Annotated in this window: 51 protein-coding genes and 3 pseudogenes (1 of these 54 cut by a window edge); 22 read left to right on the plus strand and 32 right to left on the minus strand. The window is 64.5% G+C overall.

Annotated features, from left to right (window positions below):
- The 7 genes in view from CRO75_RS04720 to folE2 are tightly spaced (at most 11 nt apart) and all read right to left on the minus strand, a layout consistent with a single transcriptional unit that may run on beyond the window.
- Positions 1-1,319 carry the 5' portion of a dihydroorotase gene (locus tag CRO75_RS04720; RefSeq protein WP_097134589.1) on the minus strand. It extends 19 nt beyond the left edge of the window, so the window shows 1,319 of its 1,338 coding nt (coding positions 1-1,319); its start codon is at positions 1,317-1,319; the stop codon falls past the left edge of the window.
- 2 nt (positions 1,320-1,321) lie between these two features.
- Positions 1,322-1,882, minus strand: coding sequence for a carbonate dehydratase (locus CRO75_RS04725; RefSeq protein ID WP_053263163.1), 561 nt, complete (start codon positions 1,880-1,882; stop codon positions 1,322-1,324).
- Positions 1,879-2,316: a phosphoribosyl-AMP cyclohydrolase gene (gene hisI, locus CRO75_RS04730; protein ID WP_097134590.1), complete on the minus strand. Its 438-nt coding sequence runs from the start codon at positions 2,314-2,316 to the stop codon at positions 1,879-1,881. Before hisI ends, CRO75_RS04725 begins: the two co-directional genes overlap by 4 nt.
- Positions 2,313-3,197 carry a metal ABC transporter substrate-binding protein gene (locus CRO75_RS04735; protein ID WP_097134591.1) on the minus strand — a complete coding sequence of 295 codons (885 nt, stop codon included), beginning with the start codon at positions 3,195-3,197 and terminating at the stop codon, positions 2,313-2,315. Before CRO75_RS04735 ends, hisI begins: the two co-directional genes overlap by 4 nt.
- Positions 3,198-3,208: 11 nt before the next feature.
- On the minus strand, positions 3,209-4,075 hold the full coding sequence (locus CRO75_RS04740; protein WP_085532710.1) for a metal ABC transporter permease: 867 nt from the start codon (positions 4,073-4,075) through the stop codon (positions 3,209-3,211).
- Positions 4,075-4,743, minus strand: coding sequence for an ATP-binding cassette domain-containing protein (locus CRO75_RS04745; RefSeq protein ID WP_097134592.1), 669 nt, complete (start codon positions 4,741-4,743; stop codon positions 4,075-4,077). The genes CRO75_RS04740 and CRO75_RS04745 overlap by 1 nt, the downstream gene beginning before the upstream one ends.
- Positions 4,740-5,636, minus strand: a complete 897-nt coding sequence (gene folE2 / locus CRO75_RS04750) for a GTP cyclohydrolase FolE2 (protein WP_097134723.1) — start codon at positions 5,634-5,636, stop codon at positions 4,740-4,742. Before folE2 ends, CRO75_RS04745 begins: the two co-directional genes overlap by 4 nt.
- A 130-nt stretch (positions 5,637-5,766) precedes the next feature.
- Between folE2 and CRO75_RS04755 the strand changes: the two genes are divergently transcribed.
- Positions 5,767-6,987 (plus strand): N-acetylmuramoyl-L-alanine amidase, encoded by a 1,221-nt coding sequence (locus tag CRO75_RS04755; protein ID WP_097134593.1) that lies wholly within the window; start codon positions 5,767-5,769, stop codon positions 6,985-6,987.
- 116 nt (positions 6,988-7,103) lie between these two features.
- Here CRO75_RS04755 and CRO75_RS04760 read toward each other — a convergent pair whose 3' ends face one another.
- On the minus strand, positions 7,104-7,484 hold the full coding sequence (locus CRO75_RS04760; RefSeq protein ID WP_177409722.1) for a glutamine synthetase: 381 nt from the start codon (positions 7,482-7,484) through the stop codon (positions 7,104-7,106).
- A gap of 134 nt (positions 7,485-7,618) precedes the next feature.
- Between CRO75_RS04760 and dksA the strand changes: the two genes are divergently transcribed.
- From dksA to CRO75_RS04780, 4 genes are all read left to right on the plus strand, one after another.
- Positions 7,619-8,023 (plus strand): RNA polymerase-binding protein DksA, encoded by a 405-nt coding sequence (gene dksA, locus CRO75_RS04765; protein WP_009051641.1) that lies wholly within the window; start codon positions 7,619-7,621, stop codon positions 8,021-8,023.
- 33 nt (positions 8,024-8,056) lie between these two features.
- Positions 8,057-9,265, plus strand: coding sequence for a zinc metallochaperone GTPase ZigA (gene zigA / locus CRO75_RS04770; protein ID WP_097134595.1), 1,209 nt, complete (start codon positions 8,057-8,059; stop codon positions 9,263-9,265).
- Positions 9,265-9,963, plus strand: coding sequence for a DUF1826 domain-containing protein (locus CRO75_RS04775; protein ID WP_097134596.1), 699 nt, complete (start codon positions 9,265-9,267; stop codon positions 9,961-9,963). The genes zigA and CRO75_RS04775 overlap by 1 nt, the downstream gene beginning before the upstream one ends.
- Positions 9,964-10,130: 167 nt before the next feature.
- A complete protein-coding gene (locus CRO75_RS04780) occupies positions 10,131-11,093 on the plus strand; it encodes a CobW-like GTP-binding protein (protein ID WP_097134597.1) in 963 nt (320 codons plus the stop codon).
- Between the two features lie 131 nt (positions 11,094-11,224).
- On the opposite strand, the gene CRO75_RS04785 is transcribed toward CRO75_RS04780, so the two are convergent.
- On the minus strand, positions 11,225-11,620 hold the full coding sequence (locus tag CRO75_RS04785; protein ID WP_007927603.1) for a DUF3301 domain-containing protein: 396 nt from the start codon (positions 11,618-11,620) through the stop codon (positions 11,225-11,227).
- A 116-nt stretch (positions 11,621-11,736) separates the two neighbouring features.
- On the opposite strand from CRO75_RS04785, the gene pdxY reads away from it, so the two are divergent.
- A complete protein-coding gene (gene pdxY / locus CRO75_RS04790; protein ID WP_097134598.1) occupies positions 11,737-12,609 on the plus strand; it encodes a pyridoxal kinase PdxY in 873 nt (290 codons plus the stop codon).
- Positions 12,610-12,672: 63 nt separating this feature from the next.
- On the opposite strand, the gene CRO75_RS04795 is transcribed toward pdxY, so the two are convergent.
- Positions 12,673-13,155, minus strand: coding sequence for an acyl-CoA thioesterase (locus tag CRO75_RS04795; protein WP_007927601.1), 483 nt, complete (start codon positions 13,153-13,155; stop codon positions 12,673-12,675).
- A gap of 267 nt (positions 13,156-13,422) precedes the next feature.
- Between CRO75_RS04795 and CRO75_RS04800 the strand changes: the two genes are divergently transcribed.
- Entirely contained in the window at positions 13,423-15,186 is a 1,764-nt protein-coding gene (locus tag CRO75_RS04800) for a cation:proton antiporter (protein WP_009041400.1), read from the plus strand.
- Here CRO75_RS04800 and CRO75_RS04805 read toward each other — a convergent pair.
- The 4 genes from CRO75_RS04805 to uvrD all read right to left on the minus strand — a co-directional run bounded on the left by CRO75_RS04805 (position 15,183) and on the right by uvrD (position 19,927).
- Complete coding sequence (locus CRO75_RS04805; RefSeq protein WP_097134599.1) at positions 15,183-16,034, minus strand: alpha/beta hydrolase; 852 nt, start codon at positions 16,032-16,034, stop codon at positions 15,183-15,185. The genes CRO75_RS04800 and CRO75_RS04805 overlap by 4 nt on opposite strands.
- Positions 16,035-16,094: 60 nt before the next feature.
- Complete coding sequence (locus tag CRO75_RS04810; RefSeq protein WP_097134600.1) at positions 16,095-16,502, minus strand: SMI1/KNR4 family protein; 408 nt, start codon at positions 16,500-16,502, stop codon at positions 16,095-16,097.
- A gap of 138 nt (positions 16,503-16,640) precedes the next feature.
- Positions 16,641-17,519, minus strand: a complete 879-nt coding sequence (locus tag CRO75_RS04815; RefSeq protein ID WP_007927597.1) for a Tim44 domain-containing protein — start codon at positions 17,517-17,519, stop codon at positions 16,641-16,643.
- 224 nt (positions 17,520-17,743) lie between these two features.
- Positions 17,744-19,927: a DNA helicase II gene (gene uvrD / locus CRO75_RS04820; RefSeq protein WP_097134601.1), complete on the minus strand. Its 2,184-nt coding sequence runs from the start codon at positions 19,925-19,927 to the stop codon at positions 17,744-17,746.
- 246 nt (positions 19,928-20,173) lie between these two features.
- Between uvrD and CRO75_RS04825 the strand changes: the two genes are divergently transcribed.
- The 3 genes from CRO75_RS04825 to CRO75_RS04840 all read left to right on the plus strand — a co-directional run bounded on the left by CRO75_RS04825 (position 20,174) and on the right by CRO75_RS04840 (position 24,467).
- The gene (locus CRO75_RS04825; RefSeq protein ID WP_097134602.1) at positions 20,174-23,038 is read left to right on the plus strand and encodes an EAL domain-containing protein; all 2,865 of its coding nucleotides are present in this window, start codon (positions 20,174-20,176) and stop codon (positions 23,036-23,038) included.
- A gap of 237 nt (positions 23,039-23,275) precedes the next feature.
- The gene (hexR, locus tag CRO75_RS04830; RefSeq protein ID WP_007927594.1) at positions 23,276-24,142 is read left to right on the plus strand and encodes a transcriptional regulator HexR; all 867 of its coding nucleotides are present in this window, start codon (positions 23,276-23,278) and stop codon (positions 24,140-24,142) included.
- Positions 24,143-24,254: 112 nt separating this feature from the next.
- Positions 24,255-24,467 carry a hypothetical protein gene (locus CRO75_RS04840; protein ID WP_007927592.1) on the plus strand — a complete coding sequence of 71 codons (213 nt, stop codon included), beginning with the start codon at positions 24,255-24,257 and terminating at the stop codon, positions 24,465-24,467.
- On the opposite strand, the gene CRO75_RS04845 is transcribed toward CRO75_RS04840, so the two are convergent.
- A complete protein-coding gene (locus tag CRO75_RS04845; protein WP_097134603.1) occupies positions 24,409-25,371 on the minus strand; it encodes a LysR family transcriptional regulator in 963 nt (320 codons plus the stop codon). The genes CRO75_RS04840 and CRO75_RS04845 overlap by 59 nt on opposite strands.
- Before the next feature lie 190 nt (positions 25,372-25,561).
- Between CRO75_RS04845 and CRO75_RS04850 the strand changes: the two genes are divergently transcribed.
- From CRO75_RS04850 to CRO75_RS04865, 4 genes and pseudogenes are all read left to right on the plus strand, one after another.
- The gene (locus tag CRO75_RS04850; protein WP_062824193.1) at positions 25,562-26,977 is read left to right on the plus strand and encodes an acetyl-CoA carboxylase biotin carboxylase subunit; all 1,416 of its coding nucleotides are present in this window, start codon (positions 25,562-25,564) and stop codon (positions 26,975-26,977) included.
- Between the two features lie 11 nt (positions 26,978-26,988).
- Positions 26,989-28,797, plus strand: coding sequence for a sodium-extruding oxaloacetate decarboxylase subunit alpha (oadA, locus tag CRO75_RS04855; protein ID WP_097134604.1), 1,809 nt, complete (start codon positions 26,989-26,991; stop codon positions 28,795-28,797).
- Positions 28,798-29,098: 301 nt separating this feature from the next.
- A complete protein-coding gene (locus tag CRO75_RS04860; protein ID WP_097134605.1) occupies positions 29,099-30,373 on the plus strand; it encodes a HipA domain-containing protein in 1,275 nt (424 codons plus the stop codon).
- Positions 30,370-30,633, plus strand: a pseudogene (locus CRO75_RS04865) (helix-turn-helix transcriptional regulator); the annotation flags it as partial. The gene CRO75_RS04860 and the pseudogene CRO75_RS04865, both read left to right, overlap by 4 nt.
- A 90-nt stretch (positions 30,634-30,723) precedes the next feature.
- Here CRO75_RS04865 and CRO75_RS04870 read toward each other — a convergent pair.
- Positions 30,724-31,560: an amino acid ABC transporter permease gene (locus CRO75_RS04870; protein ID WP_097134607.1), complete on the minus strand. Its 837-nt coding sequence runs from the start codon at positions 31,558-31,560 to the stop codon at positions 30,724-30,726.
- Entirely contained in the window at positions 31,557-32,378 is an 822-nt protein-coding gene (locus CRO75_RS04875) for an ABC transporter substrate-binding protein (protein ID WP_097134608.1), read from the minus strand. Before CRO75_RS04875 ends, CRO75_RS04870 begins: the two co-directional genes overlap by 4 nt.
- Positions 32,379-32,489: 111 nt before the next feature.
- On the opposite strand from CRO75_RS04875, the gene CRO75_RS04880 reads away from it, so the two are divergent.
- Positions 32,490-33,389 (plus strand): homocysteine S-methyltransferase family protein, encoded by a 900-nt coding sequence (locus CRO75_RS04880; protein ID WP_097134609.1) that lies wholly within the window; start codon positions 32,490-32,492, stop codon positions 33,387-33,389.
- A 148-nt stretch (positions 33,390-33,537) separates the two neighbouring features.
- Here the strand turns inward: CRO75_RS04880 and CRO75_RS04885 are convergent, their stop codons facing one another.
- The 3 genes from CRO75_RS04885 to CRO75_RS04895 are packed head-to-tail and all read right to left on the minus strand — an operon-like array spanning position 33,538 to position 35,306.
- The gene (locus CRO75_RS04885; protein ID WP_097134610.1) at positions 33,538-34,209 is read right to left on the minus strand and encodes a GNAT family protein; all 672 of its coding nucleotides are present in this window, start codon (positions 34,207-34,209) and stop codon (positions 33,538-33,540) included.
- Positions 34,210-34,227: 18 nt separating this feature from the next.
- A complete protein-coding gene (locus CRO75_RS04890) occupies positions 34,228-34,674 on the minus strand; it encodes a GNAT family N-acetyltransferase (protein WP_097134611.1) in 447 nt (148 codons plus the stop codon).
- The gene (locus tag CRO75_RS04895; protein WP_007927566.1) at positions 34,671-35,306 is read right to left on the minus strand and encodes an FMN-binding negative transcriptional regulator; all 636 of its coding nucleotides are present in this window, start codon (positions 35,304-35,306) and stop codon (positions 34,671-34,673) included. The genes CRO75_RS04890 and CRO75_RS04895 overlap by 4 nt, the downstream gene beginning before the upstream one ends.
- Before the next feature lie 124 nt (positions 35,307-35,430).
- Here CRO75_RS04895 and CRO75_RS04900 point away from each other — a divergent pair, with 124 nt between their 5' ends.
- On the plus strand, positions 35,431-36,993 hold the full coding sequence (locus CRO75_RS04900) for a PLP-dependent aminotransferase family protein (protein WP_097134612.1): 1,563 nt from the start codon (positions 35,431-35,433) through the stop codon (positions 36,991-36,993).
- A 39-nt stretch (positions 36,994-37,032) separates the two neighbouring features.
- On the plus strand, positions 37,033-38,244 hold the full coding sequence (locus CRO75_RS04905; protein WP_097134613.1) for a YeeE/YedE family protein: 1,212 nt from the start codon (positions 37,033-37,035) through the stop codon (positions 38,242-38,244).
- Between the two features lie 134 nt (positions 38,245-38,378).
- Here CRO75_RS04905 and CRO75_RS04910 read toward each other — a convergent pair whose 3' ends face one another.
- From CRO75_RS04910 to aspA, 10 genes and pseudogenes are all read right to left on the minus strand, one after another.
- Positions 38,379-39,479 carry a polyamine ABC transporter substrate-binding protein gene (locus CRO75_RS04910; protein WP_097134614.1) on the minus strand — a complete coding sequence of 367 codons (1,101 nt, stop codon included), beginning with the start codon at positions 39,477-39,479 and terminating at the stop codon, positions 38,379-38,381.
- 14 nt (positions 39,480-39,493) lie between these two features.
- On the minus strand, positions 39,494-40,525 hold the full coding sequence (locus CRO75_RS04915; protein ID WP_097134615.1) for a histone deacetylase family protein: 1,032 nt from the start codon (positions 40,523-40,525) through the stop codon (positions 39,494-39,496).
- 161 nt (positions 40,526-40,686) lie between these two features.
- The gene (locus tag CRO75_RS04920; protein WP_097134616.1) at positions 40,687-42,606 is read right to left on the minus strand and encodes an ankyrin repeat domain-containing protein; all 1,920 of its coding nucleotides are present in this window, start codon (positions 42,604-42,606) and stop codon (positions 40,687-40,689) included.
- A 71-nt stretch (positions 42,607-42,677) separates the two neighbouring features.
- A complete protein-coding gene (locus CRO75_RS04925) occupies positions 42,678-43,670 on the minus strand; it encodes an AraC family transcriptional regulator (RefSeq protein ID WP_009041380.1) in 993 nt (330 codons plus the stop codon).
- Between the two features lie 81 nt (positions 43,671-43,751).
- Positions 43,752-44,756 carry an asparaginase gene (locus CRO75_RS04930; RefSeq protein ID WP_097134617.1) on the minus strand — a complete coding sequence of 335 codons (1,005 nt, stop codon included), beginning with the start codon at positions 44,754-44,756 and terminating at the stop codon, positions 43,752-43,754.
- 104 nt (positions 44,757-44,860) lie between these two features.
- Positions 44,861-46,300 carry an alanine/glycine:cation symporter family protein gene (locus CRO75_RS04935; protein WP_097134618.1) on the minus strand — a complete coding sequence of 480 codons (1,440 nt, stop codon included), beginning with the start codon at positions 46,298-46,300 and terminating at the stop codon, positions 44,861-44,863.
- A gap of 402 nt (positions 46,301-46,702) precedes the next feature.
- Positions 46,703-46,886 (minus strand): annotated as a pseudogene (locus CRO75_RS33175) (hypothetical protein); the annotation flags it as partial.
- 126 nt (positions 46,887-47,012) lie between these two features.
- A pseudogene (locus tag CRO75_RS04945) lies at positions 47,013-47,285 on the minus strand (2Fe-2S iron-sulfur cluster binding domain-containing protein); the annotation flags it as partial.
- 122 nt (positions 47,286-47,407) lie between these two features.
- On the minus strand, positions 47,408-48,133 hold the full coding sequence (locus CRO75_RS04950) for a hypothetical protein (RefSeq protein ID WP_097134619.1): 726 nt from the start codon (positions 48,131-48,133) through the stop codon (positions 47,408-47,410).
- Positions 48,134-48,423: 290 nt separating this feature from the next.
- The gene (aspA, locus tag CRO75_RS04955) at positions 48,424-49,848 is read right to left on the minus strand and encodes an aspartate ammonia-lyase (RefSeq protein WP_007928510.1); all 1,425 of its coding nucleotides are present in this window, start codon (positions 49,846-49,848) and stop codon (positions 48,424-48,426) included.
- 181 nt (positions 49,849-50,029) lie between these two features.
- Between aspA and CRO75_RS04960 the strand changes: the two genes are divergently transcribed.
- The 5 genes from CRO75_RS04960 to CRO75_RS04980 all read left to right on the plus strand — a co-directional run bounded on the left by CRO75_RS04960 (position 50,030) and on the right by CRO75_RS04980 (position 53,901).
- Positions 50,030-50,947 (plus strand): LysR substrate-binding domain-containing protein, encoded by a 918-nt coding sequence (locus tag CRO75_RS04960; protein WP_009041373.1) that lies wholly within the window; start codon positions 50,030-50,032, stop codon positions 50,945-50,947.
- Between the two features lie 392 nt (positions 50,948-51,339).
- Positions 51,340-51,831: a 5-(carboxyamino)imidazole ribonucleotide mutase gene (purE, locus tag CRO75_RS04965; RefSeq protein ID WP_007928512.1), complete on the plus strand. Its 492-nt coding sequence runs from the start codon at positions 51,340-51,342 to the stop codon at positions 51,829-51,831.
- Positions 51,832-51,842: 11 nt separating this feature from the next.
- Positions 51,843-52,925, plus strand: coding sequence for a 5-(carboxyamino)imidazole ribonucleotide synthase (locus tag CRO75_RS04970; RefSeq protein ID WP_085532795.1), 1,083 nt, complete (start codon positions 51,843-51,845; stop codon positions 52,923-52,925).
- Between the two features lie 107 nt (positions 52,926-53,032).
- Positions 53,033-53,278 (plus strand): GlsB/YeaQ/YmgE family stress response membrane protein, encoded by a 246-nt coding sequence (locus tag CRO75_RS04975; RefSeq protein ID WP_007928514.1) that lies wholly within the window; start codon positions 53,033-53,035, stop codon positions 53,276-53,278.
- 86 nt (positions 53,279-53,364) lie between these two features.
- Positions 53,365-53,901 carry a DUF3299 domain-containing protein gene (locus CRO75_RS04980; RefSeq protein ID WP_085532797.1) on the plus strand — a complete coding sequence of 179 codons (537 nt, stop codon included), beginning with the start codon at positions 53,365-53,367 and terminating at the stop codon, positions 53,899-53,901.
- A gap of 7 nt (positions 53,902-53,908) precedes the next feature.
- Here the strand turns inward: CRO75_RS04980 and CRO75_RS04985 are convergent, their stop codons facing one another.
- Both CRO75_RS04985 and CRO75_RS04990 read right to left on the minus strand, forming a co-directional pair.
- Complete coding sequence (locus CRO75_RS04985; protein ID WP_097134620.1) at positions 53,909-54,808, minus strand: D-hexose-6-phosphate mutarotase; 900 nt, start codon at positions 54,806-54,808, stop codon at positions 53,909-53,911.
- Positions 54,809-54,880: 72 nt separating this feature from the next.
- Positions 54,881-55,285 carry an acyl-CoA thioesterase gene (locus CRO75_RS04990; protein ID WP_003229628.1) on the minus strand — a complete coding sequence of 135 codons (405 nt, stop codon included), beginning with the start codon at positions 55,283-55,285 and terminating at the stop codon, positions 54,881-54,883.
- Positions 55,286-55,671 lie beyond the last annotated feature (386 nt).

Here is a 55,671-nt window from a genome sequence, read left to right on the forward strand (position 1 = left end):
GGCAGGCCCTGGCAGTTGTCGTACAGGCGCCCGGCGTGCCAGGCCAGTTGCCCCGACACCAGGGTGGTGTCGACGCTATGGCGGAAACGCTGTTCGGCGAAGGGCGTCCAGCCGCACTGGGCGAGGATCGGTTGCTGGGCCACGGCGAGGCCCTCGGGCTCGGGCCTGATCAGCACCAGGTCGGCCCAGTAGCCTTCGCGCAGGTAGCCGCGGTCGGGAATGGCGAACAGGTCGGCGACCCGGTGGCTGGTTTTCTCCACCAGGGTGGTGATGGGCAGCACGCCGTCGGCCACCAGTTCCAGCAGGGCAGGCAGGGCGTGTTGCACCAGCGGCAGCCCGGCAGGCGCCTGGCGGTAGGGCAGCTGTTTCTGTGCCCAGGTGTGCGGCGCGTGATCGCTGCCGATCACATCCAGGCGGTTGCCGAGCAAGGCCTGGCGCAGGGCGTCGCGGTCGGCGCGGGACTTGATCGCTGGGTTGCATTTGATCAGGTGCTTGAGGCGCGCGTAATCACGATCGTCGAACAGCAGGTGGTGCAGGCAGACTTCGGCGGTGATGCGCTTTTGCACCAGGGGCTGGTCTTCGAACAGTTCCAGTTCGCGGGCAGTGGTCAGGTGCAAGACATGCAGGCGCGTGCCGTGACGCCTGGCCAGATCCACTGCCAGCGACGAGGAGCGATAGCAGGCTTCGGCATCGCGGATCAGGGAGTGGGCCACGGCGGGAATCGCTTCGCCGAAACGCTCCTGCATGCGCCGCTCGTTGGCCTGGATGCTGGGCGTGTGTTCGCAGTGCGCCAGGAGAATGGTCGGCACCTCGGCGAACAACCGCTCGAGGACCTGCGGATCGTCCACCAGCATGTTGCCGGTGGAGGCGCCCATGAACACTTTGACCCCGGCCACCAGGCACGGATCGAGGGCGGCGACCGTGTCGAGGTTGTCGCGGCTGACGCCGAAGTGAAAGCCATAGTTGGCCACCGAGTGGATCGCCGCCCGGCGTTTCTTGTCCTCCAGCGCGGCCAGGGTCAGGGTTGCGGGCTGGGTGTTGGGCATGTCCATGAAACTGGTGATGCCACCCGCCACGGCCGCCCGCGACTCGCTGTAGAAGCTGCCTTTTTCCGGCGCGCCGGGATCGCGGAAATGCACCTGGTCGTCGATCATGCCCGGCAGCAGCCACTGGCCCTGGGCGTCGATTTCGGTGCGGGCATTCTCGCCTTCGATGCTGCTGGCGATCTTGACGATGCGCCCGTGGTCCACAAGAAGGTCGGCGTCGAACTCGCGTCCTTCATTGACCAGCCGGGCGTTGCGAATCAGCACGCTGCTCATGTTCAGAACTCGTTCTGCAGGGCTTTATAACCGCGCACCAGATCGACGTTGGTGCGCGCCACGTCTTCGGAAAACTCCGAGGCGCTGACGCTGACCGGCGGGAACTGCGAGAGGTCGGTATTGGGCCCGATACGGGTGGTGGAGGGCACGTAGAAGCCTTGCGGCAGGTCGCGGCCATCGACCACCGAGTTGTGCCGCACCACGCTGCCGTTGCCGACCGCGCAGTTGAACAGCACGCTGTTGAAGCCGATGAAGACCCGGTCGCCGACCGTGCACGGGCCATGGACGATGGAGCGGTGGGCGATGGAAGTGAACTCGCCGATGGTCACCGCCGCGCCGGATTTGGAGTGGATCACCACGCCGTCCTGGATGTTCGAATTGGCGCCGATGACGATCGGGTCCATGGCGCCTTGTTCGTTGACTTCGTCGGCACGGATCACCGCGTAGGGGCCGACGAATACGTTCTCGCCGATCACCACCTTGCCGCAGATGATGGCGGTCTTGTCGACATAGGCCGACTCGGCGATGACCGGCAGATCGCCGGAGGGGTTCTTGCGAATCATGCTGGGGTTTCCTGTAGCGGCGCGCTGATGACCTGCACCGCGCCGTTGCGAATGGCGTTGTAGAAACAGTTGGGGCGCCCGGTGTGGCAGGCCGGACCTTGCTGGTCCACCAGCAGCAGGACGGCGTCGCCGTCGCAGTCCAGGCGCGCTTCGAGCAGGCGCTGGCGATGCCCCGAGCTTTCGCCCTTGCGCCACAGTTGCCGGCGCGAGCGCGACCAGTAGCAGACCTGCCCGCTGGCCAGGGTCTCGGCCAGCGCCTTGCGGTTCATCCAGGCCAGCATCAGCACCTCGCCGCTGTCGTGCTGTTGGGCGATGGCGGCGATCAGGCCGTCGGCGTTCCACGGCAGCGCATCGAGCACTCCGGTGAGCGGCCAAACACTGCCCAGGGGCGCGCTTTCCAGGTCGAGCATCGACAGTGGAGGGCGCTTGTTCACGGCTGGCTCAGGGCGTCGTACAGGGTGTTCAGGTTGTATTCGAACAACCCGGTGAAAGTGCTGGCCGGGCCCTGGGCGGCGAGGGCGTCGGAGTACAGGGTGCCGCCGATGTGGGCGCCGCTTTCGTCGGCGATCTGCTTGAGCAGGCGCGCGTCCTTGATGTTTTCCATGAACACCGCCTTGACCCTGGCGTTGCGGATCTGGGTGATCAGCGTCGCGACTTCGGCGGCCGAGGGCTCGCGTTCGGTGGACAGGCCTTGTGGGGCCATGAAGTCGATGCCGTAGGCTTGCCCCAGATAACCGAAGGCGTCGTGGGAGGTGACGATCTTGCGATTGCCCGGCGGCAGCGCGCCGAACTTGGCCTTGGCCTCGGCCAGCAGCGCGTAGATCCGTTTCAGGTAGGCCTGGCTGTTGCGCTGGTAGTCGGCCTGGTTCGCCGGGTCGGCGGCGACCAGCGCCTTGGTGATGTTGCCCACATAGAGTTCGGCGTTCGCCAGGTTGTGCCAGGCGTGCGGGTCGGGCACTGTCTCGCCGTCCTCATCCAGCGAGCGCGGGATCACCCCGCGACTGGCGGTGATCACCGTGGCCCGGGTGCCGGTGCTGGCCACCAGGCGATCCAGCCAGGGTTCGAAACCCAGGCCGTTCTTGATGATCAGCCGGGCCTTGAGCAGGGCCTTGGCATCGTCCGGTGTCGGTTCGTAGGTGTGGGCGTCGGCGTCCGGGCCGACCATGTCGGTGATCTGGATGTGCTCGCCGCCGACCTGGCGGGTGATGTCGGCGAGGATACTGAAGCTGGTGACCACGGCGAGTTTGTCCGCGGCCTGGGCGGGCGACAGCGACAACGGCAGCAACAGACTGAAGAGCACGAGTAGGGCACGCATCGGGGAACACCTCATGGGGATGTGAGCAAAGGCGGGCGGCGCAGCAGACCGTGCACCGGACCGAACACCACGGACAGCAGGTACAGGCCGCCCGCCACCAGGACGATGGCCGGGCCGCTGGGCAGCGAGTAGTGGAACGACAGCAACAGGCCGAGCCACACCGAGAGGCAACCGAGCACCGCGGCAATGCCGATCAGCACCGGCAGGCGGCGACTCCAGAAACGCGAAGCGGCGGCCGGCAGCATCATCAGGCCGACCACCATCAAGGCGCCGATGGCCTGGAAACCGATCACCAGGTTCAGCACCACCAGGGTCAGGAACAGGCCGTGGGCGAGGGGGCCGAGGCGGCTGACGCTGTTGAGGAATAGTGGGTCGAGGGTGTCCAGCAGCAACGCTTTGTAGATCAGCGCCATGGCCAGCAGGCTGAATCCGGAGACCCAGAGCATGCCCTCCAGGGTCGGCCCGTCCACCGCCAGGGCCGAGCCGAACAGCAGGTGCAGCAGGTCCAGGCGTTTGCCGGCGAGGCCGAGAATCAGCACGCCGCTGGCCAGGGAAATCGGGTAGATCGCGGCCAGGCTGGCGTCCTCGCGCAAGCCGGTGCGCCGGGTAATCCAGGCGGCCAGGCCGGCCATGCCGAGTCCGGCGCCAAGACCGCCGAGCGTCAGTGCCGGCAGGCTCAACCCGGCGAACCAGAAGCCCAGCGCCGCGCCGGGGAGGATGCCGTGGGCCACGGCGTCGCCGATCAGGCTCATGCGCCGCAGGATCAGGAACACTCCCAACGGTGCGGTGCTGCATGCCAGCGCCAGGCCACCGAGCAATGCCCGGCGCATGAACACGAACTCGTGGAAGGGCTGCCAAAGCTGGGCGGCGGCGAGCATCAGGCCACCTGCATCTGAATGGGTTGGACGATCAGTTCCTCGCTGCTGCCGAACCGGCAACCGCTGGCTTTGATCAGCAGGGTCTGGGGGATGTGCTGGCGCACGGCGGCGAGGTCATGGCAGACCACGATTTGCGTGCGACCTTGCTGCTGCCAGGTATGGATGTGTTTCCACAGCAGGGCCTGGCCCAGTTCGTCCAGGGCGGCGTGGGGTTCGTCCAGCAGCAACAGCGGGGCATCGGCGAGGCTCAGGCGGGCGAGCAGGGCACGCTGCAATTCGCCACCGGACAGGGCCATCAGCGGGCGTTGTTCCAGGCCGCTCAGGCACCAGTCTTCGAGCACCTGTTGCAAGCGTTCGGCACGCTGTTGCGCGCTTTGCCGATCGCCCCAGAAACCGGCGGCCACCAATTCCTGCAGGGTGATGGGGAACTGCCGGTCGAGGTACTGCTGCTGAGGCAGAAAGGACAGGCCGCCACGGCGCGGGACCTGCAACTTGATCTTCCCGGCCAAGGGTTTTTGCAGGCCGGCAATGACTTTCAGCAGGCTGCTTTTTCCCGAGCCGTTGGCGCCAATGATGGCGGTCAGGCTGCCGGGCTCCAGCTCAAGGTCGAGTGCTGGCGTCAGCGGTTGGCCGGGCGCGCCCCAACGCAGCGATTGCAGGCTGATCATGCGAGCTCCCAGTTCCAGCGGCTCTCGGCCACGGCGTCATGGGCGTGCAGGCTTTCGGCATGCACCACGCGCACCTGGAAGGCGCGGATGCCTGGCGAGCGTTGCAAGGCGAGGTTCAGGCGGCGCGCGGCGTCTTCGCAGAACATCAGGTTTTGCCCGTTGGCCAGGGCGAAGGCTTGTTCGTCGGCGCGTTTTACCGCGGTTTGCACGGCGGTGCCGAGGGCAGCTTCGGCGTCGTTGATTGCCGCCATCAACGGCAACTCGTCGAGAAAGTCGTCCAGGCGCAACTGCAATTGCGCGGTGCTGCGCTGGCTGTGGGGCGTGGCGACTATGCCTTTCGAGGAGCCGAGCCAGGTCAGGATGTCTTCATGGTGCAGCGCCCGGTTGGCGAAATCATCGATGAATTGTTGCTGAATCAGCTGCCTGGAAAGCGCGGCTGAACAGGGGCACGTCGAGGAATAAGGCACCTCGATTTTTAGTTCCACGTGGAACATTGCGTTTTTCAGACGCGCCTCGATGCTCACCGGATAGGTTTTCCAGCCGGCCAACGGGCTGATCAAGGCCGGGCGTTTCAGCAGCAGATCGGCATGAATTCGCAGGTAGGCACTGCTGGACAGACCGTCGTGGCTGTCGAGAAAACGTTGCAGTACCTGGCGCATCAGGGCCGGGGTGAGGTTTTCCTGTTCGAGCATTTCCAGCGCCAGATACAGGCGCGACATGTGAATGCCGCGAGCTTCGCCGTCGTCGAGGCTGACGCCGGCATCCGCTGTTGCGCCAATCCGCTGGCCATCAAACAACACAGGTAAGGCAATGCCACACATGCCCACCCACTCAAGGGGCAGGGCCTGGCGTGCGGCCTGCGCGGCGATATCCGGCAGAGTCAGCGCATTCATGAGCAGGTCCATCGTTGGAAACAATTCGCCATGTTATATTATAACAATGCGGTCGATGAAACCTTTTTCCTGAACGTTTTTTCACCAAGCCTTATCGAGTACGGATGCTCCTCAATCTGCGGTGTAAGTCATGCACAGACGTCAGTTGCTCAACCTGCTGTTGGCCAGCGCGGCCTTGGTTCTGCCTTTGGGGGTATCCGCCACCCAGATTCGCAACCTGCGGTTATGGAACTCGGCCGACAAGCTGCGCCTGGTGCTCGATCTGAGTGGGCCGGTGCAGTACAAGACCTTCACTCTCAGCGCGCCGGAGCGGCTGATCATCGACCTTCGCGGCGCGCAGCTCAGTGGCGATTTCAGCCAACTGGCCCTGGCCGACACGCCGATTCGCTCGATCCGTTCCGGGCACTTTGGCCAGGGCGATACGCGGATCGTCCTCGACCTCGCCGAACCGCTGCGGCTCGACAGTTTTTTGCTGCCGCCCCAGGACGGCCAGGGCCACCGCCTGGTGCTCGACCTGAGCAATGCCAGCCGCGTCCCGCAGCAGGTCGCGGCGATCGCCGCTCCTGCTTTGCCGCGTGAAACACCGGTGGACCGGGCGCATCCCAAGCGAGACATCATCGTCGTGGTCGACCCGGGTCACGGCGGCAAGGACCCGGGGGCGGTCGGCGCCCGTGGCGAACGGGAGAAGGATGTGGTGTTGTCGATCGCCCAACTGCTGGCCAAGCGGCTGAAGCGCGAGAAGGGCTTCGATGTGAAGCTGGTGCGCAACGACGATTTCTTCGTGCCGCTGCGCAAGCGGGTGGAGATCGCCCGCAAGCACAAGGCCGACATGTTTATCTCGGTGCATGCCGATGCGGCGCCACGCCTGACGGCGTCCGGGGCTTCGGTTTACGCGCTGTCGGAAGGTGGTGCAACGTCGGCCACGGCGCGCTTCATGGCGCAGCGGGAGAACGGCGCCGACCTGTTGGGCGCCACCAGCCTGCTCAACCTGAAAGACAAGGACCCGATGCTCGCCGGGGTGATTCTCGACATGTCGATGAACGCGACCATCGCCGCCAGCCTGCAGTTGGGCGGTACCGTATTGGGCAGCCTGGCGGGCATCACCACCCTGCATCAGAAGCGCGTGGAACAGGCCGGTTTCGCGGTGCTCAAGTCCCCCGATGTGCCCTCGATCCTGGTGGAGACGGGCTTCATCTCCAACAGCCGCGACAGCCAGCGCCTGGTCACCGCGCGGCACCAGCAGGCGATTGCCGATGGGCTATTCGCGGGCTTGCAGAGCTACTTCCAGAAGAATCCGCCGGTGAATAGCTACATGGCCTGGTTGCAGGAACAGAAAAAAGCCCAGGCCTGACGCGGCCCAGGCTTCTGTAGGAGCGAAGCTTGCGTGCGATGAAGGCGCTGCGGTGTATCAGCTATACCGCGTAAGCGTTCATCGCGGGCAAGCCTCGTTTCTACAAAATGCTTTGCTCAGCAGCCAGTGATCCGGCTGCAAGTGAACTTGCCGCTGCTGCCGCCGGAGCTGGAAAAACGGTTGCGGGTGGTCCAGCCGACGCGCTGGCTGTAGCCGACCCAGGCCTCGCCGTCGGAGGCCAGGCCGGTAAAGAAGGTCAGCTGGCCGTAACGGCTGTTGGTCTGCGCCCAATAACGTTTGCCGACGACCTCGAAACCCCGCAGATAGGTAGTACTGCCCGCGGCCGCGACGCTGTAGGCGTTGCCTTCGGCATCCACGCAGGCCAGCAGGTTGGCGCTGCGGGTGCAGGTGGCCAGGGCGCCGGGGACTTGCGCGATGGCGGTGTCCGCGACCAGCAGGGACAGGCTCAGCAGCGTGTATTTTAAGGCGTGGCGCATGGGGTTTCTCGGCTGGGGACGCTCAAGCATCCCGCCCTTCGTCGCGGGCGGCAAGAGAGGGTTGGCTTATTTGTATTGTTATACTATAACATTAAATAAAGCCTGATCCGTGACCCACCATGACTGAACGCCCGATGACCGAAGCGCAACTTCTCGCTCAGCCCGAGGCGGACTACATGAACGACGTCCAGCAGGCCTATTTCCGTGAGCTGCTGCTGGCCCAGCGCGTCGAGCTGCAAGAGCGCATCGATGGCGAGTTCGAGGTGCTGCGTGAGCAGGAGCCCCACAGCGACCCCGCCGATATCGGCAGCGCCGAAGAGCAGCGTCAGTGGCAACTGCGCCTGCTGGAGCGGGAAAAGAAGCTGCTGGACAAGATCGACGAAGCCCTCGAACGCCTGGCCCGTGGCGAGTACGGCTGGTGCCGCGAAACCGGCGAGGCCATTGGCCTCAGGCGCCTGCTGCTGCGGCCCACCGCCACCCTGTGTATCGAAGCCAAAGAACGCCAAGAGCTGCGCGAACGCCATCAACGGGCGATCTGACCCAGCCACCCAGCCCCCGATGAGGATCACCTGATGACCGACCGTCTTCCCGTTACCGTGCTGTCCGGCTTTCTCGGCGCCGGCAAAAGCACGCTGCTCAACTACGTTCTGCGCAACCGCGACAACCTGCGGGTGGCGGTGATCGTCAACGACATGAGCGAAATCAACATCGACGGCAGCGAAGTGCAGCGCGATGTCAGCCTCAACCGCGCCGAAGAAAAACTGGTCGAAATGAGCAACGGCTGTATCTGCTGCACCCTGCGCGAAGACCTGCTGGAAGAGGTCGGCAAACTGGCCAGGGACGGGCGTTTCGATTACCTGCTGATCGAATCCACCGGCATCTCCGAGCCGCTGCCGGTGGCCGAGACCTTCACCTTTCGCGACGAAGCAGGGCAGAGCCTGGCCGACATCGCACGCCTGGACACCATGGTCACCGTGGTCGACGGCATGAACTTCCTGCTCGATTACCAGGCCGCGGAAAGCCTGGCGTCCCGCGGCGAAACCCTGGGCGAGGAGGACGAGCGCTCGATCACCGATCTGTTGATCGAGCAGATCGAGTTCGCCGACGTGATCCTGATCAGCAAGATCGACCTGATCGGCAGCGATGAGCGTCAGGAACTGATCGCCATCCTTGAGCGCCTCAATTCCCAGGCGGAAATCATCCCCATGGTGATGGGCGAAGTGCCGCTGGCGAAGATCCTCAACACCGGTCGTTTCGACTTCGAGCGCGCTGCCCAGGCGCCGGGCTGGTTGCAGGAGCTGCGCGGCGAGCACGTGCCGGAAACCGAAGAATACGGCATCGCCTCCAGCGCCTATCGGGCGCGGCGACCTTTCCATCCACAGCGCTTTTTCGATTTCATCAACCGCCCCTGGAGCAACGGCAAACTGCTGCGTTCCAAGGGCTTTTTCTGGCTCGCCAGCAAGCACCAGGAGGCCGGCAGCTGGTCCCAGGCGGGGGGGCTGATGCGTCATGGTTTCGCCGGACGCTGGTGGCGTTTCGTGCCGAAGCAGCACTGGCCGCAGGATGCGGAAAGCACCGCGGCGATCATGCAGAACTGGACCGCCGCCACCGGCGACTGCCGCCAGGAACTGGTATTCATCGGCCAGAACATCGACTTCGCCCGGCTTACCGCCGAGCTCGACGATTGCCTGCTGACGGACGACGAAATGGCCCAGGGCGCGGAAGGCTGGCGCCTGATGCGCGACCCGTTCGGCCCCTGGCATGAAGAGGCCGCCGCCTGATGCTCTACCAACCACTGTCCCCTGTGGGAGCGAACCTGCTTGCGAAGCCGCTCCTGCGGCCAACCCTGCACAAACCGATACGCCGCGAGGCTTGCGGCCCGGCCCCTATCGTCCTGGCCGAGGCGCTGGACGACGAGGTCAACCTGGCCCTGTGGCAGCGCCAGTTGCCGGCGCATATCGCCGATTTCGGCGCCTTGCTGCTGTCGCTGAACGAGCCGCTGGCCGAGTCGCTGTCGCTGGAATTCGACACGGAGGACGCGGAGCCGAACCTGCGCGGCCTGGCTTCTGGCTTCAGCGATCTGCAGGGCTACGATGGCTTTATCGCCGATGTCGCCTGGCTGGTCAGCGCCTTTGCCTGCCTGCTGGGCGCCAAGCGCGTCGGCCTGCGCCTGCGGGTGCTGGATAAGGCCATGTGCCCGCGCTTTCATGTCGACCATGTGCCGGTACGGCTGATTACCACCTATGCCGGTGCCGGCAGCCAATGGCTGCGCGAGGGCGCGATGGATCGCCGGCAACTGGGCCAGGCCGAGGCTGAGCCCACGGATGGCGCGCTGATCCAGCAGATGGCCAGCGGCGAGGTGGCCCTGTTCAAGGGCGAGAAATGGCTGGGCAACGAGGGTTTCGGCCTGATCCACCGCTCGCCGCAACCGGCCCCCGGCGAGCGCCGGCTGATCCTCACCCTGGACTGGCTCGGCTGACCCTGTAGCCGCTGCCGCAGGCTGCGATCGGCTCCGTAGGAGACGTGCTCTTGAGGCCCTCGGAAGGCGCTGCGCGCCTTATCGCAGCCTGCGGCAGCGGCTACGGGAATTTCGCTGCCGCGGCTTAGCGCGTAGGATCAATCACCTCTTTTCCGAGCGTTCCGCCGATGCTGCACAACATCCCCACCCACGTCATCGCCGGCCCCCTCGGCGCGGGCAAGACCAGCCTGATCCAGCACCTGTTGGCACAGCGTCCGGCCAATGAGCGCTGGGCGGTGCTGATCAACGAGTTCGGCCAGATCGGCCTGGACGCGGCGCTGCTGGCCCGGGACGAGGACGGTATCGCCCTGGGCGAGGTGGCCGGCGGCTGCCTGTGCTGTGTCAACGGCGCGCCGTTCCAGGTGGGCTTGGGGCGCCTGCTGCGCAAGGCCCGGCCCGACCGTCTGTTTATCGAGCCTTCCGGCCTGGGGCACCCGGCGCAACTGCTCCAGCAATTGCGCGAGGCGCCCTGGCAAAAGGTCCTGGCCGTGCAACCTTGCGTGCTGGTCCTCGATGCCCAGGCGCTGGCGGCCGGCAAGCCGCTGCCGCAGGCCCAACAGGAGGCGCTGCCCAGTGCCGGCCTGTTGCTGCTGAACAAGGACGAAGGGCTCGACGCGGCGCAGCGTCAGGGCATTCTCGAGCAGTTGCCGGCCTGTCCGCTGCTCTGGACTACCCGCGGGACCTTGGCGCTGGAGCGTTTGCCTGGCGTGGAGGCTCGCGCGGGGGCTGCCATCGAGGCCTTCGAAGTACCCAAGGGATTGGCACAGCTGCCGGCGATCTGGACCGATCCGGTCCTGCCCATCTGCCTGAGCCAGGCCCAGGAGGGCGGCTGGAGCATCGGTTGGCGCTGGCACCCGAGCCGGGTGTTCGATGTTCGGTGCCTCGAGCAATGGCTGGCGAGCCTTGATTGGCGCCGGGCCAAGCTGGTGATCCATGGCACCGATGGCTGGGTCTCGGGCAACGCCCTGGATAACGCCGCGCCGCACTGGCAAGCCAGCGAATGGCGCCGCGATTCACGTATCGAGCTGATCTTCAGCGAGCCGCAGGACGTGGCCACCCTGCAACAGTCGTTGGCCAAGTGCTGCCAATAGCCCAACGCGGTCCGATGCTTCTGTAGGAGCAAAAAAATTGTCAACGATGACGCGTTTTGCCAGGAAAAATCGCCGCTTCGCGGCTATCGCGAGCAAGCTTCGCTCCTACAGGTGATCCAGGCGCTCCGGTGCTACTTGCTGCGCCCTTCGCGCCATTGGCTCAGTTCGATCACTTCGGCGCTGTGTGTCGGCACGGGTGGCGGCGCGGGCGTTGCAATCGGGTAGGGCGCCAGCTCGATCTGCGCACTGTGGGCGCCGAACTGGGTGATGGTCCCCGCATGGCGGGTTTCGCCGGTGACGGTGAATTCGAAGGTGTAGATCCGGGCCAGGCGCCGGCGACCACTGGCGTCCCTGACGAAACCGATGCGCTTCAACGCCACGTTGCCGTCCAGCAGCTCGATATCGAGTCGCGCGCAATGCTGCTTGACCCTCTCCAGCGCCCGCTCGCGCAGGCCGTGGTTGTGCCATAGCCAGGCGGCGCCGGTCGCCAGCAGCATCAGCACGAAAATGTTTCCAAGGGTCAGCATGAGGTGCGCTCCAACGAAGTCGCACCAGCTTAACTGCGTCTTCGGTCTGTCGTACAGGTTGCGTTTAGTCGCATACTGCGCGGCTCGAATTTCAATCGTTTTACGGAATGACCCGAATGAAACGTACGCCTCATCTGCTCGCGATCCAGTCCCATGTGGTCTTCGGCCATGCTGGCAACAGCGCCGCGGTGTTTCCCATGCAGCGGGTCGGGGTGAATGTCTGGCCGCTCAATACGGTGCAGTTCTCCAACCACACGCAATACGGCCAGTGGGCCGGCGAGGTGCTGTCGCCGCACCAGATCCCGGAGCTGGTGGAAGGCATTGCCGCCATCGGCGAGCTGGGCAACTGCGACGCGGTGCTTTCCGGCTACCTGGGCAGCGCGGCGCAGGGGCGGGCGATCCTCGGTGGCGTGGCGCGGATCAAGGCGACCAACCCCAAAGCCCTGTACCTGTGCGACCCGGTGATGGGCCACCCGGAAAAGGGTTGCAGCGTGCCCCAGGAGGTCAGCGACTTCCTGTTGGAAGAGGCGGCGACCGTGGCGGATTTCCTCTGCCCCAACCAGCTGGAACTGGACAGCTTCGCCGGGCGCAAGCCGCAGTCGCTGTTCGACTGCCTGGCCATGGCCCGGGCGCTGCTGGCGCGTGGCCCGAAAGCGGTGCTGGTCAAGCATCTGGATTACCCGGGCAAGCTGCCGGACGGCTTCGAAATGTTGCTGGTGACCGCCGAAGGCAGCTGGCACCTGCGTCGTCCGCTGCTGGCATTCCCGCGTCAGCCGGTGGGTGTGGGCGACCTGACTTCAGGCCTGTTCCTGGCCCGGGTGCTGCTGGGCGACAGCCTGGTGGCGGCGTTCGAGTTCACCGCCGCGGCGGTGCATGAAGTGCTGCTGGAAACCCAGGCCTGCGCCAGTTACGAACTGCAACTGATACGGGCCCAGGACCGGATCACCCATCCACGGGTGCGGTACGAGGCGGTGCCGATCGAGCTGTAACGGTTGCCTGGGGGGCTTATCGCCAACAGGCTCGCTCGGTAGCAGCGAGCCTGTCTCGGACGATCAAGCGTCGGCCTTGATTTCCTGATAGCGCTTTTCCAGCTCCTGGCGGATCTGCCGGCGTTGCTGGGCCTGCATGAAGCGGCGCTTGTCTTCGCTGGTTTGCGGTTGCAGTGGCGGCACGGCGGCGGGTTTGCGCTGGTCGTCCACGGCCACCATGGTGAAGAAGCAACTGTTGGTATGGCGCACCGAGCGCTCGCGGATGTTCTCGGTGACTACCTTGATACCGACCTCCATCGAGGTGTTGCCGGTGTAGTTGACCGAGGCCAGGAAGGTCACCAGTTCGCCGACGTGGATCGGCTCGCGGAAGATCACCTGGTCCACCGACAGGGTTACCACATAACGGCCGGCATAACGGCTGGCGCAGGCGTAGGCGACTTCATCAAGGTACTTGAGCAGGGTGCCGCCGTGGACATTGCCTGAGAAGTTGGCCATGTCAGGGGTCATCAATACCGTCATCGACAGCTGGGCGTTTCCGGGTTCCATAGCACACTCACGGGTTAAGGCAGGGTTGCGGGGCGCACCTCTGCGGGTGCTTGGTCAGCGTTTCAAACCATCGATAACGGGACGCTGCGCTCGCGGTCGCCGTCACGCGGCGATCTATCTGTTTCCATATATTGCACCGCCTTTCTGGCACAAGTCGCGATGTTAACCTTCAAAAGCCCGTCCCAAGGGCTTTTCCCGCTGGCCGGCCGGCTGCGCAACGCCCCCCGCGCCGGCCGCAAGAACACGGACCCCAAGGAGCCCCACGCCATGCATGCCATCAGCTTTATTCAGGACCTGGCAGTGATCATGCTGGTCGCAGGCGTGGTGACCATTCTCTTCCACCGGCTCAAGCAGCCGGTGGTCCTCGGCTATATCGTCGCCGGCTTCATCATCGGCCCGCACACCCCGCCGTTCGGCCTGATCCACGACGAAGACACGATCAAGACCCTGGCCGAGCTGGGGGTGATTTTCCTGATGTTCTGCTTGGGCCTGGAGTTCAGCCTGCGCAAGCTGTTCAAGGTCGGCGCCACGGCCTTTATCGCGGCGTTCATGGAAATCGTGCTGATGATCTGGATCGGCTACGAGATCGGCCGCTGGTTCGGCTGGAACACCATGGACTCGCTGTTCCTCGGCGCGATCCTGGCGATTTCCTCGACCACCATCATCGTCAAGGCGCTCAACGACCTGAAGATGAAGAACCAGCGTTTCGCCCAGCTGATCTTCGGCGTGCTGATCGTCGAAGACATCCTCGGCATCGGCATCATCGCCTTGCTCTCGAGCATCGCGGTCAGCGGCACCGTCAGCTCCGGGGAAGTGTTCTCCACCGTCGGTAAGCTCTCGCTGTTCATGATCGTCGCCCTGGTCATCGGCATCCTGCTGGTCCCGCGGCTGCTGGCCTACGTGGCCAGGTTCGAAAGCAACGAGATGCTGCTGATCACCGTGCTGGGGCTGTGCTTCGGCTTCTGCCTGCTGGTGGTCAAGCTGGAGTACAGCATGGTGCTCGGCGCCTTCCTGATTGGCGCGATCATGGCCGAGTCGCGGCAATTGCTGAAGATCGAGCGCCTGATCGAGCCGGTACGCGACATGTTCAGCGCCATCTTCTTCGTCGCCATCGGCCTGATGATCGACCCGCAGATCCTCCTGCAGTACGCCTGGCCGATCGCGGTGATTACCGTCGCCGTGGTGCTGGGCAAGATGCTGTCCTGCGGCCTGGGCGCCTTTATCGCCGGCAACGATGGCCGCACCTCGCTGCGGGTCGGCATGGGCCTGTCACAGATCGGCGAGTTCTCCTTCATCATCGCGGCGCTGGGCATGACCCTGCAGGTCACCAGCGACTTTCTCTACCCGGTGGCGGTCGCCGTGTCGGCCATTACCACCTTGCTCACGCCTTACCTGATCCGCGCCGCCGACCCGCTGTCGCTGAAGCTCGCCGCCGTGATGCCGACCCGCCTGAGCCGGGTGCTGGGCATGTACGGCGAATGGCTGCGCAGTATCCAGCCCCATGGCGAGGGGGCGCTGCTGGCGTCGATGATCCGGCGGATCCTGTTGCAGGTCGGGGTCAATCTGGCGCTGGTGGTGGCGATCTTCTTCTCCGGCGGTTATTTCGCCGCGCGCATCGGTGAATACCTGCAGGACTGGATCAGTGATCCGAGCTGGCAGAAGGCGCTGATCTGGGGCGGGGCGCTGCTGCTGTCGCTGCCGTTCCTGATCGCCGCCTATCGCAAGCTCAAGGCCCTGTCGATGCTGCTGGCGGAGATGGGGGTGAAGCCGGAAATGGCCGGGCGTCACACCCAGCGCGTGCGCCGGGTGATCGCCGAGGTGATTCCGGTGCTGTCGCTGCTGGTGATCTTCCTGCTGCTGGCGGCGCTGTCTTCGAGCATCCTGCCGACCACCGAGCTGCTGGTACTGATCGCGGTGGTGACGGCGGCGGTGGCCGCTCTGCTGTGGCGCTGGTTCATCCGCGTGCACACCCGCATGCAGGTGGCCTTGCTGGATACCCTGGATAACCACAAGGAAGACAATGGGCACTAATTGCCCGGTGATGCACAACTCAGCGGTTGGTCGCGCCAGTGTCGCCAGGCTTCGACCCAGCCCTGGTCGTGGGTGACCCCGGGCAGGCTGACGGATTGTACGCAGAAGGCTTGCGTCCCCAGTGCCTGCCGATAGGCGGGGTAGAGGCTGGCAGGCACGCTGCGGTCGGCCTGGCCGAGCAAATGCCGTTGCGCCACCAGGGCCAGCTTGGGTGCCTGGTCCAGCGGCTCGAGGGAGCCGTGCAGCGGGCTCAGCCCCAGCGCACTGACCCATAGCCGAGGGCTCAGGTTGCCGGCCAGGGTTTGCACCTGGGCAATGTCGTCTCGCCGCGCGGCCAGCAACAGGGCCAGTGCCGCGCCACCGGAATAGCCGATCAACTCGAAATCCTGATTGCCATAACGCTGCTTGAGGCGGTCGAGGGCCTGGTCGAGGCTGCGCAGTACCGCTGGGGAAAAGCGCTGGTCGGTCCAGATCGCCGCCGTACAGTCGGCCGCGCTGACGAATTGGCAGGGGCGGGCCAGATAGACGCTGGGACGCGGATCGCTCAGCGCCAGTTGCGCCATCAGCAGGTGCTGCGGGCTGGGGTCGAGGCTGGGTTGGCGAGCTGTCGCCCAGGCATGGCCGTCGCCTTCAAGGTAGACGCGCAGGCGGGGTTGTTTGGGTAAGCGCAGGGGCAGGCTGCTGGCGAGCGGGAAGGGTGAAGTGGGCAGGACTTCGACCTGGTGGGCGTACTGCGTGCTCAGGTTTTGCAACTGAGCCATGCGCGACTGACAACCCGCCAACAGGCTGCTGGCGAGTAGTGTCAATGCGGCGATCGCCCGGGTGGCGCGACCGCTTGTGAACGTCATGCAACGGGTGGCAGTCGATCCATGCGCCTGCGCCCGCGGGGCGAAACCGCGCAAGGCTGATCAGCTTTCCAGCCAGACGTCCCGCGCCCAGTGCCACACCGATTCCCAGGATTCTTCGGTGATCAGCTCTTCTTCGCCGGACCACAGCACCACGGTGCCGTCTTCCTCGACGCAGTAGTAGTCGTCACCGTCCTGGCAGATCGGGATCAGCTCGCGCGGCACGCCCATGTCCCAGGCGGTAGCGGCCACTTCCGGCAGGTAGGTGTGGGATTGCGGGTCGGTCACGGTGACCGGCTCCAGGCTGCCGTAGACGACATTGCTCACGGTCAACAGGAACTCTTTGAAGACGAAGGGGATATTGATGAACAGCTGTTCTTCGATTTCCACCAGCAGGTCTTCATCCGGCAGTTCCAGGGGAACGGGTACCGGTTCGTTTGCTTCACGGAGTTGCTCGATGACTTCTTCCACGGCCTGGGTCCTCTTAGCTCTATGGCGCGGTTTAATAGACGGCGGTTTATACAGTAGCTCGCTATAAGTGCAATCGTGAAATGCAAAACCCCGACCTGAGCCGGGGTTTTGCGATTACCGATGTGACACTGGAGAGAATCAGCCGTTCTGGCGGATACCTGCAACCAGCCAAGGCTGATTTTCGCCTTGGGCGCGCTCCATGTTCCAGCTTTCGCTGAACACTTCGCCCTGGTCGAAACGCGAGGTCTTCGACACGCCGGTGAAGGTCAGGGTCGCGATGGTCTTGTCGGCGCGGTCGTCGACGCCTTCGAGTTGCACATTGAGGTTGTCGATGTAGGTCGACTGGAAGCCGTCGCCCAGATCGGCACGTTCCTGCTTCAGGAATTGCAGCATCTGTGGGGTCACGAACTCAGCGATCTTGTCCATTTCGTTGGCGTCCCAGTGTTGCTGCAGGGACTGGAAGTGGTTGCGCGCGGCTTCGACGAAACGCTCTTCGTTGAACCAGGCTGGCGCGTTGATTACCGGGCGGGCCGCTGCCGCAGGTGCAGCCGAACCACCGAAGATCGAACCGGAGGCAGGTTTTGGCTCGAAGGCTTCACGCTGCATCGGTGCGTGGCCGGCTGGAGCGTACTGCTCCTGCTGCTTGCGACGACGGGCGGCGATAAAGCGGAAGACCAGGAAGGCGATGACCGCCATGATCAGGATGTCGAAGATCTGCATGCCCTGGAAGCCGTCGCCCATGAACATGGAGGCCAGCAGGCCGCCCGCGGCGATGCCGGCGAGAGGGCCGAGCCAGCGCGAGGCGCCGCTGGCCTTGGTGGCAGCGCCCGCGGCACCGGCAGCGCCGGCGGTCGCGGCAGTGGAACCCATGCCGGAAGAGGACGGAGCCATCTGGCTGGTCTGGTGGGTCGGCGCGGCGCCAGCGCTTTTGCCGCCACCGAAGCGCTTGGCGTTGGCGTCGAGGCTCATCGTCAGGCCGATGCACAACGCCATGGCGATGCTAAGAAAACGTTTCATAAAGGGAATTCCCATTTGTGGATGGCACGCGCGCCATGTTGCACAGGTGAAGTGTCACTGGCCAGCGGCAGAGTGTTTCGGGCTTTTGCCTGACAGCCGCGGTTCAGCTTGGGTCCAGGCAAGTGGGCCCTGTACAGGTTTGTCCGTTGGGCGGATGCAAAGGTTCAGTGGCCGGTCAGCCCGACTTCGCCATGCCGCGGGGCATGGCGAAGGAGGTCAAGGCCTCAGATGGCTTCGAGCTTGGCGTAGCCGAGCATCAGCCACTTGCTGCCTTCGCTGAAGTTCACCTGGACCCGGGCCTGGGCGCCGGCGCCTTCGAAGTTGAGGATCACGCCGTCGCCGAATACCGAGTGGCGCACCGCCTGGCCGAGGCTGAGGCCGGTGTCCGGGATCTCGCTGCCGCCGAACAGGCTGCTGGTGCTCTGCGACTGGCTACCGCCGAACGGACGGCTGACGCTGTTGGACAGGCGCACCTCCTGGATCAGCCCCTTCGGTACTTCCCGTACGAAACGCGACACCTTGTTGTAGGTCTCGCTCCCGTACAGGCGTCGGGTTTCGGCGTAGGTCATCACCAGGTTCTGCATCGCCCGGGTGATGCCGACGTAGGCCAGGCGACGTTCCTCTTCAAGGCGGCCGGGCTCCTCCAGGCTCATCTTGTGCGGGAACAGGCCTTCTTCCATGCCCACCAGGAACACGTAAGGGAATTCCAGGCCCTTGGCGCTGTGCAGGGTCATCAGCTGGATGCTGTCTTCGTGCTCGTCGGCCTGGGTGTCGCCGGCTTCCAGCGAAGCGTGGCCGAGGAAGGCCGCCAGCGGCGTCAGTTCCTGGTCTTCTTCGGTGTGCTCGAAGTTGCGCGCGGCGCTGACCAGTTCCTCGAGGTTTTCTACCCGGGCCTGGCCTTTCTCGCCTTTTTCCGCTTCGTGGTAGGCGATCAGGCCGGATTGCTCGATAACGGTCTGCGTCATCAGGTGCAATGGCATCTCGGCGGTCACGGTCGCCAGGTGCTCGATCAACTCCATAAAGGCGCCCAGGGCGCCGGCGGCGCGTCCGGTCACGCCCTTATTGGCCACCAGCTGGCGCATCGCTTCCCACATCGATACATGGCTGTGGCGCGCGTGTTCGCGAATCGCTTCGACGGTCTTTTCGCCAATGCCGCGGGTTGGCACGTTGATCACCCGCTCCAGGGCCGCGTCGTTGCCGCGCCCTTCGAGCAGGCGCATGTAGGCCATGGCGTTCTTGATTTCGGCGCGTTCGAAGAAGCGCTGGCCGCCGTAGATGCGGTACGGAATGCGCTCGCGCAGCAGCGCTTCTTCCAGCACCCGCGACTGGGCGTTGGAGCGATACAGGATGGCGATATCGCTGCGGGCCAGGCCGGTCTTCAGGGCGCTTTCGATGGTTTCCACCACGTAGCGCGCTTCATCGTGTTCGTTGAAGGCGGCGTACAGGTTGATCGCTTCGCCTTCGCCGCCGTCGGTCCACAGCTCCTTGCCCAGGCGCCCGGTGTTATTGGCGATCAGGGCGTTGGCGGCCTTGAGGATGCCGGCGGTGGAGCGGTAGTTCTGCTCCAGGCGGATCACTTCGGTGTCCGGGAAGTCTTCGGAGTACTGGTGAATGTTCTCGATCTTCGCGCCGCGCCAGCCGTAGATCGACTGGTCGTCGTCGCCCACCACCATCAGGCTGTCGCCGCCCTTGGCCAGCAGGCGCAACCAGGCGTACTGCACGGCGTTGGTATCCTGGAATTCGTCCACCAGCACATGGCGGAAACGCTTCTGGTAGTGCGCCAGCAGGCCCGGGTGGTCGCGCCACAGGTCCAGGGCACGCAGCAGCAGCTCGGAGAAGTCGATGACCCCGGCGCGCTGGCAGGCGGCCTCGTAGGCTTCGTAGATGCCGCGCATGGTGGCCAGGAACAGGTCGCCGCTGGCTTGAATATGTTGCGGACGCAGGCCTTCGTCCTTCTGCCCGTTGATGAACCACTGGGCCTGCCGGGCCGGCCAGCGCTGCTCGTCCAGGCCGAGGTCGCGGATCACCCGCTTGACCAGGCGTTGCTGGTCGTCGCTGTCGAGGATCTGGAAGGTTTGGCTCAGGCCGGCCTCTTGCCAGTGCGCCCGCAGCAGGCGGTGCGCCAGGCCGTGGAAGGTACCGACCCACATGCCGGCCGGGTTGATACCCATCAACTGCTCGATGCGCTGGCGCATCTCGGCAGCGGCCTTGTTGGTGAAGGTCACCGACAGGATGGAGTGGGGCGAGGCGTTCTCGACCTGGATCAACCAGGCGATACGGTGCACCAGCACTCGGGTTTTACCGGAGCCAGCACCGGCCAGGACCAACTGACGACCCAAGGAGGCGGCTACGGCCTGGCGTTGGGCATCGTTGAGGGAGTTCAGCAGAAGGGAGAGATCATCGCGCATCGGGGCATTCTAGGGGGCTGGCGCACACCGGGCAAACCAAGCTTTGGTTTAGCCGATAAAAGAACGCCGGGGACGACCGGTCGGTCACGGGCTGCAGCCGTTGGCCGGGCTTGGCTGGAGGAATTTCGCAGGGATCGGCGCTCGCGCGGATTTGCCGATTTTATGATTCCAGGCAGTTTGGTCCGGGCGGTTGCTTGTGTATGCTCCGGCGACGTTTCGGGCTCAATCATTATAAGAACACTGCCTATGACACTCAGCACTGGCCCGTCCGGACCCTTCGTGGAGCCTCGGGTTATTCGCAAGCAATACGCCATGGAGATGGCGGTAGAGCGCACGCGCCTGCTTTATCAGGGCTCCCTGTTGCCCACCCTGTTCATGCTGCTCAACGGCCTGGTCTGCGCCTGGCTGCTGTGGAGCCCCGAGCGTTATTGGCTGGTCAGCGTGTGGATGGTCTGGTTGCTGGCCTCGGTCGCCCTGCGGGTGATCCAGGTGGCGGCGTTCGACTCGGCGATTCCCAGCCGCCAGGCGCAGCCGATCTGGCGTCGCATGTTCCTGCTCGGCTCCGCCGTCAGCGGCCTGACCCTGGCCTGCGCCGGCATCGCCCTGATGCCCACCGACAATTTCCTGCAGCAAGCCTGGGTCTTCGGCCTGATCGGCGCGGCGATCCTCTCGGCCAGCGTGGCCTACGCGGTCAGCCTGCCGGCCTTCCTGTCCTTTACCTTGCCCTGTTTGCTACCGGCGATCGGCTACCTGTTCTGGGGCGGCGACGAGCAGCAGCGCGGCTGGGGCTGGCTGGGGTTGATCCTGCTGGTGTCGCTGAGCGTGGTGGCCTGGCAGGTCAACCGCCTGATCCAGATGGGCTTGCTGCGGCGTTTCCAGAACCAGGCCCTGATCGAACATCTGCAACAGGCGCAGAGCCGCAGCGAACAGCTCAACAGCGAGCTGCTGCGGGAAGTCGAACAGCGTCGCCGCGCCGAAGAGCAATTGCGCGAGGCCCAGGTCGGCCTGGAAAGCCGGGTGGCCCAGCGCAGCCTCGAGCTGGACGCGGCCAACCAGGCCCTGAGCAAGAGCGAAGCGCGCCTGGCCCTGGCCCTGAAGGCCAGCCAGCTGGGGCTGTGGGACTGGAACCTGCAGACCGACGAGGTCCATCACAGCCATATCAAGGAGCTGTTCGGCCTGGAGCCGGAGTTCGTGCGGGCGATGCTCAGCCACCTCAAGCCGCTGCTGCATCCCGAAGACCTGCCGCTGCTCAAGCGCGCGCTGGTGGAGCACCTGAAGGGGCGCACCGAGGATTACCTGGTGGAATATCGCGTGCGGCATGCCGATGGCCGCTGGGTCTGGATCGAGGACCGTGGCCGCGCCGTGGAGCGCGGCCCAGGCGGGCAGGTGCTGCGCATGGTCGGCACCCGGCGCGATATCAGCGCCAGCAAGCAACAGGAAGAGCAGCGCCGCCTGGCGGCGATGGTGTTCGAGGCGGCCAGCGAGGGCATCGTCATCCTCGACCCCGATTACGTACTGCTGGCGGTCAATCAGGCATTCAGTCGGGTTACCGGTTTCCAGATCGAGGACATGCTCGGGCGTAATGTGGTCGACCTGCCGTGCAGCCGCGACGCACGGCGGCACTTTCCGGTGATTCATCAGGCCCTCGAACAGCACGGCAGCTGGCAGGGCGAACTGGTGGAGGCGCGCAAGAACGGCGAGCTGTACCCGCAGTGGCTGCAATTGAACGTGGTGCGCGATACGCGGGGAAAGGTAAGCCATATTGTGGGCTTCTTCGCCGATCTGTCGGCGCGGCGCGAATCCGAAGAGCGCATGCGCTACCTGACCCATTACGACGAACTCACCGGCCTGGCCAACCGTTCGCTGTTTCGCGAACGCTTGCGCGAAGCCCATCAACGGATGCGCCAGGGCGGCCGCAGCCTGGCCCTGGTGCATATCAACCTGGACCGTTTCAAGCTGCTCAACGACAGCCTGGGCCACGACATCGCCGACCAGCTGTTGCAGAAAATGGCGCGGCGATTGGTCAACGCGCTGCCGGAAGCCGACACCATTGCCCGCTTGTCCGGCGATGAGTTCGCGGTGCTGTTCGATGCCTACGGCAGCCTGTCGAGCCTGACCCGGGTGGCCACCCGCTTGTCGGCGAAGCTGCGCCTGCCGATTACCGTGGAAGGCCATGAGCTGGTGGTCAGCGCTTCCATGGGCATCAGCATGCTGCCCGACAGCGCGCGGGAAATTCCGGCGCTGATCAGCCAGTCGAACATCGCCATGCAACACGCCAAGCACCTGGGCGGCAACAACTTCCAGTTCTACACCGCCAGCCTGCAAGCCAGCACCCTGGAGCGCCTGCAGCTGGAGAACCAGCTGCGCAAGGCGGTCGAGGAGCGCCAACTGAAGGTGTTCTACCAGCCGAAACTGTGCCTCGCCACCGGTCGCCTGAACGCCGCCGAAGCCCTGGTGCGCTGGGACCATCCCGACCTGGGTCGGGTGCCGCCGGGGGACTTTATCGGCCTGGCGGAAGAGATCGGGCTGATCGGCCCGATCGGCGAATTCGTCTTGCGCCAGGCCTGCTGGCAAGCCTGCGAGTGGCAGCGCCAGGGGCTGCCGGCGATTCGGGTCTCGGTGAACCTGTCGGTGCATCAACTGCGCCAGGGCAAGCTGGTCAGCCAGGTGCGCAGCGTGCTGGATGAGACCGGGCTGGCGCCGCATTTCCTCGAGCTGGAGCTGACCGAAAGCCATCTGCTCGACAGCGTCGAACACATCGTTTCCACCTTCCAGCAGTTGCGTGACCTGGGAGTGAAGCTGGCCATCGACGACTTCGGCACCGGTTATTCCTCGCTGAGCTACCTCAAGCGGATTCCGGTGGACTACGTGAAGATCGACCAGGCGTTCATCCGCGGCCTGAGCGAAGGCGGCGCTGACGCGGCGATCACCCGGGCGATCATCGCCATGGCTCACGGGCTGTCGCTGAAGGTGGTGGCCGAAGGGGTGGAGCATCCGGGGCAGCTGGCATTTCTCAAGGAGCAGAAATGCGATGAGGTGCAGGGCTACTTGATCAGCCGGCCGGTGGAAGCCGAGGGGCTTGCGGCGCTGTTGCGGGCCCAGACCCTGTAGCCGCTGCCGCAGGCTGCGATCGGCTGCGCAGCGGCCGCAAAAGGCCAGGAATATCTGAAGTTTTTACGAATACCGGCTGCCCGGCTCCAGCAGCTACAAAGAGCAGGCAAGGCTAAAACAGTGGGGTGCAAAGGTGATTCAGTTACGCATTGAGCAGGCAAAAAGCGAATTCATGTAGTATAACTACAAAATTGCTACATCCTTGGGCGTCTGCCCCATAACAATGAGTCCAGCCCTTTGAATCTGTTGCAGCACATTGCCCAATCACGCCATCTCTTGCGCAAGTCGGAGCTCAAGGTCGCCGATCATGTGCTGCTCGACCCTGCGGCTGTGATGCACAGTTCCATGGCCGACCTGGCCCACAGCGTGGGTATCAGCGAGCCGACCATCGTGCGCTTCTGCCGCGCCATCGGCTGCTCGGGATTCCAGGACCTGAAGCTCAAGCTGGCCCAGAGCCTGGCCGCCGGGGCGAGCTTCGGCCAGTTCGCGATTCATGAAGACGACTCGGTCGCCGACTACAGCCTGAAAATCTTCGACACCACCCTGCACACCCTGATGGAGGTTCGCGAGAAGCTCGATCCGGTGGAGTTGCAACGGGCTGTGACCCTCATGTCCCAGGCCCAGCGCGTGGAATTCTACGGCTTCGGCGCCTCGGGCGCGGTGGCGGCGGACGCCCAGCACAAATTCTTCCGCCTGCTGCTGACCGCGGCGGCCTATTCCGACCCGCATATGCAGGCGATGTCGGCGGTGACCCTCAAGCCCACCGACGTGGCGATCTGCATTTCCCAGTCCGGGCGTTCCAAGGACCTGCTGATCACCGCCAACCTGGTGCGTGAAAGCGGCGCCTCGCTGATCACCCTGTGCCCGAGCCAGACGCCGCTGGCCGAGCTGTCGACGGTCAACCTGGCGATCGACGTGCACGAAGACACCGAAATCTACACCCCGCTGACCTCGCGTATCGCCCACCTGGTGGTGATCGACGTCCTGGCGATGGGCGTGGCCATGGCCCGCGGCCCGAGCCTGGTCAACCACCTCAAGAGCGTCAAGCGCAGCCTTCGCAGCCTGCGCCTGTCGCCCAAGTCGGTGAAGGCGCTCGACGACTGATCGCGGCGCCTTCATCGCCGGCAACTTTCATCATCCTGTAACCGACCCGCAGCCAAATCGTCATTGGCAGGCGTCATCGTGAAGCTCCCGTACTCGCATTGGGAGACTCGAAATGGCCCGGCCTTACGAAGAGAGCAGCAGCGCAGTCAAGACCCGTCGTCAACAGGAAGACCAGCGCCGCATGGAATTTCGCCGCGCGATCGAACATCGCTGTGAGCTGCGCCGTCTGCAGCAGGAAATCAATGACTACCCCGAGCTGGACGCCGTCAATTACTGGCAGGCAGCCTCGGCAGCTTCCCGTCAAAACGTTCAACAAGCCCGCTGATCTGCACCCGTTCGCTGCGGATAAACCCCAGGAACGCATGCGCTACCGGTGACAGGCGTTTTGCCTTGGCCTGCACCAGGCACCAGCTGCGATACAACGGCAGCTCTTCGACCGGCAACTCGACGAGTCCCCCGGTCGCCAACTCAAGGTTCAGGGCGTGGCGCGTCAACAGCGCCACGCCCAGACCCGCCAGCACACACTCGCGCTGAGCCTCGGCCGACGACACTTCCAGGGTCTGGGTGAAGTGCACGCGCTTTTCCTTGAAATACTCCTCGCAGGCCAGGCGCGTGCCCGAACCCTGTTCGCGCACCAGCAGGTTGTAGGGTTCCAGGTCCTGCAGGCGCAGCGGCCCGAGGTGGCACAGCGGGTGGTCGGGCGGCGCCACGGCGACGATCGGGTTATTGAGGAACGGCAGGAATTCCAGGCCCATGTCCTGCGGGACCATGGACATGATCACCAGGTCGTCGCGGTTGTCCGAGAGGCGGCGGATCACCTGGCCCCGATTGACCACCGTCAGGTGCAGGTTGACCTCCGGGTGCTGGCGCTTGAAGGCGGCGAACAGGTGCGGCACGAAGTACTTGGCGCTGGATTCCACCGCCAGTTTCAGCTGGCCCTGCAAGGAGCCCTGCATGTCCGACAGCTGCATGTCGAGGTTTTCCAGGCGCCCGAAGATGTCGCGGCTGGCCCGCTGCAGCGCCTCGGCGGCCTCGGTCATGTAGAGCTTCTTGCCCACGTAATCGAATAATGGCTGGCCGATCAGCTCCTCCAGCTGGCGAATCTGCAGGCTGACGGCGGGCTGGGTCAGGGACATTTCGTCGGCCGCCCGGCTGTAAGAGCGCAGATCGCAGACCTCATTGAAAATCTGCAATTGGCGTAATGTCATACGCATCAAGGACTTACGCATTATCTAAGGTCTCGCGCCGAGGGCTGTCGGATCAACTATAAGTCTTTGCTTATGAGCGACCCAATAATTATTGATTTTTGTTAATTCATCGACAGGAATAGTGTGGGCCTGCGACTGGCTTGAAACATTTGGTCACGCGCCGACCCGGTCTAGCGGGTCTTTTGTTCCAACGGCTCAAGGGTACCTCCAAGTGATAAAAAAGATCCTGATCGCCAACCGTGGTGAGATTGCCGTACGAATCGTGCGTGCCTGCGCCGAGATGGGCATTCGCTCGGTCGCGATCTTCTCCGACGCCGATCGCCATGCCCTGCATGTGAAACGCGCGGATGAAGCCCACAGCATCGGTGCCGAACCCCTGGCCGGCTACCTGAACCCACGCAAGCTGGTGAACCTGGCCGTGGAAACCGGCTGCGACGCGCTGCACCCCGGTTACGGCTTCCTTTCGGAAAACGCCGAGCTGGCGGAGATCTGCGCCGAACGTGGGATCAAATTCATCGGTCCATCGGCTGAAGTGATTCGCCGCATGGGCGACAAGACCGAAGCCCGCCGCAGCATGATCAAGGCAGGCGTGCCGGTCACCCCGGGCACCGAAGGCAACGTCGCCGATATCCATGAAGCCCTGAGCGAAGGCGACCGCATCGGTTACCCGGTGATGCTCAAGGCCACTTCCGGCGGCGGCGGCCGCGGCATTCGCCGCTGCAACAGCCGCGACGAACTGGAACAGGCGTTTCCACGGGTGATTTCCGAGGCGACCAAGGCGTTCGGTTCCGCCGAAGTGTTCCTGGAAAAGTGCATCGTCAATCCCAAGCACATCGAGGCGCAGATCCTCGGCGACAGCTTTGGCAACGTGGTGCACCTGTTCGAGCGCGACTGCTCGATCCAGCGCCGCAACCAGAAGCTGATCGAGATCGCCCCCAGCCCGCAACTGACCCCGGAACAGCGCGCCTACATCGGCGACCTGTCGGTGCGCGCGGCCAAGGCCGTGGGCTACGAGAACGCCGGTACCGTGGAGTTCCTGCTCGCCGACGGCGAGGTGTACTTCATGGAGATGAACACCCGGGTGCAGGTGGAACACACCATTACCGAAGAAATCACCGGCATCGACATCGTTCGCGAGCAGATCCGCATCGCTTCCGGCCTGCCGCTGTCGGTGAAGCAGGAAGACATCCACCACCGTGGTTTCGCCCTGCAGTTCCGGATCAACGCCGAAGACCCGAAGAACAACTTCCTGCCGAGCTTCGGCAAGATCACCCGTTACTACGCGCCCGGCGGCCCCGGCGTGCGGACCGACACGGCGATCTACACCGGCTACACCATTCCGCCGTTCTACGACTCCATGTGCCTGAAGCTGGTGGTCTGGGCTCTGACCTGGGAAGAAGCGATGGACCGTGGCTTGCGTGCCCTGGACGACATGCGTCTGCAAGGGGTCAAGACCACTGCTGCCTATTACCAGGAAATCCTGCGTAACCCGGAATTCCGTAGCGGCCAGTTCAACACCAGTTTTGTGGAAAGCCACCCTGAGCTGACCAACTACTCGATCAAGCGCAAACCCGAAGAGCTGGCCCTGGCCATCGCCGCCGCCATCGCCGCCCACGCAGGCCTGTGAGGAAAAGAACAATGAGCAAGAAGATTTTCGTTACCGACACCATCCTGCGCGACGCCCACCAATCGCTGCTGGCGACCCGCATGCGCACCGAAGACATGCTGCCGATCTGCGACAAGCTCGACAAAGTCGGCTACTGGTCGCTGGAAGTCTGGGGCGGCGCGACCTTCGACGCCTGCGTGCGCTTCCTCAAGGAAGACCCGTGGGAGCGCCTGCGCAAACTGCGCGCCGCGCTGCCCAACACCCGCCTGCAAATGCTCCTGCGCGGGCAGAACCTGCTGGGCTACCGCCATTACAGCGACGACGTGGTCAAGGCCTTCGTCGCCAAGGCGGCGGTCAACGGCATCGACGTGTTCCGCATCTTCGACGCCATGAACGACGTGCGTAACCTGCGGGTGGCCATCGAAGCGGTGAAAGCCGCCGGCAAGCACGCCCAGGGCACCATCGCCTACACCACCAGCCCGGTGCACACCATCGAGGCCTTCGTGGCCCAGGCCAAGCAGATGGAATCCATGGGTTGCGACTCGGTGGCGATCAAGGACATGGCCGGCCTGCTGACCCCTTACGCCACTGGCGAACTGGTCAAGGCGCTGAAGGCCGAGCAATCGCTGCCGGTGTTCGTCCACTCCCATGACACCGCCGGCCTGGCCGCGATGTGCCAGCTCAAGGCTATCGAGAACGGCGCCGACCATATCGACACCGCGATCTCCAGCTTCGCCTGGGGCACCAGCCACCCGGGCACCGAGTCGATGGTCGCCGCCCTCAAAGGCAGCGAATTCGACACTGGCCTGGACCTGGAACTGTTGCAGGAGATCGGCCTGTACTTCTATGCCGTGCGCAAGAAGTACCACCAGTTCGAAAGCGAATTCACCGCGGTCGACACCCGGGTGCAGGTCAACCAGGTGCCGGGCGGGATGATTTCCAACCTGGCCAACCAGCTCAAGGAGCAGGGCGCCCTGAACCGCATGAGCGAAGTACTGGCGGAGATCCCACGGGTGCGTCACGACCTCGGCTACCCGCCGCTGGTGACCCCGACTTCGCAGATCGTCGGCACCCAGGCGTTCTTCAACGTGCTGGCCGGCGAGCGCTACAAGACCATCACCAACGAAGTGAAGCTGTACCTGCAAGGCGGCTACGGCAAGGCACCGGGCGAGGTGGACGAGAAGCTGCGGCGCCAGGCCATCGGCAGCGAAGAAGTGATCGACGTGCGCCCGGCCGACCTGTTGAAGCCGGAAATGACCAAGCTGCGCAATGACATCGGCGCCCTGGCTAAATCCGAAGAAGACGTGCTGACCTACGCCATGTTCCCGGACATCGGGCGCAAGTTCCTCGAAGAACGCGAAGCCGGCACCCTGACACCGGAAGTGCTGCTGCCGATTCCGGAAGCGGGCGGCGTGAGCTCGGCCGGCGGCGAAGGCGTACCGACCGAGTTCGTCATCGACGTGCACGGCGAGACCTACCGTGTCGACATCACCGGTGTCGGCGTGAAGGCCGAAGGCAAGCGCCACTTCTACCTGTCCATCGACGGCATGCCGGAAGAAGTGGTGTTCGAGCCGCTCAACGAGTTCGTCGGTGGTGGCAGCAGCAAGCGCAAGCAGGCCAGCGCGCCGGGCCACGTCAGCACCACCATGCCGGGCAACATCGTCGACGTGCTGGTCAAGGAAGGCGACACCGTCAAGGCCGGCCAGGCGGTGCTGATCACCGAAGCCATGAAGATGGAAACCGAAGTCCAGGCGGCCATCGCCGGCAAGGTCACCGCCATCCACGTGGCCAAGGGCGACCGGGTCAATCCGGGCGAAATCCTGATCGAGATCGAAGGCTGATTTTCAATCCTTCATCGATAACTGTTTACCTCGGGGGGGCTACGGCCTCCCTTTTTTTGCCTGTTGCCGGGGCGGCGGGGGGCAATGCGCGGCCGCTACAGGCGGCTTGAGGGATATTTCCAGGCTGGAATGAGCATCATGTGAATGTATTTTAATGCACTTATTTCGTTCTGAATTTTGTATATCTGCATTACAATGCACTTAACTGCCTTATGGCTCATTAAAAGTGCATTAAAATACAGGTAAAAAAGTGCTTCGGCTGACGTTGCAGCTCTACTGCGCAGGGGCATGGAGCGACGCCATGACCCTGACTTTCGACAGGCCCGAAGAGGGCTTCGCCAGCCCCTGCCGTTTTGGTTATGTCCAGCAGTATCTGGTGGATAACCTGGAGGCTGTCGCCAGCCCGCTGGCCAGGTCGGTCAGTGCGCAGATCCCATTGGGCTGGGAATCGTGGCGGGAAGAACGAGCCCCGGCCTTTCTCTATGACCTTGCCCCGGCGGCAGCGACCGCGCGCTTCCTGCTGCACCAGATTGGCCACGAGCGGCCGGACGGCATGGGCGTCGAGTTGTTCCTCTTGAGTCGGTCCACCGCGGCGCCCATCGGCAACCTGCGGATCAAGGAGTCGCTGGCGGGCTTGCGCAGGCGTCCGGCGCTGGGGTTTTCTCGGGACCAGGTGATCGCCCTCGATAATCGCTTTCTCGAGTACGCCCACGAGCAGGGCGCGGCGTTCGGCGGTACTGCGAGCATCGGCGGTGAGGCGCCCAAGCTGCTGCTGAGTCAAAACCGCGAGGGCCTGCTGTACCCCGATGCGCTGCTCGACGACGCTTCGGCGGCGTGCCACTGGTGGGTGAAGTTTCCCCGCAACCCGGCCACGCAGAATGACGGCGACATCCTCAGGAGCGAATTCCACTATTACCGGGCGCTGCAACAGTTGGGTATCGATACGCTGCCGGCCGAGGGCCTGGCCCTGGAAGAAGGACCCAGGCCCAGCCTGTGGATGCAGCGCTTCGACCGTCGGGTAACGCCGACGGGGGTGGAGCGCCTGGCGGTGGAGTCGATCTATTCCCTGGCGGGGCTGGTGGGCCATGGCCAGGGCATGCGGCACACCGAGGTGCTGGGGATCCTCGCCGAACTGTGGCGAGCCACGGGCCAGGAATCGGCGATTCCCGAACTGGTGGCGGATTACCTGCGCCGGGACCTGCTCAACAAGATCCTCGGCAACTCGGACAACCATGGACGCAACCTTTCGATCATCCGCACCGACAGTCGGGTGCAGCTGGCGCCGATCTACGATCTGGCACCCACGGTCATGGACGATGAGGGCATTACCCGGACCATCAAATGGCCCGGGCGCATGGAAGTGGCGGGTGACGTGGACTGGCGCCTGGTATGCGCGAGCCTGAAGCCGCTGCTCGACCCCGAAGCCGCCCTGGCGCGCCTGCGGGAGGATGCCGAACGGCTGCGGGCCTTGCCGGACCTGTTGCGCGCCAGCGGCTTGCCCGACGCCACCCTGAATCACCCGCGCATTCACTTGCGCCACTTGGACCGACGCCTGCAGGAGTGGGGACTGCGATGAGTACAACCCTGGAAGAACGCGGCGCGCTGATCGACAACATCCAGCAGGAACTGGCGGCCGGCCGCTTGCCGCTTGGCGATGCGGTCAGGCGCCTGCGCAGCGAAGTCACGGGGCTGCATCAGAGCCAGTTCGCCAGGATGTGCCGGATTTCCCTGCGTACCCTGATCCACATCGAACACGGTGACGGCAACCCGACCCTCAAGTCGTTGAACGCGGTGTTCAAGCCCTTCGGTTTGCAGATGGGGGTGCTGGCCGTGCAGAAAACCAGTCGCGCCCGCTCGCTGCTCAATGATCTCGAGCGCCTGGAAAAGGGCCCGGGTACGCCCGGGCCCTAGGCACCCCACTGAGCCTCAGTCGCGCTTGGCGTAGGCCTTGCCGTAATGCCTTTCCATCCGCGCCTGGATCAGTTCCAGGCCGATCGACAGCAGCCAGTAGATAATCGCCGCGGTGCTGAGCATTTCGATGTAGCGGTAGCTGGAGCGGCCGTAGGACTGGGCCAGGAACATCACTTCCCAGACGCCCATCACCGAGATCAGCGACGAATCCTTGAGCATCGAGATGAACTGGTTGGTGGCCGGCGGGATGATGGTGCGCATGGCCTGGGGCAGGGTCACCTGCCAGAAGATCACGCTGTCACTCATGCCCAGGGCCAGGGCCGCCTGGCGTTGGCCGTGGGGCACGCCGAGGATGCCGGCGCGGAAGATCTCGCTGAGGTAGGCGCCGTAGTTCAGCGACAGGGCGATGATCCCCGCGGCAATGGCGCCCGGCACCACGCCCAGTTGTGGCAGGCCGAGGTAGATCAGCAGGATCTGGATCAGCAGCGGCGTGCCGCGAAAGAACGAGGCGTAGAAACTGGCGATGCCAAAGGCCACGGCGCTTTTCGACAACCGGGCCAGCGCGGTGACGAAGCCCAGCAGCGACGACAGCACGATCGAGCAGAGGCAGAGGAACAGGGTCAGCGCCGCGCCTTGCAGAAACCCGTTGGGCGCCAGGGTGATGCCGAGCAGGTTGGGCAGCTTGTCGAGGATGAGCGAGAACTTCAGGTCGAAGCTCAGGAAGAAACTGGCGAACAGGCCGAACAGCACCGCCCAGGTCAGGTACAGGCGGGCGCGGAACCCGAAGAGGCGTTTGACCCGTGGCCCGGCCAGCGCTTGCGGTGGCCGGGGCGGTTGCGAAAGAGAAGTCATTGGCTGATGTCGGCGCCGATCCATTTCTGTGAGAGCTTGCTCAGGGTGCCGTCCTGCTTCAGCTGGGCGAACACTTCACGGACCTTGGCATGCCACTGGGCGTCGCCTTTCTCAATGGCCACCGAGTTGGGTTCGGCGTACAGCGGCTCGCCGGCGAGCTTGAAGCGCGGGTCCTGGGCCAGGCGCGGCTGGGCCGTTACCAGGTTGGTGAGGATCGCGTCCAGGCGCACGCCAGCGCCCAGGCCGAGGTCCTGGAAGGCCACGTTATCGGTGTCGTACGGGGCGATCTGCACGTTGTCGAACGGGTACGGCAACCGGGTGTCCTCGGCGCCCTCGATCACCAGGTTCTTGTTCAGGTAGCTCTCGTAGCTGGACGCGCTGGTCAGGCCGACCTTCTTGTCGCTCAGGTCCTTGGCGCCGTGGATGCGCTGGTCCTTGGCATTGACCACGATCACCGCCGGCGAGGCGTAGTACTGCACCGGAAAGTCGAAGACTTCGGCGCGGGCCTTGCTCGGGGTCATGGAGCAGATGCAGATGTCGTAGCGCCCGCTCCAGCGGCCGGCGGCGATCACGTCCCAGGACGGCGTTTCCAGGCGCAGCTTCACGCCCAGTTTGTCGGCCACGGCCTTGGCCACGTCGACGTCGAAGCCATCGAGCTGGTTCTGATCGTTGAGGAAGGAGAAGGGCGGGTAGCTTTCCATCAGCACGCCGACCAACTCTTTTTTCTGTTCGATACGGTCCAGGGTGGCGCCGGCAAAAGCCTGGCTGGAGGCAGCGAGAATCGTCAGGCCCAGGGCCAGCAGCGGTTTGAATTTCATTGGAATCCCGGGCAGAAAAAAGGTTGTTATTAACTGAACGGTGCGTATTAAATAGTTATAAGAACGACTCAGATAGTGAGTTATTTTCATAAGCATATGAGAAAAAAGCATATGGGCGCAGAAAGCAGGGTAATTCTGGATGGCGGCATGGGTCGTGAACTGCAACGCCGCGGGGCGCCCTTCAGGCAGCCCGAGTGGTCGGCGCTGGCCCTGAGCGAAGCATCGCAGGCAGTGGAAGCGGTGCATGCGGCTTATATCGAGAGCGGTGCCAACGTCATCACCAGCAACAGCTACGCGGTGGTGCCGTTCCACATCGGCGAAGCGCGTTTTGCCGCCGAAGGCCAGGCGCTGGCGGCCTTGGCCGGCGAACTGGCGCGGCGCGCGGTACAGGCTTCCGGCAAACCGGTGCGGGTCGCCGGTTCGTTGCCGCCACTGTTCGGCTCCTATCGCCCGGACCTGTTCGAGGCCGATCGCGCCGCCGAGTTGCTGGCGCCGCTGGTCAACGGCCTGGCCCCGCATGTCGACCTGTGGCTGGCGGAAACCCAGAGCTCCACGGTCGAGGCGCGGGCGATCCATGCCGGCCTGCCCAAGGACGGCAAACCCTTCTGGCTATCGTTCACCTTGCACGATGAGAACCCTGACCAGGTGCCACGCCTGCGCTCCGGCGAGCCGGTGGCGGACGCGGCGGCGGTGGCCGCGGAGCTGGGGGTGGAAACCCTATTGTTCAATTGCAGCCAGCCGGAAGTGATAGGCGCGGCGATCGACGCGGCGCGGGCAACCTTCGAGCGGCTGGGGGTGAAGATCCATATCGGCGCCTACGCCAACGCCTTCCCGCCGCAACCGAAAGAAGCCACGGCCAACGATGGCCTCGACCCGCTGCGCGACGACCTCGATCCGCCGGGTTACCTGCAATGGGCGGCCGACTGGCGGCAACGCGGCGCCAGCCACCTGGGCGGTTGCTGCGGTATTGGGCCGGAGCACATTGCGGTGCTGGCGCAGCAGTTGGCCTAAACCGGGCGACTCCTTGATATCCCGGCGACGCTCGATGCTCTATGTAGCCGCTGCCGAAGGCTGCGATCGAGCGTCACGCTCGTAGGGATCCTGCAACCGCCGAAGACCCTGCGGGTCTATCGCAGGCTGCGCCAGCGGCTACACCGGCTTACCCTCGGCACTCCGCCAACCCTTTCAACTGCCCCGAGCCGCTCTGGTTATCCTCGCTCAACCAGCGCTCGAACCCGGCGCCGACCTTCGGCCATTCGGAGTCGAGGATCGAAAACCAGGCGGTATCGCGGTTCTGGCCCTTGACCACCATGTGCTGGCGGAACACCCCTTCGAAGCTGAAACCCAGACGCTCGGCCGCATAACGCGAACGGGCGTTGGCGTTGTTGCACTTCCACTCCAGGCGGCGATAACCGAGGGCGAAGGCTTCCTTGGCCAGCAGGTACACCGCCTCGGTGCTCTTGGGCGAGCGTTGCATGGGCGCGCCGAAGGTGACGTGGCCGATCTCGATGCGGCCCTGGGCCGGGACGATCGACATCAGGCTGAGCAGGCCCTGCACCTGGCCGCTGGCCCGGTCGACCACGCTGAAGAAATACGGGTCGCTGTTGGCCGCGTGGTTGTTCAGCCAGTCATTGAAGGCGCTGCGCTCGGTAAAGGGCCCGTAGGGCAGGTAGTCCCACAGTTTGGGGTCGGCGCCCGGGCCCTGGAAGGCACGCCACAGGTCGTCGGCGTGTCGCGCCGGGTCGAGTTTTTCCAGGCGGATAAAGCGCCCTTCGAGCAGGGTGGTCGACGGCGGCGGTACGCCTTTCCAATCGGCGAGTGAGGTCGGCATGGGGTTCTCCTTGAACGCTTAAAGGGCTTTGCGAAATTGAATGAAACCCGGGCGTTCGGCGATCCGCTCGTAGAGCTGGATGGCGGTGGCGTTGGTTTCGTGGGTCAGCCAGTGGACCTTGCAGCAGCCGTCGGCCTTGGCGGTGGCGTAGACGAATTCGATCAGTTGGCGACCGACGCCGGTGCCGCGTTGCTCCGGGACTACCAGCAAGTCCTGCAGGTAGCAGGAGTTCTCGATGCTCCAGTTGGAGCGATGGTAGATGAAATGCACCATGCCCACCGCCTGCTCGCCGTCCCAGGCCAGGGCGGCGTGGGTCGGCTCGGCGGGATCGAGGAAGCGTTGCCAGGTGCTGCGGGTGACCGTGTCGGCCAGCTCAGTCTCGTAGAAACGCAGGTAGGCCTGCCACAGCGGCAGCCAGGCTGCGTGGTCAGCGGCGGTGACGGGACGAATCTGGATCTGGCTCATGGCTGCTCCTGGCGCATCAGTTGGGAAATGCTCTGGTCATGGGGATCGGCGCTGGCGGCCAACCCTTCGCGTACGCCGGCGATGTCGGCGGCGGTGCGGTTCTGGCTGAGTTTGCGTTTGCCCTCCAGGCGCTGGATCGGCAGGGCGAAGCCGACGATGGCGCGCAGCATGCTGTCCATGAACTCGGCGGGGGCGTCCTCGAATTTCCAGGGGCTGGCGCGGCCGGCTTCATGCTGGTCGGTCAGGGCGCTGACCACTTCGCGGATGCGCTGCGGATCGTGGAACACCTCGGCCACGCCGTAGGCATGCACGCTCACGTAGTTCCAGGTCGGCACCACTTTGCCGTGCTCGGCCTTGCTCGGGTACAGCGACGGGCTGACGTAGGCTTCGGCGCCCTGGAAGATCAGCAGCGCCTCGGCGCCGCTGGCCAGTTCCTGCCATTGCGGGTTGGCCCTGGCCAGGTGGCCGTAGAGGGTGCCGTACGGGCCCTGGTCCGGGGCGAACGACAGCGGCAGGTGGTTGGCCTGCAGGCCGCGCTCCCCGTAGGTCACCAGGGTGGCAAGGCGGGTTTCCCCGATCAGCTGGTGCAGGGTGGGCAGGTCTTCTTCGGCGAAAGCGCGGGGTAGGTACATGGAAAAATATCCTTGGCGAATGGCTGCATCCTAGGCAGGCTATTGGTCTGTTGTAAGAGCCATCTTTGGTCATTTTCATAGGTCCATTTGATCGCTCTATCCCGTCGCTCAGAGGGGCAAGCCCATGAACAGCCCGACATTGCCGCTCTCCTTCAACCCCGCCGGTATCGAGCTGGACCGCGGCCAGGGGCTCAGCCGCCAGCTATACCAGGCGCTGCGCCAGCGGGTGCTGGACGGTCGGCTGGCCAGCGGCACTCGGCTGCCGGCCAGCCGCGACCTGGCGGCGGCCCTGGAGATTTCCCGCAACAGCGTGGTGCGCGCCTACGACCAGCTGTACGCCGAAGGTTTTATCGAAGGGCGGGTGGGCGATGGCACCTACGTGGCGCAATTGCCCGAAAGCCGGTTGCCGATCAAAAAGGCGGTGAAAAATTTATCCACAAAAGTATCCACAGGGTTATCACCAGGCTTACCCACAGGGTTATCCACAAAATCCCCGGTTTTACCTGGGATTACATCCAGTAAAGTTATCCACAGCGAGGCTTTGCAGAGGGTCGAACAGCATCATCTGGCGACTCCGCAAAACGGTCCGCCACGGGCTTTTCGGGTGGGGATTCCGGCCTTCGATCTGTTTCCGTTCGAGGTCTGGGCCAAGCTGAATGCGGCTTTCTGGCGCAAACCGGATCTGGGCCAGCTGTGTTATGGCGATTCGGCCGGCGAGGAGCGCCTGCGCGGATTGATCGCGGCCTACCTGCGCAGTTCGCGCGGCATGCAATGCACTGCTGAACAAATTGTGATCACCAGCGGTGCACAACAGGGCATAAGCCTTTGTGCACAGTTGCTGGTGAACCCTGGCGACGGCGTGGCTGTGGAAAATCCCGGCTATCGGGCGGCGGGGCATGCCTTCGCGATTGCCGGCGCGCGCCTGCACGGGGTGGCGGTGGATAACGAGGGCTTCGACTGTGCAGCCCTGGCGGCCCTGAGCGATTGCCGGCTGGCCTATGTCACGCCGTCCCATCAGTACCCCACCGGGGTCACCCTGAGCCTGGCCCGGCGCCTGGAACTGCTGGCCTGGGCCGAGCGCAGCAATGGCTGGATCGTCGAGGACGACTATGACGGCGAGTACCGCTACAGCGGTGCGCCGCTGGCACCCTTGGCGGCGCTCGACCGACAAGGCCGGGTGTTGTACGTCGGCACCTTCGGCAAGGTCGCGTTCCCGGCCTTGCGCCTGGGTTACCTGGTGTTGCCGCCGGCGCTGGTGCAACCCTTCGCCCAGCGCCGGGCGCTGGATGTGCGCCACTCCGAGGTCAGCACCCAGGCAGTGATGGCCGAATTCATGGCCGCCGGGCATTTCCAGCGGCATATCCGGCGCATGCGCCGCGCCGCCTTGAGCCGGCGCAATGCCTTGCTGGCTGGTTGGCCTGTGGATATCCCCGGGGTGGGCAAGGTGCCGAACGTGGCGGCGGGCCTGCACCTGACGATCCCGGTGGACAGCCTTGCCCGGGAGCGTGAACTGGTGGCGCAGGCCGCGGCCGTGGATGTCGAGATCAATGGCCTGAGCCACTACTGGCTGCCGGATTCGCCGCTGCCGCAGGACCGGCGCGCCGGGCTGGTGCTGGGCTTTGCCGCGGTGCCCGAAGCCGATATCGCCTGCGCCCTGGAGCGGCTGCGTCGGGCCTGGGGCGTGTGACGGCTATACTCGCGGCCATTGTCTTTGTCGAGAACCCTTATGAGCCTGACTCTTTCCGTGGCGCCCGAACGCAAGTTCGGCGCGCCCTTGTTCGCTTTGATCGTGCTGCTGGTCGGCGCTGTATTCCTGCAGGCCCAGGTCGGCTCGCGCCAGGTGTGGCTGTTGCTGCTGGGCGCGGCCCTGGGCCTGACCCTGTATCACGCCGCCTTTGGTTTCACTTCGGCCTGGCGGGTGTTTATCCGCGATCGTCGCGGCGCCGGCCTGCGGGCGCAGATGGTCATGCTGGCGCTGGCGGTGCTGCTGTTCTTCCCGGCCCTGGGCGCGGGCAGCCTGTTCGGTTCGCCGGTCACGGGGCTGGTGGCGCCGGCCGGCGTCTCGGTGATTGTCGGTGCGTTCATCTTCGGCATCGGCATGCAGCTGGGCGGTGGTTGCGCGTCTGGCACGCTGTTTACCGTGGGCGGCGGTAACGCGCGGATGCTGGTGACCCTGCTGTTTTTCATCTGCGGTTCGCTGATCGCCACACACCATGTGGACTGGTGGTTCGCCTTGCCGTCGCTGCCGCCGGTGTCCATCGTGCAGCGCTTCGGCGTGGCGCCGGCATTGGGGCTCAGCCTCGGTCTGTTCGCCTTGATCGCCCTGGTTACGGTACGCCTGGAGAAGAGCCGCCACGGCACGCTGGAAGCGCCGATCGACAGCGCGCACCAGGGCTGGCGCCGCCTGCTGCGCGGGCCCTGGCCGCTGGTGTGGGGCGCGGTCGCCCTGGCCTTGCTGAACTTCGCCACCCTGGCCCTGGCCGGCCGGCCCTGGGGCATCACCTCGGCGTTTGCCCTGTGGGGCGCCAAGGTCGCCAGCGGGCTGGGGGTGGATGTCGGCAGCTGGGTGTTCTGGCAGGGCGCGGCGAACGCCAAGGCCCTGGCCGCGCCGGTGTGGCAGGACATCACCAGCGTGATGGATATCGGCATCGTCTTCGGCGCCTTGCTGGCGGCGGGCCTGGCCGGGCGTTTCGCGCCAAGCCTGAAGATTCCCGCGCGCTCGCTGGTGGCGGCGGTGATCGGTGGTTTGCTGCTGGGCTACGGTTCGCGCCTGGCCTACGGCTGCAACATCGGCGCCTATTTCAGCGGCATCGCCTCCGGCAGCCTGCACGGCTGGCTGTGGCTGGTGGCGGCCTTTATCGGCAACGGCGTGGGCGTGCGCCTGCGGCCGTGGTTCTTTGCCGAGGAGCGTCAGCCGCAAGGGCTGACGGGCTGCTGAAACGCCGTGTACCCAAGCTTCTGTAGGAGCGAGGCTTGCCCGCGAAGGGTGTAAACGATAGTGCGGTATAGCGGCCAGATCGCCGCTGCGCGGCTATCGCGAGCAAGCTTCGCTCCTACGGAAGAACCGGGTAATCAGGTCCCGGCCTTGATCTTGGTCCAGGCCCGGGTCCGCGCCCGTTCCGCGTCCCGTGGCAGCGGCCGCAGGGTGTACAGCGTGCTCATCGCCGCGTCGGTCGGGTACAGGTTGGGGTTGTTGCGGATCGACGGATCGACCTGCTCGGTGGCGTCCTTGTTCGGGTTCGGGTAGCCGACGAAGTCGCTGACCGGGGCGATCACCTTGGGTTGCAGCAGGTAGTTGATGAAGCGGTAGGCATCGTCCGGGTTCTTCGCGCCTTTGGGAATCGCCAGCATGTCGAACCAGATCGGCGCCCCTTCCTTGGGCAGGCGCATGTCTACCACCACACCGTTCCTGGCTTCCTTGGCGCGGTTGGCGGCCTGGGAGAAGCTGCCGGAATACCCCACCGCCACGCAGATGTCGCCATTGGCGATGTCGGCCATGTACTTGGACGAATGGAAGTAGGTGACGTAGGGGCGGATCTTCAGCAGCAGCGCTTCGGCCTTGGCGTAGTCCGCCGGCTGCTTGCTGTTGGGGTCCAGGCCCAGGTGCTGCAGGGCCAGCGGCAGGATCTCCGACGGCGAGTCGAGCAGGGCCACGCCGCACTGCTTGAGCTTGCTGATGTTCTCTTCCTTGAAGATCAGGTCCCAGCTGTCCACCGGCGCGTTCTCGCCGAGGGCGGCCTTGACCTTGGCTGGGTTGAAGCCGATCAGGATGGTGCCGTACATGTAGGGCACGGCAAATTTGTTGCCCGGGTCGTTGGCCTCGATCAGCTGCATCAGCTTGGGATCGAGGTGGTTCCAGTTCGGCAGCTTGCTGCGGTCCAGCGGCTGGAACACCCCGGCTTCGATCTGCTTGGCGAGGAACACGTTGGACGGCACCACCACGTCGTAGCCGGAGTTGCCGGTCAGCAGCTTGGCTTCCAGCGCCTCGTTGGTGTCGAAGATGTCGTAGATCAGCTTGACCTGGCTGTTCTCGGCCTTGAAGTCTTCCAGGGCCTTGGGGGTGATGTAGTCGAACCAGTTGTAGACGCGCAGGGTGCGTTCTTCTGCCTGTGCGGCACCGCCCAGCAGCGCCGCGCAGAGCGCGGGCGCAATGTAGCTTTTGAGCCTGTTCATGTGGCGGGTTTCCTTCACTGGGCGCTTTGAAAGCCTTCGAGAACGTTCACGGCGTTGATGCCGATTTCTTCCACCGCGTAGCCGCCTTCCATGACGAACAGCGTCGGCTTGCCCAGGGCGGCGATGCGTTGCCCCATGGCCAGGTAGTCCGGGCTGTCGAGCTTGAACTGCGAGATCGGGTCGTCCTTGAAGGTGTCCACGCCCAGCGATACGACCACTATGTCGGCGCCATAACGGCGGATTTCTTCGCAGGCCTGTTCCAGCGCCGCGCTCCAGCTGTCCCAGCCGCTGCCGGCGGGCAGTGGGTAGTTGAAGTTGAAGCCAACGCCTGCGCCTTCGCCGAGCTCGTCCCCATACCCCAGGAAGAACGGGAATTCGGCTTCCGGGTGGCCGTGGATCGAGGTGAACAGCACATCGCTGCGCTCATAGAAAATCGACTGGGTGCCATTGCCGTGGTGGTAGTCGACGTCGAGTATCGCGACCTTCTTGTGGCCCTGGTCGAGGAAGGCCTGGGCGGCGATGGCCGCGTTGTTCAGGTAGCAGTAGCCGCCCATCAGGTCGCCGGCGGCGTGGTGTCCCGGCGGACGGCACAGGGCGAAGGCACTGCGCGCGCCGCGCTGGATCACCGCCTGGGCGCTCAGGGCGACTTGCGCGGCGCTGTAGGCCGCCTGCCAGGTGCCGGCGGTGATCGGCGCGCCGCCGTCGAAGCTGTAGTAGCCGAGCTGGCCGTGCAGGCTGGTGGGGATCACGCTGCGCAGGGTGCGCGCCGGCCAGGTGTAGGGCAGCAGGTCGCCGTCGATGCCCTGGGCCGCCCAGCGCTCCCAGGCGCCCTTGAAGAAGTCCAGGTAGGCGCGGCTGTGGATGCGTTCGATCGGCCCCAGGCCGAAGTCCCTGGGCGCCTCGACCGGGCCCAGGTTGCGATACTTCACGCGGTCCAGCACGTGGTCGGCGCGCGACGGCATTTCGAAGCAGGGCATCAGTTGCCCGTCGATCAGTTCGCAGCGGCCGTGGTGCAGGTGGTGATCGTCCGAGTAGATCGTCAGCATTTCTTGTTCTCCGCAGGCTGGTTCGGTGCTCACAGTCTTGCGGCGCCGGGGCTTTTGGAGAACGGCAGGAGCGGCCAAAAGGGGATCGATATGGCCAAAACCTGTGTCCGCAATTCGCCCCCTGAAGCAGCACGGCGCCCCCTTGCGGGGCGCCAGCGGGGTCAGCTTGCGGGCGGCGCTTGATCGAAGCGCTGCAGCACCTGGAGCATGTCCTCGCGTTTTTTCCGGGCGAGGATACCCAGCAGCAGGGCGCGGCCGTTTTTCTCGCAGCGCTGGCCGACATTCGGATCGGCGCCTTTCTCCAGCAGCAGGGTGAACATGTCCAGGGTCTCCTGCTGGCTGACAGTGGGGGACTTGTCGTCGGCGGAGGTCTTGTCGGCGACGAACGTCAGCAGGCTCTGGCCGCCGGGTTGTTGGTTGGAGCAGGTGCCACGACCGTAGCTCAGGTTGAGATTGGCACCGGCTTCGATCAGCTGCCTCATGGCCGCGTAGTTGTTTCCCCAGAACGCCCGGTACAGCGCGGTTTCGTTGTCATCCACGGTGCGCAGTTCGAGGTTCTGCGGGTGTTGCAGCAGCCAGGTGAAGCCTTCGAGGTTGCGTGTCTGCTCGGCCAGTTGCATCAGCGGGGTGTAGCCCCGGCTGTTTTGCTCGTCGATGGCGATGCCGGCTTCCAGCAGGAACTTCAGGCGCCCGCCCTGGTTCAGGTCGGGGCTGTCCTTGAGGTCGCGCTCCATGGCCTGCAGGGCCAGGGTGGTCCATTTGTACTGGCCGCTGGTATGGGCGCCGTGGGCCGGCAGCAGTCGGGCGATCTCCAGGTTTGGCGCGTCCAGGGCGTGCAGCAGGGCGCTGCGCCCGTCATCGGCCATGACTTCGCCACTGACGCCGCTGGCCAGCAAGCGCCGGACCTCGGCCGCGTCGCCGGCATCCACGGCGGCCACCAGCGGCCAGAAGCCCTGGCACGCCTGCGGGTTGGCGGATTTCAGGCCCAGGCGCTGCAATACGCGCGGCGGCACGCTCAACTGGCGTTGCAGGCGCATGCCGCAATACAGCCGATAGCGTTCGATGGCGCGGCCCTGGTGGATGTTGTCCAGCGGCCGTTGTTCGAACTGGGCCCAGTCCAGGTCGGCCAGGTTGAGGTAGGTCGGCATGCGCCCGGGTTCCCGACGCAGCACCTCCAACAGCCAGGGGCGGGCGGTTTTCAGCTGGCCGGCCTCGCTGGTCCAGTAGGCGATGTCGTTGAGCAGGCCCGGGTATTCGCTGCGATCCAGGGCCATGGTGCGAAAGTCATGGGCGGCGAAGAAGTCTTCCACCTGGCGGATGCCCGGCCCCTTGTCCTTGGCTTTGCGCAGTTGCTCGTGGAGTTCGCGGAACTGGGTCCAGACGTCGTCCGCCGTGGCCGCTGGCGAATAGGCATTGAAGGTGATCGGGCCCGTGCCGCTGCTGAAGGGGCGGAACCACTGGGGAAAGCGTTGCAGGGCGTACAGCCACTGTTGCTCGATCTCGCTACCGATCGGTTGCAATGGGGTGAAGTCCATCTGGGTCAGGTCGCGGCGGTGACTGACGGCCAGCATCGGCTGCTGCGGATAGCGCTGGTCGATCAGCAGATAACGCTGGCTGAGCTGCCAGTCCGGGCTGATGCAGTCGAAGCTCAAGGGCGTCAGGCTCAGCCCGACTTCGAGTTGATTGCTCGGCGGCCAGTTGTCCGAGACCTGGATCGGGTCGTCCGGCGAGACGCAGGCCCGCAGTTCCTCGGGGCTGAACAGCGGCAAAGGTGGCGACTTGTAGATGCGCTGCTGGTACTGCGCGTCCTGGTAGGCGTTGAGATAAAACAGCCCGCGGTACTGGCTGAGCACGATCCGCGCCGGAAGCTGCTCAAGGCCTGGCAGGGGGAACGGCTTGATCTGCAGGGTGGCGGTTTCCGGTTCGTCCAGGACGATACCGCGGGAGACTTGCCACCATTTGATCTTGGCCAGGTCCAGGTCGAATGCCTGGACGGCGGGGGCGATGGCGAGCATCAGCAGCGCCAGGCCGTTGGCGCAAAAGCGGATGTGCCTGGCAACGATGCCTGTAAAGAAGTTCACGTTTGCAGTCCCTTGCCGGTATGAAAGGCCGGCAATGTAATGCAATCGGCGGTTTTATGCCGGGGTTTGTGTCAGGGCCGGAACTGGCTCGGGGCGACGCCGCTCCAGCGCACGAAGGCATGGCGGAAGCTCGCGGTTTCGCTGAAGCCCAGGGCCTCGGCGATGCGATAGATCGGCAGGTCGTCCTCGCAGAGCATCTGCTTGGCCCGCTCGAAACGCAGCTCGTCGAGCAGTTCCTGATAGCTGCAACCCAGGTCCTTGAGGTGTCGGCGCAGGGTGCGGGCCGAGCAGTTCATCTGTTCGGCCAGGCCTTCCAGGCCCGGCGCGGCGTCCAGTTGCGCCGCCAGCAGCTGGCGGATGCGCCCCAGCCACGCCTGGCGCCCGGTGAATTCGGTGTTCTGCTTGCGGCAGCGTTCGGCCATGGCCTGGTGGGTGATGGCATCCGCCAGGGGCAGCGGCTGTTCGAGCCAGCGTCGGTCGAAGGCGAAGGCGTTGCAGGCTGCATCGAATTGCAGCGGACAGTCGAAGCGCTCGGCATAGCGGCGCTGGTAATCGGGGGCGGGGTAGTCGAAGCGGGCGCCGCGCAAGGGCAGCGGATGGCCCAGCAGGTCGTCGCAGATGACCTTCAACGACACCAGGCAGAACTCGATATTGAAGGTCGCCAGCGCCGGGTTCTCGCGGTAATCCGCGGCGGTCAGCCAGATCAGCTCGCCGTCCGCTTCCAGGCTCAGCTGGAAAAGTGTTCCCAACAGCGCCGGATAACGCAGCGCCAGGCGCAAAGCGTCACCTAAGGTGGCACTGGTGAGCAGGGCATAACCGAGCATGCCGTAGCTGGAGACGTGCATGCGCCGGCCCAGCTCCAGGCCGATATCCCGTTGCAGGGCCACGGCGTTGGCGCACACCAGCATTTCCTGGTTGGTGGTGATGCGGGTGTCGGCGCGGCTCAGGTCGGCGGCGTTGATGCCGCTGCCGGCCAGCAGCGCGTCACTGGGCAGCCCTTGGTCCTTGAAGGTGTTGAGCACCAGCGAGACGGCGTTGAGGGTGGTGAGGTGGGAATGCAGCATGTCCGTTTCCAGCCCGGGGGATGCTGAAAACGGAGCAATTTGTATGCCGCGCCAGCGACAAATTCCAACGATGACGCGCTGTCAGCTCAGCTCGCCGCACAGGTCCAGCTCCACCAGGCGCCGCACTTCGGCGCTGTCCAGGCCGGCGCCGAGCAGGGCGTTGAGCTTGCCGAACGCCGCTTCGCGGGTCATGCCGCCGCCGGACAGCACGCCGACGCCGCGCAGGCGGCTGCCGGCCTCGTAGATGTCCAGCTCCACGCCGCCTTCATGGCATTGGGTGATGGCCACGACCACGATGCCCTGGTCCCGGGCGCGTTGCAGGCTGGCCAGGAACTGCGGGTTATCGCTCGGCCCGGTGCCGCTGCCGAAGCACTCCAGCACCAGCGCCTGGATGCCGCTGCCCAGCAGGGCGTCGAGCTGTTCGGCGGCGATGCCCGGCACCAGCGGCAATACGCCGACCCTGGCCAGTTGCTTGCCCTGGCGGTAATCCAGCTGCGGCGGAATCGAGGTCGCCTTGGTTCCGCCGCCCTGGCGCTGCAACGCCGCGAACGGATGACGGCCGAAGCTGCGGATCTTCGCGCAGCGGGTCGGCGCCAGCAGTTCACCGTGGAAGTACAGGTGCACGCCCGGCGCCAGGCCCTGGCCGAGGGCGACCAGGGCGCCGCCGAGGTTTTCCCAGGCATCGCTGTCGGTCACCCCGGCCGGCAGCATCGAGCCGGTGAACACCACGCGGGCATGCAGGCCCAGCAGCTGGAAGCTCATGGCCGCGGCGCTGTAGGCCAGGGTGTCGGTGCCGTGCAGGATCAGCACGCTGTCGCAGCCCTGCACGTCGACCGCATCGACCACGGCTTCGCGCAGGCGCTGCCAGTAGGCGGGGGTCATGTTGGCGCTGTCGATCAGCGGCGCCATCTCGCGAAAGCGCCAGTCGGGCACCACCAGCTCGGGCTGGCTGTGCAGGTAGTCGCGCATCCGCGCCTCGAAACCCGAGGCCGGGGCCAGGCCGTGGGCGCTGGCCTGCATGCCGATGGTGCCGCCGGTGTAGAGCACCATGACGTGCTGGGCGGCAGGGTAGGTCGAAGGGTTCATGGGATTCTCCGAAACGGTGAGTTCCTGTGGGAGCGGGCAAGCCCGCTCCGACATTTATCGCACTGTAATCGACGGGCGCAGAGGATGCGCCCGCCGTTCACCCGTCAGCGTTGCGCTGCGGGCACGCCTTGCGGCTCGGCCTGGGTGACTGCCGATGTTTCGGCGGGCCAGGCCTTCAGGTCCAGGTCCAGATCGGTAAATTTGCTGGAGTCGAACACTGGCTGGCTGACGCCGGCGCGGCGCTGCTCGTCGTAGTCGCGCATCACGCGCAGGCCGACCTTGAACAGCATGGCCAGGGCCACCAGGTTGACGAAGGCCAGGCAGGTCATGGTGATGTCGGCGAAGGCGAACACGGTCGACAGGTCCTGCATCGAACCCCAGACCACCAGCGCCAGCACCAGGCCGCGGAAAGTCATCAGCGCAGTGCGGTTGCGGGTGAGGAACTGCAGGCTGTTCTCGCCCAGGTAGTAGTTGTAGAGGATGCAGGTGAAGACGAACAGCGACAGCGCGACGCTGACGAACATGCGGCCCCAGTCACCGACCACGGCGGCCAGTGAGTTCTGGGTCAGGACGATGCCGTCACCTTCGAAGCCCGGGGTGTAGAAGCCCGACAGCAGGATCAGCAGCGCGGTGCAGGTGCAGATCACGAAGGTGTCGAGGAACACGCTGAAAGCCTGGACCACGCCTTGGGCGCCCGGGTGCTTCACGGCGGCCACGGCGGCGACGTTCGGCGCACTGCCCAGGCCCGCTTCGTTGGCGAACACGCCACGCTTCACGCCCATGACGATGGCGCTGCCGAGCAAGCCGCCGAAGGCCGGGTCGAGACCGAAGGCGCTCTTGAAGATGGTTTCCAGCATGGCTGGGACGTGTTCGATCTGGGTGCCGATCACGTACAGGGTCACGCCGATATAGGCCAGAGTCTTGATCGGTACCAGCAGGTCGGACACCGAGGCGATGCGCTTGATGCCGCCGATGAAGGTGATGGCCAGCAGCACCGCCAGGACGATACCGGTGTGTTGTGGGTCGAAGGCAAAGGCGTTCTGCAGCGAGTGGGTCACGGTGTAGGACTGCAGGCCGATGAAGGCGAAGCCGTAGGTGACCAGCAGCAGGATCGAGAACACCACCGCCATGCCTTTGAGCTTCAGGCCGTGCTGGATGTAGTAAGCCGGACCTCCACGGTACAGGCCGTCGCCATCGGCGCGCTTGTAGACCTGGGCCAGGGTACATTCGAAGAAGCTGCTGGACATGCCGACCAGTGCGGTCACCCACATCCAGAACACCGCACCCGGACCGCCGAGGGTCACGGCGATACCGACACCGGCGATGTTGCCTGCACCGACACGGCCGGCAAGGCTGAGCATCAGGGCCTGGAACGAGCTGAGTTGCCCGGCGCTGCCTTTGAGGCTGTCGCGGAACACCGCGAACATGTGGAAGAAGTGGCGTAATTGAACGAAACGCGAGCGGATCGTGAAGTAGCTACCGAGCCCGACAATGAGCACGATCAGTACTTTCCCTGAGAGGAAGTCGTTGATGACTTCGAGCATGAAGTATTCCTCGCTGTTTTTTGTAAAGGCAGAAGCTGGACGGTCCGAAACATCGAGTTACACACCGTCGCGCAGACAGCACGACAGGTGGGCCGAGTGTTCGTCCCGGTTCCAATTCGCGGGTTGTTATTAGTTCGGGTTTCCCGTGAGGTTGAGCCTCGTTACCGACGGCCGCCCACGTGAAGAGGGGGCGCACTATACCGGTGCGCGCGCCCGCCGTCTGCATGTAGCGCGTCGAGCCGAGGAACGGCAGGCGGGGAAAAGGGCTGAATCGGTTCTTGCGCGAGCTCTTTGGCACGCTTGTGCAGGCGCGCCGATGGCGGTCGACGATCACGCGGTGGGGTGGGTGGAGCGCCGCCTTGCGGCTATCGCGGGCAATCGAGCGTCGACCGGCCGCGGGCCTCAGAAGTAGTAGCCGATATTGACGTTGGTCCGGTAGTACCACTGGTTGCTGCCCACCGAGCTGGTGAAGCCGCTGCCGTTCTCCGCGCCGCCGTAGGGGTTGGCGTTCCGGGCCCAGGAACTGCGCGCCCACGGTGTACATCGGCGAGTCGTCCCAGCCGCTCTGGTTTTTCATCATCCGGCTACAACAGCGGTTTTGCAGACTCTCAGCGGTTTTGTGGGTTTGGCGGTACGTAACTGCCGTACAGCCTTTGCCTCGCAACGATTACGTAGCAATTACGTAACCGTTACGTAGCAATTACATAGCGCGCTAGAGATCCCGCACCAGGCGCCGGTTCTTGCAGCCGGAGATGCAGACCATCATCGATCGCTTGGCCGCCCGTTCGGTCTTGGTCAGCACGCCGTCGTGGTGGTCGATCTCGTCTTCCACCACCCGTGTTTCACAGGAGTCGCAGACCCCTTCGCGACAGCTGTGGTCGATGTCGCGGCCGGCTTCGAGCAGCACATCCAGCAGGCGCAGGCCGGGCTCCATGGACAGGGTCTTGCCGGACTTTTTCAGCTCGACGCTGTAACTGCTCTGGGCGGGCATTTGCTCAAGAACTGTTGCAGTCCTTGTCGATACTCCTGGGGCGGCATGAGGTCACTGTGTTTGGCGATGCGACAGGCCAGGCCCTTATGTTAGGTAAAGCCTCGGCCGCTCGCCGCTCAGGCTGGAAACTGCCGTATATGCTGTTCCACCCACTTGAACAGGCGCTCGTCGAGCAGCGCTCGGTAGCGGTCGTAGGCGTCCTGGTGGCTGTTGAAGAGCGGGTCCTGATTGATCCGCGCGGCCAGCGCGGTGGGGCTGTCGCTCCCGGCATGGCTCGCCCTCAGGTATTTCTGTCGCTGATCGGCCTGTTCCAGGGTGTCCGCCAGGGCGTCCAGTTGCAGATGCCTGAATTGGGCGATGACCTGGGGCAGGTGAAAGTGCAGGGCACTGTCAAAGCCTTCCCAGTCCTCAAAGGCCAGCCACTCGTGGAGCACCATGAAGCAGCGCGATGCCGGTGCCAGTTGTTCCAGCGGCTCGAAGGCCAGCCAGTACTGGCGCGGCAGCTGCTCCTCGGTTTCGATGGCCTGGGCGATCAGGTCCAGGGCCCGGCCCTTGTCTCGGTGATGTTTGCGCAGGATGCGCTGGGTCAGGGTGAAGCGTGCTTCTTCTATAGCGTGCAGGGCACGGTTCAGGTCGTAGCCGGCGTTGTGCAGGTATTCCCGGGCTTGCTCGGGAGGCAGGCCGGACTTGTCCATCAGTAGCGGCAACAGCTCGGACTTGTAGAGCTCGGCGGCTTGCTGGGGATTGCCCGCGCAGCGTTCGAGCAAGGCCTGGGCATGGCGCAGGCCCACGGGGATCAAGCTGCGCAGTTGCTGTATCGCCTGGATTTGCGTCGGGTCCATCGACGGGATGCCTTGGTATTCGTTGCCGGTCGCGGCGGGAGGTCGATTATCTACCCTGATGGCCGATTGTGCCTGGCCAAAGCCTGGGCGAAGTATCGCCAGGGCCTGGATCTGTAGCCGCTGCCGCAGGCTGCGATCGACCGCGAAGCGGGCGCGGCGGTTTCAAGGGAGGGGTAAATGAGCAGGCAAAAAAAAGGGCTTGGAGAAGAATCTCCAAGCCCTCAAAAAGGTGAGAGGTGTCTAGTCCCTCGACCTGGTGAGCAGTGCCCTGTGGCCAGGGCGGGCGTTGGTCAGGCTTTGAGCGGGACCAGACGCGGGGCAATCATGTTTTCCGGGCGCAGGATGTCGGCGAGCATGGCGTCGTCGAGCAAGCCTTCTTCGCGCACCAGTTCCAGTACGCCGCGGCCGCTTTCCAGGGCGATGCGGGCGATACGGGTGGCGTTTTCATAGCCGATGTACGGGTTCAGCGCGGTGACCAGGCCGATCGAATGCTCGACCAGTTCGCGGCAGCGCTGCTCGTTGGCGGTGATGCCGGTGATGCAGTGCTCGCGCAGCATGTCCATGGCGCGTTGCAGCAGGCGGATCGAGTCGAAGATCTTGAAGGCGATCAGCGGCTCCATCACGTTCAGTTGCAGCTGGCCGCCTTCGGCCGCGATGGTCAGGGCCAGGTCGTTGCCGATGATCTGGAACGCCACCTGATTGACCGCTTCCGGGATCACCGGGTTGACCTTGCCGGGCATGATCGAGCTGCCTGGCTGACGCGCTGGCAGGTTGATCTCGTTGATCCCGGTACGCGGGCCGCTGGACAGCAGGCGCAGGTCGTTGCAGATCTTCGACAGCTTGACCGCGGTGCGCTTGAGCATGCCGGAGAACAGCACGAAGGCGCCCATGTCGGAGGTGGCTTCGATCAGGTCGGCGGCCGGTACCAGCGGCTGGCCGCTGATGGTGGCCAGGCGCTGGACGGCCAGGGCCTGGTAACGCGGGTCGGCGTTGATGCCGGTCCCGATGGCGGTACCGCCCAGGTTCACTTCGGTCAGCACTTCCGGCGCCAGGGTCTTCAGGCGGGCCAGGTCTTCGCTCAGGGTGGTGGCGAAGGCGCGGAACTCCTGGCCCAGGGTCATCGGCACGGCGTCTTGCAGCTGGGTACGGCCCATCTTCAGGACGTGGCTGAACTCTTCACCCTTGGCGGCGAACGACTGGATCAGGCTGTCGAGGCTGGCCAGCAGCGCGTCGTGGCCCAGCAGCAGACCCAGGCGGATCGCGGTCGGGTAGGCGTCGTTGGTCGACTGCGCCATGTTCACGTCGTTGTTCGGGTGCAGGTACTGGTATTCGCCCTTGCTGTGGCCCATGGCCTCCAGCGCGATGTTGGCGATGACTTCGTTGGCATTCATGTTGGTCGAAGTGCCAGCGCCGCCTTGAATCATGTCCACCACGAATTCTTCGTGGAAGTCGCCGCGGATCAGACGGGCACAGGCTTCGCTGATGGCAGCGTGCTTGGCTTCGCTCAGGTGACCCAGCTCGCGGTTGGCGTCAGCAGCTGCCTGCTTGACCATTGCCAGGGCCACGACCAGTTTTGGGTAGTGCGAAATCGGAACGCCGGAGAGGCGGAAGTTGTTCACCGCTCGCAGGGTCTGGATGCCGTAATACGCTTGAGCAGGTACTTCGAGTACGCCAAGCAGGTCTTTTTCTGTGCGGAAAGATGCAGCGGAGGACATGATAGAAATCATCTCGATATGGACCCGGTCGGTGCCGGAACGCTGCGAATCCTAGGCCTGCGGGAAAATTTGGGCCAATGCTGTTAAACACTGGCCTATGCATAAACGGCATAATGCCCGTGTGACGCCGCTTGCGCGGCAAGCGTGTGACCTAAAATGGTGCGTTCCCCGGGAGGACGTGATGAATCTGGAAAGCAAATGGCTCGAGGACTTCAGTGCCCTGGCCGCCACCCGCAGCTTCTCGCAGGCCGCCGAACGGCGCTTCGTGACCCAGCCGGCTTTCAGCCGGCGGATCCGCAGCCTGGAAGCGGCGCTGGGGCTGACCCTGGTCAACCGCTCGCGCACGCCGATCGAACTGACGGCGGCGGGGCAGCTGTTCCTGGTGACCGCGCGCACGGTGGTCGAGCAACTGGGCGAAGTGCTGCGACACTTGCATCACCTCGAAGGCGGGCAGGGCGAAGTGATGCAGGTCGCCGCGGCGCACTCCCTGGCCCTGGGCTTCTTCCCGCGCTGGATCGCCCAACTGCGTAACGAAGGCTTGAACATCGCCACGCGGCTGGTGGCGACCAACGTCGGCGACGCCGTGCATGCCCTGCGCGAAGGCGGCTGCGACCTGATGCTGGCTTTCTATGACCCGGACTCGGCCATGCAGATGGACCCGGAAATCTTTCCTTCGCTGCACCTGGGGCAGACCGAGATGCTGCCAGTGTGCGCGGCGGATGCCGCCGGCAAACCGCTGTTCGACCTGGAAGGCGAGGCCAGCGTGCCGCTGCTGGCGTACAGCGCCGGGGCGTTTCTCGGGCGTTCGGTGAACCAGCTGCTGCGCCAGCGCAACCTGCGGTTCACCACGGTCTATGAAACCGCCATGGCCGACAGCCTCAAGAGCATGGCCCTGGAAGGCCTGGGGATTGCCTGGGTGCCGCACCTGAGCGTGCGCGCCGAACTGGCCCGCGGCGAACTGGTGGTCTGTGGCGGCGCGCAATGGCATGTGCCGCTGGAGATCCGCCTGTACCGCTGCGCCCTGGTACGCAAGGCCAACGTCCGGCTGCTGTGGCGCAAGCTCGAAGGCGGCGCGGCGCAGGGCACAGGCAACACCTGACCTGTAGCCGCTGCCGAAGGCTGCGCTCGCTCTGGGCGGCACTCCGTCGTAGGGGCCGAAAAACCTGGCGACGCGGTCTGTCTGAAGGATTGGGAACACCCCCTTTGCGCCGGCTTCGCCGTCGATCGCAGCCTGCGGCAGCGGCTACAGGAATCTGGCAAGGATCCTGGCCCATGCTGACTGACCCCGAAGTCAATAAAACCGCCGCTTTGCGCTTGAAACATGGTGTATGACAGATGGTCGGCAAAAGTGCGTTTAATGCACCTTTTTCGGTATACTGCGCGGCCTTCGGCCGGTTCGTCCGGCCATAATTCGTACATTCAAGCCACGCACTCCGCGTGGCTTGTTGTTTTTGACGCGCCCGCGGGCGCCCAGAGAGAAGAGGCACGACGATGAGTGCATTGGTTGGCGTGATCATGGGCTCCAAGTCCGATTGGTCCACCCTTAGCCACACCGCCGATATGCTGGAAAAGCTCGGCATCCCTTACGAGGTGAAAGTGGTCTCTGCCCACCGCACCCCGGACCTGCTGTTCCAGTACGCCACCGATGCCGAAGCGCGGGGCATCGAGGTGATCATCGCCGGTGCCGGTGGCGCGGCCCACCTGCCAGGCATGTGCGCGGCCAAGACCCACCTGCCGGTGCTGGGCGTTCCGGTGCAGTCGTCGATGCTCTCGGGCGTGGACTCGCTGCTCTCCATCGTGCAGATGCCCGCGGGCATTCCGGTCGCCACCCTGGCCATCGGCAAGGCCGGCGCGATCAACGCCGCATTGCTGTCGGCGAGCATCCTTGGCGCCAAGCATCCGCAATTTCATACTGTGCTGAAAAAATTCCGCGCTGAGCAGACAGACAGCGTCCTGGACAATCCAGACCCACGCATCGCCTGAGGTTTTTGACGATGAAGATCGGTGTAATCGGTGGCGGCCAGCTGGGTCGCATGTTGGCTCTGGCGGGCACTCCGCTGGGGATGAACTTCGCTTTCCTCGACCCGGCTCCGGACGCCTGTGCCGCTGCCCTGGGCGAACACCTGCGAGCCGATTACGGCGATCAGGATCACCTGCGCCAGCTGGCTGACGAAGTGGACCTGGTGACTTTCGAGTTCGAAAGCGTGCCGGCGGAAACCGTGGCCTTCCTGTCGCAGTTCGTCCCGGTCTACCCGAGCGCCGAAGCCCTGCGCATCGCCCGCGATCGCTGGTTCGAGAAGAGCATGTTCAAGGACCTGGGGATTCCGACCCCGGCGTTCGCCGACATCCAGTCGCAAGCCGACCTGGAGGCCGCCGTGGCCAGCATCGGCCTGCCGGCCGTGCTGAAAACCCGCACCCTGGGTTACGACGGCAAGGGCCAGAAAGTCCTGCGCAGCCCTGAAGACGTGGTCGGTACTTTCGCCGAGCTGGGCAGCGTGGGGTGCCTGCTGGAGGGCTTCGTGCCGTTCACCGGCGAAGTCTCGCTGATCGCCGTGCGCGCCCGCGATGGCGAAACCCGCTTCTATCCGCTGGTGCACAACACTCACCACAGCGGCATCCTCAAGCTGTCCGTGGCCAGCAGCGATCACCCGCTGCAGGCCCTGGCCGAAGACTATTCCAGCCGCGTGCTCAAGCAACTGGACTACGTCGGGGTGATGGCATTCGAGTTCTTTGAAGTCGACGGTGGCCTCAAGGCCAACGAGATCGCGCCACGGGTGCACAACTCCGGGCACTGGACCACCGAAGGCGCCGAGTGCAGCCAGTTCGAAAACCACCTGCGGGCTGTCGCCGGCCTGCCGCTGGGTTCGACCGCCAAGGTCGGCGAGAGCGCGATGATCAACTTCATCGGCGAAGTGCCGGCGGTGGAGAAAGTCATCGCCATCGACGATTGCCACCTGCATCACTACGGCAAGGCCTTCAAGGTCGGGCGCAAGGTCGGTCACGCCAACCTGCGCTGCAAGGACAGGGCGACCCTCGAGGCGCAGATCCTCAAGGTCGAAGCGCTGCTCGCCGAATAACTTCCTGAGGCCGCGGTGGAACCAATCGGGGCCGCCGTTCTCTGATGGCAGGATGCCAAGGCGCTGACTAGGCTTTGGCATACCTAACTCATACAGAGGGAAATGCCATGGGAATTATTGGAACCATCTTTATCGGCTTGATCGTTGGCCTGCTGGCTCGCTTCCTGAAACCGGGCGATGACAGCATGGGCTGGATCATGACCATCCTGCTCGGTATCGGCGGTTCGCTGGCAGCCACCTACGGCGGCCAGGCCCTGGGCATCTACCAGGCGGGCCAGGGCGCGGGCTTCATCGGCGCGCTGGTTGGCGCGGTCGTGCTGCTGGTGATCTACGGCCTGGTCAAAAAGAACTGATTTAGCGACAAAGCCCTCTCTGCTGCGCAGGTAGAGAGGGCTAGAATGCCCGGCGTTGTCTTGTCCCTTTCTTGCCGAGCTCCTCCATGCGCCGTCTTCTGTTGACTCTTGTTCTGCTGGGCCCGGGCCTGGCTCATGCCGGCGAACTGCCGGAAACCGACTGGCTTGAACTAATGCCCAAGTCGGACCAGAAAGCCCTCGAGCAAATGCCGGAAATCGATCACAACTCCCCCGAAGCCAATGGCACCTTTACCGCAAAGGGCGGCCTGAAGCAGAGCAAGGGGTTGCCGGCGGTGATGTATTCGACCAAGACCGTGCCGGCCATGAACGGCAAGGACATTCGCATCGGCGGTTATCCGGTGCCGCTGGAGTCCGATGCCAAGGGGCGCAGCACGCTGTTTTTCCTCGTGCCTTACCCGGGCGCCTGTATCCATGTGCCGCCACCGCCGCCCAATCAACTGGTGCTGGTGCGTTTCCCCAAGGGCGTGAAGCTGGACGATATCTACACGCCGCTGTGGGTCACCGGCCACCTGAAGATCGAGACGGTCAGCAACGACCTGGCCGACGCGGCCTATGCGCTGGATGCGCAGAAAGTGCGGGTGGTGCAGGAGTCGGATCTGTAAGGCGGCGTTACAGCGGTACGCTGGTAACGCTCACTCCCAGGGTATGACTGGCGCCCGGCGCCAGGGTCACCACGTCATCCATCACGTTGGCGGTCTCGATGCACAGCATGCGTTGCCAGCCATCGTCGGCCATGTCGCTGAACTGCTCGGCGCGGGCGATCCACGGGTTCCAGATTACCGCCGAGCGCGAGCCGTTGCTGGTCAGCTGGATGCGCCGCTCCCAGGCCGGGTCGACGATGCTCAGCTGTGGCGGAGGGTCGAGGTAGATACGGTCGGTCTCGCCGGTGAAATGCAGGTCGCCGGACTGTTGCGCAATCTTCCAGTCGTCCAGGGTCTCGATGTAATTCAGGCCGTCCAACCCTTCGACATGCACCTTGCGCACATCGCTGACCGCGAAGTAGCTGTGCAGCGCCTGGCTGATGGTGACCGTGTCGTCGCCCAGGTTGTGGCTGGTGAGGTTGATGTGCAGTTGGTCGTCGAGGCGGATGCCCAGCTTCAGCTCGACCTGGTGCGGCCAGCCTGGCAGCCCGCCTTCGGGGATCGGCAGTTGCAGTTCCACCAGCAGGCTTTCGCCTTCGCTCTGGATGCCCAGCAGTTCCCAGTCGGTGGCGCGGACCAGGCCGTGGGCCCCGGCCGGCTCGCTGCCCTGGCGCATGGCCTGGACGCTTTGCGGGTTGCGCGCGAAGTTGCCGAACCACGGCCAGCACACCGGAACGCCGGCGCGAATGCTTTTGCCGCTCTTGAACACGGCCTCGTCGTTGAGCCAGATCAGCGGCGGTTGCCCGGCCAATTGATAGCTGAGGATGTGCGCGCCTTGCTGGGCCACCAGCAGTTCGGCCTGACCGTGGCGGATGCGCCAGCAGTTCAGTTCATCCAGTTTCACCGTTTCAACGTGAGGGGTAGGCATGGTGCTGTTCTCGTTCAAAAGCAGGGCTGCTATGGACCACGTAACAGCCGCCGGGTTTAACCCACGCCGAATTTAACGGGCCCTGGGTGGAACCGAGCGGGTGCGGCCACTGCCGTCGATGGCAACGAACACGAACACCGCCTCGGTGACCTTGCGCCATTCGCTGGACAGCGGATCGTCGCTCCAGACCTCGACCATCATCTGGATCGAGCTGCGACCGATTTCCAGGGTCTGGGTATAAAAGGAAAGCTGCGCGCCGACCGCGACCGGCACCAGGAATGCCATGCGGTCGATGGCGACCGTGGCGACACGCCCGCCGGCCACGCGACTGGCCATGGCGGTACCCGCCAGGTCCATCTGCGCCACCAGCCAGCCGCCGAAAATATCGCCAAAGCCGTTGGTTTCGCGGGGAAGCGCGGTGATTTGCAAGGCCAGGTCGCCTTGCGGGATCGGATCTTCTTGTTCGAGCTCTATCATGCCGGGGGTGCCTCTGACCCGTGACTCTTCATTGGTACTTCAGGTGAATAGCCGTCTTGAGGAAAAACGATTCAGCCCGAACATACTACGTTCGTCACGTTCTTCGTAAGGCGTACTAAAGGGAAACTCTGCGAAACCGGCTGGCCCAGTCGGCGCCTGGGGCGCCCAGCGGCGTTTTCGCACAGCAACCCTTGCCGGGGCGGTGTTGCTCCAATGCCTGCGAGTATATCGGTCGACAGGCTCGGCGACGACCACCCGGTTCTGATTTTGATTGTCAATTGTGCCCGTCTATGTGCTTTTTCGAACAATTTGCTATCGTGCCGAACCTGCCAGGCCACAACCAGCGCTGTTGCGGCTTCCAGAACCGACTATAAGAGAAGCCCTTG

Origin of the sequence: Pseudomonas sp. LAMO17WK12:I10 (assembly GCF_900215185.1) — a bacterium.
GTDB lineage: Bacteria > Pseudomonadota > Gammaproteobacteria > Pseudomonadales > Pseudomonadaceae > Aquipseudomonas > Aquipseudomonas chlororaphis.

Bases quoted from the DNA above. Each gene is read 5' to 3' on its own strand.
- CRO75_RS04725 (WP_053263163.1), bottom strand. From the start codon at position 1,882: ATGATTCGCAAGAACCCCTCCGGCGATCTGCCGGTCATCGCCGAGTCG.
- CRO75_RS04735 (WP_097134591.1), bottom strand. From the start codon at position 3,197: ATGCGTGCCCTACTCGTGCTCTTCAGTCTGTTGCTGCCGTTGTCGCTG.
- CRO75_RS04740 (WP_085532710.1), bottom strand. From the start codon at position 4,075: ATGCTCGCCGCCGCCCAGCTTTGGCAGCCCTTCCACGAGTTCGTGTTC.
- CRO75_RS04745 (WP_097134592.1), bottom strand. From the start codon at position 4,743: ATGATCAGCCTGCAATCGCTGCGTTGGGGCGCGCCCGGCCAACCGCTG.
- folE2 (WP_097134723.1), bottom strand. From the start codon at position 5,636: ATGAATGCGCTGACTCTGCCGGATATCGCCGCGCAGGCCGCACGCCAG.
- CRO75_RS04755 (WP_097134593.1), top strand. From the start codon at position 5,767: ATGCACAGACGTCAGTTGCTCAACCTGCTGTTGGCCAGCGCGGCCTTG.
- CRO75_RS04760 (WP_177409722.1), bottom strand. From the start codon at position 7,484: ATGCGCCACGCCTTAAAATACACGCTGCTGAGCCTGTCCCTGCTGGTC.
- dksA (WP_009051641.1), top strand. From the start codon at position 7,619: ATGACCGAAGCGCAACTTCTCGCTCAGCCCGAGGCGGACTACATGAAC.
- zigA (WP_097134595.1), top strand. From the start codon at position 8,057: ATGACCGACCGTCTTCCCGTTACCGTGCTGTCCGGCTTTCTCGGCGCC.
- CRO75_RS04775 (WP_097134596.1), top strand. From the start codon at position 9,265: ATGCTCTACCAACCACTGTCCCCTGTGGGAGCGAACCTGCTTGCGAAG.
- CRO75_RS04780 (WP_097134597.1), top strand. From the start codon at position 10,131: ATGCTGCACAACATCCCCACCCACGTCATCGCCGGCCCCCTCGGCGCG.
- CRO75_RS04785 (WP_007927603.1), bottom strand. From the start codon at position 11,620: ATGCTGACCCTTGGAAACATTTTCGTGCTGATGCTGCTGGCGACCGGC.
- pdxY (WP_097134598.1), top strand. From the start codon at position 11,737: ATGAAACGTACGCCTCATCTGCTCGCGATCCAGTCCCATGTGGTCTTC.
- CRO75_RS04795 (WP_007927601.1), bottom strand. From the start codon at position 13,155: ATGGAACCCGGAAACGCCCAGCTGTCGATGACGGTATTGATGACCCCT.
- CRO75_RS04800 (WP_009041400.1), top strand. From the start codon at position 13,423: ATGCATGCCATCAGCTTTATTCAGGACCTGGCAGTGATCATGCTGGTC.
- CRO75_RS04805 (WP_097134599.1), bottom strand. From the start codon at position 16,034: ATGACGTTCACAAGCGGTCGCGCCACCCGGGCGATCGCCGCATTGACA.
- CRO75_RS04815 (WP_007927597.1), bottom strand. From the start codon at position 17,519: ATGAAACGTTTTCTTAGCATCGCCATGGCGTTGTGCATCGGCCTGACG.
- uvrD (WP_097134601.1), bottom strand. From the start codon at position 19,927: ATGCGCGATGATCTCTCCCTTCTGCTGAACTCCCTCAACGATGCCCAA.
- CRO75_RS04825 (WP_097134602.1), top strand. From the start codon at position 20,174: ATGACACTCAGCACTGGCCCGTCCGGACCCTTCGTGGAGCCTCGGGTT.
- CRO75_RS04840 (WP_007927592.1), top strand. From the start codon at position 24,255: ATGGCCCGGCCTTACGAAGAGAGCAGCAGCGCAGTCAAGACCCGTCGT.
- CRO75_RS04845 (WP_097134603.1), bottom strand. From the start codon at position 25,371: ATGCGTAAGTCCTTGATGCGTATGACATTACGCCAATTGCAGATTTTC.
- oadA (WP_097134604.1), top strand. From the start codon at position 26,989: ATGAGCAAGAAGATTTTCGTTACCGACACCATCCTGCGCGACGCCCAC.
- CRO75_RS04860 (WP_097134605.1), top strand. From the start codon at position 29,099: ATGACCCTGACTTTCGACAGGCCCGAAGAGGGCTTCGCCAGCCCCTGC.
- CRO75_RS04870 (WP_097134607.1), bottom strand. From the start codon at position 31,560: ATGACTTCTCTTTCGCAACCGCCCCGGCCACCGCAAGCGCTGGCCGGG.
- CRO75_RS04875 (WP_097134608.1), bottom strand. From the start codon at position 32,378: ATGAAATTCAAACCGCTGCTGGCCCTGGGCCTGACGATTCTCGCTGCC.
- CRO75_RS04880 (WP_097134609.1), top strand. From the start codon at position 32,490: ATGGGCGCAGAAAGCAGGGTAATTCTGGATGGCGGCATGGGTCGTGAA.
- CRO75_RS04885 (WP_097134610.1), bottom strand. From the start codon at position 34,209: ATGCCGACCTCACTCGCCGATTGGAAAGGCGTACCGCCGCCGTCGACC.
- CRO75_RS04890 (WP_097134611.1), bottom strand. From the start codon at position 34,674: ATGAGCCAGATCCAGATTCGTCCCGTCACCGCCGCTGACCACGCAGCC.
- CRO75_RS04895 (WP_007927566.1), bottom strand. From the start codon at position 35,306: ATGTACCTACCCCGCGCTTTCGCCGAAGAAGACCTGCCCACCCTGCAC.
- CRO75_RS04900 (WP_097134612.1), top strand. From the start codon at position 35,431: ATGAACAGCCCGACATTGCCGCTCTCCTTCAACCCCGCCGGTATCGAG.
- CRO75_RS04905 (WP_097134613.1), top strand. From the start codon at position 37,033: ATGAGCCTGACTCTTTCCGTGGCGCCCGAACGCAAGTTCGGCGCGCCC.
- CRO75_RS04910 (WP_097134614.1), bottom strand. From the start codon at position 39,479: ATGAACAGGCTCAAAAGCTACATTGCGCCCGCGCTCTGCGCGGCGCTG.
- CRO75_RS04915 (WP_097134615.1), bottom strand. From the start codon at position 40,525: ATGCTGACGATCTACTCGGACGATCACCACCTGCACCACGGCCGCTGC.
- CRO75_RS04925 (WP_009041380.1), bottom strand. From the start codon at position 43,670: ATGCTGCATTCCCACCTCACCACCCTCAACGCCGTCTCGCTGGTGCTC.
- CRO75_RS04930 (WP_097134617.1), bottom strand. From the start codon at position 44,756: ATGAACCCTTCGACCTACCCTGCCGCCCAGCACGTCATGGTGCTCTAC.
- CRO75_RS04935 (WP_097134618.1), bottom strand. From the start codon at position 46,300: ATGCTCGAAGTCATCAACGACTTCCTCTCAGGGAAAGTACTGATCGTG.
- CRO75_RS04950 (WP_097134619.1), bottom strand. From the start codon at position 48,133: ATGGACCCGACGCAAATCCAGGCGATACAGCAACTGCGCAGCTTGATC.
- aspA (WP_007928510.1), bottom strand. From the start codon at position 49,848: ATGTCCTCCGCTGCATCTTTCCGCACAGAAAAAGACCTGCTTGGCGTA.
- CRO75_RS04960 (WP_009041373.1), top strand. From the start codon at position 50,030: ATGAATCTGGAAAGCAAATGGCTCGAGGACTTCAGTGCCCTGGCCGCC.
- purE (WP_007928512.1), top strand. From the start codon at position 51,340: ATGAGTGCATTGGTTGGCGTGATCATGGGCTCCAAGTCCGATTGGTCC.
- CRO75_RS04970 (WP_085532795.1), top strand. From the start codon at position 51,843: ATGAAGATCGGTGTAATCGGTGGCGGCCAGCTGGGTCGCATGTTGGCT.
- CRO75_RS04975 (WP_007928514.1), top strand. From the start codon at position 53,033: ATGGGAATTATTGGAACCATCTTTATCGGCTTGATCGTTGGCCTGCTG.
- CRO75_RS04980 (WP_085532797.1), top strand. From the start codon at position 53,365: ATGCGCCGTCTTCTGTTGACTCTTGTTCTGCTGGGCCCGGGCCTGGCT.
- CRO75_RS04985 (WP_097134620.1), bottom strand. From the start codon at position 54,808: ATGCCTACCCCTCACGTTGAAACGGTGAAACTGGATGAACTGAACTGC.
- CRO75_RS04990 (WP_003229628.1), bottom strand. From the start codon at position 55,285: ATGATAGAGCTCGAACAAGAAGATCCGATCCCGCAAGGCGACCTGGCC.